The organism is Fundicoccus sp. Sow4_F4 (assembly GCF_052116145.1).
In the GTDB taxonomy this organism is placed as follows: Bacteria; Bacillota; Bacilli; order Lactobacillales; family Aerococcaceae; genus Fundicoccus.
This window is the reverse complement of record NZ_JBQKLQ010000006.1, coordinates 115343-173013: the sequence shown is the minus strand read 5'-3', so window position 1 is coordinate 173013 and position 57671 is coordinate 115343. Positions and strand designations below refer to the sequence as shown.

Below are 57671 nucleotides of genomic sequence, written 5' to 3'. Positions count from 1 at the left end.
TTTCCATAATATGTCACCTTCAATTAAAGTATTTTGCTATGTTTCGCTAAGCTTACCATATAACTGTGTAAAATGAGGCGAGAAAGCTCTTAGAGAAGGTGTAAATAGGAGCAGCGAATCTGTTGTGAAGTATATAAGCTATAAACTTAGCTAATGACAGTCTACATTATATCCTAATATTTCACCTCGATAGGAGTACGAAATCTCTGATAGTATGAGAAAGCCTTGACCGACTGCTTTTAAAAGTAAGCAAAGAAAAACGCCTCAGCAGGTTATGCTGAAGCGTTTGTTATGTTTAAGTTAAAATTAAGCTTTGTTAACGTTAACTGCTTGAGGTCCACGGTTACCTTGTTCTACGTCGAAAGTAACTGCTTGGCCTTCTTCTAAAGTTTTGAAACCATCTGTTTGGATAGCTGAGAAGTGAACAAATACGTCATCTGCGCCATCACGTTCGATGAAGCCAAAACCTTTGTCTGCGTTAAACCATTTTACTGTACCGTTATTCATAATGAAATTCCTCCATGTGCTTTTGCACGTAATATTTGTAATACATCGTTCCAAAACTTTAAGAGAGAATTTATCATACTTATGAATAAAAGACTTTCTAATTTTGTTAACCAATTTACTACAATATCTAATATACCTCTAAATCCTTAAGATGTAAAGTTATTTCGTAAACTTAATGTTTTCTTACGAATTTATTGCGTTATTCACTCTAGCCTATCATCAATTGTGACGATATCTTGCCCATTATTGAAATAATCATTCAAACTATCTAAAACATAAGTTTCAAGTGTCGTATAACTATTCTTTTTAGGAAAGGCTGCAACGACGTCCCAGTGAATCGTATGTTCAATCGGTCGCTCGACAATAATATCACCGCGGATGAAATCCATCACAGGACGCGGAAGAATCGTCACGAGATTATTCGTTTTAATAGCCTCTATAAAGAAATCCCACGAACTCGAATAAATCGCATGGCGTGGATGACTATTATAGGTATTAAATTTAGTGTTTAATAAATGGTGAATCATAAAAGAGTCATCAAACATGATCACTTTTGCCTGACGAAAATCTTTCCATGTTAATCGCTCTTGTTCTGCAAGTGGATGATTTGTATGCATATAAGCCATTAACTGATCGTGATGTAAGTGAATCTCATTAAAAATACTATTATTCAGCGAGTTAGGCTTTAACAGAATCGCAATATCCACTTGTCCCAACATCAACTGCTTCTCTAATTCGAAAGCTCCTTTTTCGATCATCACAAATTTAACGTTAGGATTCTTCGTCATCAACTGTAGCATCACGTCTGAGAATAATAAACTTAAAATCAAAGGAGGGACGCCTATCCGGATTGTACCGCCATAGAAAGAAGACAGTTCGCGAATGTTTCTCATCATGCCTTCGTGTTCCTCTACTAACTCAAGGCCCTTAGCATAAAGCAATTCACCTACGGGAGTTAAACTTTTTAAACGACCATTTAAGCGATTAAATAAATCAATACCTTCCGTATGTTCAAAATTTAGTACGAAACGACTGAGCGCGGGTTGAGAAATATGCAACTTTTGAGCTGTCGTTGATAAATTAAAGTCATTATCAACGATCGCAACGAAATATCTTAACTGAGAAATGTCCACAACAAGACTCCTTCCAATTTTTGTGCACGTACGCGCATAGCTTAATTAATCCTATCATAACATTCAGTAATAATTTTGTATAACCTTTTTGCCAGTCATGAATCTACTGGACAACATAGGATGTAGCAGGTCTAGTGAAATTTTTATGTTCAGATGAAGCGTCATCGATTACAGCATCTCAGTTCAATATTGATGGTGGTTGGGTAGCAGGTTAAAATATCGAACGAGTCGAGCAGGGAGTCGTTTGATTGGGGAATAAGCGACTTCTTTTAACTGCTCTATCAAAAAGGAGAAAATTATGATCAGCTTATTAGGGATTTTTTTTGGCTTAGGATTGTTGATGTTTCTAGCGTTTAGAGGTTATTCGATTGTTTGGATTGCTCCTTTATGTGCGGGTATTGTAGGAGCTATGGGTGGTTTAGACATTATAGAAACTTACATGGGACCGTATATGGAAGGTTTAGTAGGGTTTGTTAAATCATGGTTCCCAGCTTTTATGCTAAGTGCCATTTTTGGTAATTTGATGGATGTAACGGGATCAGCAAAATCAATCGCGACCTGGTTAACGAACTTGCTCGGTGCTAAAGCAGCTATTGCAGCTGTAACATTAGGATGTGCTTTGTTAACTTATGGTGGTGTGTCACTATTCGTAAATGTGTTCGCTATTTACCCACTAGCTTTGGCGGTATTTGAAGAAGCGAACATCACAAGAAAACTGATTCCAGGGGCAATTGCATTAGGCGCCTTTACCTTTACCATGACTGCAGTTCCTGGAACGCCACAAATTCAAAACTTGATTCCAATGCAATATTTCGAAACAGATGCAATGGCAGCACCTATTATGGGGATTGCCGCAACATTAGTATTATTCTTTGGTGGTTTATTCTATTTAGAATGGCGTAAACGCAGTTATGAAAAGAAAGGTGAGTTTTTCACTCAACCTGAAGCAGCTCATGGAGCAACAGCCATTGATGCTGCAGAACTACCGAACCCATATATATCATTTATTCCTTTAATCGTAGTAGTAGTAGTTTTAAACTTTGTACCTGTATTAATAGGACTAGATTCAGCAAGTCCATTAAACATTATTTATGCACTGTTATCAGGCAATATCTTAGTAATGCTTCTGAATTTAAGTGAAAAAGAATCCTTTATTCCGGCTATCAACAAAGGGGCGCAAGGTTCTATTGGAGCGATTATGAACACTGCAGCTGCTGTCGGACTTGGATCAGTTGCTCGTGCAGTTCCAGGCTTCCAAGTGCTAACGGACGCTATTATGAATATTCCGGGTAGTCCATTAATTTCACTATCGATAGCAGTTAACGTTTTAGCAGGAGCAACAGGATCTGCTTCTGGTGGTATGGGTATTGCTTTAGAAGCCCTTGGTGCGAAGTATATGGAACTAGCTCAACAAACAGGTATTGCACCTGCTGCCTTCCACCGTGTTGCATCATTGTCCTCTGGAGGACTAGATACTTTGCCGCATAACGGTGCTGTACTAACATTGTTGAATAATACAGGTATGTCACATAAAGATTCATATGTGGACATTATGGTTACATCACTTATTATGACAGTGGTAGCCACGATTGTAGCTATTACTTTGGCTTCAATGGGAATCTATTAATATTAGTAACTGGGATGACCTTTGAATTGTTCAAATTGAACATTTTATTGGTGTAGGAAGTGAAACCTTGTTCTTGTATCTAAGGACAAGATTTTATTAGTTTGGAGAAAAAGAGCCTGAAATGAAAGATATTACTCAAATTAAACGTATTGGTATTGCTGGAGCTGGAACGATGGGATATTCGATGGCAGAGATCTTTGCTGCTTATGGTTATGAAGTGCTATTATTTGACCTCTCCGACGCACTTTATGACGAATTTAATTAAACCAGATATATAACTAACCGATGTGACAGAAGTAAAATATATTATTTATTCTCGCCGATGTGTGGTATAATTAGCGTGTCGTGTTAGAAATAACTTGACAGTTCACACGGTAATTTTATAATAGAATAAAATAATGAATGGTTGGGCATTATGCTTCAAGGATTAGTTCTTCAAGGGGTGAGGAGAACAGTATTTTTTGTTGCGTAGTGCATGGAGCGCACTTCGTTTACGAAGTGCGCTTTTTTCGTATTCATTTTCGATAAGAGAACTTAAGAGTGGATTCATCATTTACTTTTACATGTTCTTGTGCAACCAATCATTGAGGCTGTTAAATGGAGGGATGTCAACATAACTATATAAGACAGTGCTTCATGGCTATTAAATGCTTAGTATCATTTGATGTACACTATATGAAAAAACATTCAGTTATATTCAATGCAAATTAATTTATTTTTTCAGCATAAGTGAAAACACTATTATATGGCTAATGCACAGACTGTTCATTCAACAGTTAGTACAACATCGTACATAATAATTTTTTCTGATTGATGTACGAAAAAAATGTAGGGAGAGAGGAACAGTATGTCGATAAAAGTTATTGACTATATTAAAGATATTGAAGTTCAAATTGAATATAGTCGTCGTGAATTTGAAGAAACCATTCAGTTCATTGAGAATAATCTTCGCAAAGAAATCGATGAATTACAGAGAGTTTACCAAGCAGATTTGAATGATTATACTGAGATGAAAACTTCGGAACTTGAGGCTCGATTAGCGTTAGAAGAAGAGCAGTTGACGCAAGAGTTCTCGCAAAAGAAAGCGGCTTTAGAAGCACAATTTGACCAACATAAGGATCAAATTGTTGACAGAATATTGAAGGAGGTACTGAATCAATATGGGTATCGCCAGAATGAAGAAACTGACACTCTTAGCTGAGCAAGCGGAAAAAGAGAACGTCTTACTTGCCATGCAAGAAATGCATAATATAGAAGTAATTTCTTTAATGAAAGTACTAGAACAAGAAGAGTCACTGTTGGAAAGTTTGCATTTCGAAGAAAGTAAAGAGACTATCGGTCAATTGACTCAAACTTTGCAAGATATTCGTTACGCGATTTCTTTTCTTGATCAGTACGTACCGAATGCGTCCTTTCTTAAATCACTAAAGGAAAAACGACCTGTTTATTCTTTAGCTGATCTTGAAATTGAAGTAGCACAGAAAGATTATCAAACGCTATTGCAACGCGTGGATTATATGGAACAAACATTACTGCGTTTAGATGAGACTTTGAAGGAACTTAAAAAGGAAGAAGAGTACTTCAGACAGTGGCAAAATTTAGAATTTATGCCTACTGAAACAAAAGCTCTCACTCATTTTAATATTCAAGTAGGTACAGTCGAAAATGAGAGAGCTCAGTTATTTGAAGATCACATGAATGAATTAGAAGCGTCTTATGCAGAAGATATTTATCAATCACGTGACACGTGGGGCTTTTTAGTGGTAACGCGTGCAGATGAGGTGGAAGAAAGCCGTGAGCTACTGCAACAATATGGCTTCCAGCCACTAAATTATCAACGCGCAAAGTTGCCCAAAGATGAATTGAAAGCTAATTTAGCAAAACAAAAACAAATAATCGAACAAATCGCACAAGAAAAGGATAATTTAAAACATTATCGAGACACAAGAGATCATTTACGTTTAGCTGAAGAATATTTCTATAACAAACGTGAACGTGAAAAAGCAAAAGAGTTGATGCTTAACCACGAATTGGTGTTTGTCATCAGTGGTTGGACACAAGCGGATAAAATTGAGAGCCATATCGAACATATTAGTCAAACGTGTGATAATCGCGCAATTTCCTTCTTCCAACACGATGTGGAAGTGGAAGAGATAGAGCATGTCCCGACTGTTTTAGAAAATTCAAAACTAGTCAAGCCCTTTGAGACAATTACGTCCCAATTTGGTTTACCAAAGTATGGTGGCTTTGATCCAACCCCTTGGTACTATCCATTTCATATCGCTTTTTTTGGAATGATGAGTGCCGATTTAGGTTACGGCTTATTGCTATGGCTAGGGACTTGGTATGCTTTGAAGCATTTCGAATTATCTAAAGGGATGAGTTCATCCTTACGTATGTTCAATCAACTATCTTATGGAACAATGGCTTTCGGCTTGATTTTCGGTAGTTTTATGGGCTTGGATTTGCCTTTTAGAGTAATGAATCTGACAGACAATGTGATTACTGTCATGGCAATCTCTGTTGCATTAGGAATTATTCATATGCTACTGGGATATGGCATCAAGATTTATCTCGCACTTAAAGAAAAGGATTATGTCTCAGCTTATTTAGACGGCATGCAATGGGCATTAATTTTACTTGGTGTTTCCATACTTGGTTTGAACATGGCCTTCTTTAATTTGAGTTGGTTAAATACCGCCGGTCTAGTCTTGATTCTAGGCAATATTTTGGGAATGTTTTTAGTGAAAATTCTTTCGAATAAAAATAAACTCGCTGGTTTAGGCCAAGCTGCCTTCGGTATTATGGACATTGCAGGTATCGTCGGAGACTTAGTAAGTTATACTCGTTTAACTGCGTTAGCGGTTGCAGGAGCGAACATCGGAATGGCATTTAACTTGATTTTAAGTTTATTACCCCCATTCGCTCGCTTTACCATTGGTGTTGTTTTGTTCGTTTTATTACATTCTTTAAATGTTTTCATCACTTATTTAGGCGCCTATGTACATACGATGCGTTTAGAATATGTAGAGTTTTTCGGTAAGTTCTTTGATGGTGGCGGTAAAGAATTTAAGCCATTAAAAACTTTAGAGAAATACATTTGGACCAAATAATTTTTTTAACAAAATATGAAAAAATACTTACGCAAAATAATGGAGGAATAAATAATGGAATTTAGTATTCAATATCTTTTTGGACCCGAAAGTGGCATGGTTTTAGGAGCACTTGGAGTAGGAATCGCAATTTTCTTAGCGGGTACAGGATCTGCTATCGCAGTTGGTAACGCCGGGGAAGCTGCAGCGGCTTTAACGCGTGAAAAACCAGAATTATTCGGTCAAGCGCTTATCTTGCAATTACTGCCAGCGACTCAAGGTTTATATGGTTTCGTTATCGGTTTATTAATTTTATTACAATTAGAAACTGGCATGGCCGCTGGTGACGGTTGGTATTTATTGATGGCAAGTTTACCAGTAGCAATCGCAAGCTACACCTCAGCACCCTATCAAGCGAAAGCATCAATTGCGGGTATGCAAATTTTAGCGCAACGTCCTGAAAATGCGACACAAGGGATTGTTTACTCAGCGATGGTTGAGACTTATGCCATCTTAGGTTTCGTCGCATCATTATTAATGATTGTACTATAAGGTTTCTGCCTATTTTATAACTAGTGAAATTGAATAAAGGAGGCATGAAATGGCGAAAATCAATGAATTAGTGGAACAAGTAGTAAAAAAAGAAACGCTTGCCTTTCAAGAAAATGTTGAAACGAAACGAGCTGAAGCTAAACAAGCACTTGCTGATAAGCAACAGGTTTTACAAGCTGATTTAGTAGCTGAAAAAGCCAAAGTGGATGAGCGTCTTAATACGCGTTATCAAATTACAAATCAATCTCAAACAATTGCTCACCGTGACCTATTGTTGCGTGAAAAGCAAACGTTACTAAATAAAGTCTTTAGCTTAGCAGAAGACCAATTAAATAATCTCTCATCTGAAGCGTTTAAAGCATTTGTGACAGATATTCTGTCACAGTTTAAAGGACAAGGCGACTTAACATTAAAACTGGGCGAACATTCACAGGATTTACTTGATCAAGTGTGGCTTGAAACAGTCGACGTTGAAGCGGTAAATATTCAGTTATCTGATGAAACCATTGCTAATAAAGGCGGTTTCATTCTTGAGAAAGCGGGCATTCAATATAATTTCTTGAGTGACACTTTAATCAAAGATGCCAAAACAAGACTGACAGTTGAAATTTCAAAACTGTTTAACCAGTAAGGAGGGGTAAAATGTTTGATAACGAATTTGGTTCAATGAACGTGACGATTCGTGTCTTAGAAAATGACCTTCTGAATCAATCGATGTATGATCGACTATTGGCTGCTGATTCTTTTGAAGAGGCTGTAAGTATTTTAAGAGAAACGACATATCGTGATAATGTTGAGGAAGTATTACGTACTCATAATTATGATGAGATGATTACAGAAGAGTTGGAAGAGACCTATCGTCGATTATTCCAACTATCTCCACATCCAAAAATTGTTGAATTAATGACTTTAAAGTATACGTACCAGAATATCAAGGTTTTAATTAAAGAGTTGATTTCTGACCAAGACTTCTCAGAGCTCTATTTTGATATTGGGCGTTATGAGTTAACGGAATTGCGTCAGTCAGTTTCACTTGGTAAGTCGGATACCTTGCCGCAAACTTACTTAGATACGATTAATTCAGCGAAGTTAGATTACAGTGAATTTAATAATGTGCATCAAGTGGAAGTGTTGATTGATCGGCACTACTTCGAACATTTGAAACAGTTGGCACTTGAAATTGGTGACCCAGAGATTATTAATATTGTCGATATGCAGATTGATTTTAAAAATATTTCGACATTAATTCGAGCCAAATATCAAAATCGCACCACCAACTTCTTACGTTCCATTTTATCCGATGCGGGTTCTTTTGAAATTGAGAAGTTGATAAAATTAGGTGTGAGCGATGCAAGAACATTGATTCAGTCATTGTCAGAAACGCAATACAAGGACGTGTTAAATGAATCCTTGATTACTGCAGGCATTGGTATTTCATCGATTAAATTTGATTATTATACAGATAATGCCATGATGCGTAAGATGCAAGAGGCAAAATTAAAGTCTTTTGGTCCCTTACCAATGCTGTCATTCATCTATGCGAAAGAAACTCAAGCGCGTAATTTGCGTTTAGTATTATCGGCGAAAGAAAATCATATCGATACAGAGGAAATTAAAGGAAGGATGCGACTAAATTATGTCTCATAAAATTGCTGTTGTTGGGGACAAGGATTCAGTTTTAGCCTTCAAAATGATTGGTTTTGACGTGTTTTTTGCAAGTGAAGCAGGAGAAGCCAGACAAATAGTGGATAAATTAGCCAAAGAAGATTATGGCATTATTTTCCTGACCGAACAATTAGGCGTCCAAATTCCAGAGACTCTCGAACGCTATGATGAACTTGTGACACCTGCTGTTATCCTGATTCCTAACCGAATGGGAACGAACAACTTCGGCGAAGAACGCTTCGCTAATAACGTTGAACGAGCAGTGGGCATTAAGATAATGTAGGAGGTAAACGATTGAAAAATGGAACGATTATAAGTGTGGCTGGTCCGCTCGTCATTGCTAATGGCATGGAAGATGCGGCAGTTCGTGATATTTGCCGTGTCGGCGATCTCGGGCTGATTGCCGAAATTATTCAAATACGTGGGGATAAAGCCAGCCTCCAAGTTTATGAAGAAACGTCTATGGTAGGACCTGGGGAACCAGTTGTCATTACCGGTGAGCCTTTATCGGTTGAATTAGGACCGGGGATGGTAGCCAATATGTTTGATGGAATTCAACGGCCACTCGATGGTTTCTTAGAAAAAACAGGTGGAAACTATTTAGAACGTGGTGTGGTTGTTGAACCATTAGATCGCGATAAAGAGTGGGAATTCACAGCCGTAGCGACAATTGGTGAAACAGTTGAAGCAGGCGATGTGATTGGAACAATACAAGAAACTCCAGTAATTGAGCACCGTATTATGGTACCACCTGGTGTAAGTGGTGTAGTTAAGAGTATCGCAAGTGGTACTTACAAAGTAACGGATACAATTTATTCTTTAGATACAGACAAAGGTGAGCGTAGTTTTGATATGATTCAACGCTGGCCAGTTCGTAAAGGTCGTCCGTATAAACGCAAATTAGCGACTGAAGAAGTATTGCTAACTGGACAACGTGTTATTGATACAATGTTCCCAGTGGCGAAAGGTGGTGCAGCTGCTGTTCCGGGACCTTTTGGGGCTGGTAAGACAGTTGTTCAGCATCAGATTGCTAAATGGGCGAACGTTGACTTAGTGGTTTATGTAGGGTGTGGTGAGCGTGGTAACGAGATGACGGAAGTTATCGATGAGTTCCCGAAATTGATCGACCCGAACACAGGTAATTCAATCATGGACCGTACAATTCTGATTGCGAATACATCAAACATGCCTGTTGCGGCGCGTGAGGCGTCAATCTATACAGGAATTGCAATTGCTGAGTATTTCCGTGATATGGGGTATTCTGTCGCAATCATGGCTGACTCAACATCACGTTGGGCAGAGGCTTTACGTGAAATTTCTGGTCGTTTAGAAGAAATGCCAGGGGATGAAGGTTATCCTGCTTATTTAGGAAGTCGTTTGGCTGACTACTATGAGCGTGCAGGTCGTGTCATTACCTTAGGTAATGATGGCGCTGAGCGTGAAGGTTCAGTAACGGCGATCGGAGCTGTTTCACCTCCAGGTGGGGATACTTCTGAACCAGTTACTCAAAACACATTAAGTGTTGTAAAGGTTTACTGGGGACTAGATAGTTCGCTTTCTCAAAGACGTCACTTCCCAGCCATTAACTGGTTAAGTTCATATTCATTAGATTCAGATATATTAAATGATTACGTCGGAAAACAATTAGGTGTTGATTGGGCTTCAATGGTCAATCATACGCGTAATTTATTACAAGAAGAAGCAGAATTACAAGAGATTGTTCGTTTAGTAGGGGTAGAATCATTACCTGAAACTGACCGTTTAACTTTATTAATTAGTAGTATGATCCGTGAAAGTTACTTACAACAAAACGCTTACGATGATGTTGATACGTATACATCATTGAAGAAACAACATGTCATGTTAGACATCATTCATGCCTTTGAGTCGAAATCACTTGAAGCGATGAAACTAGGGGCTTACTTTGATGATATTGTCAAAGGAACAGCAGTTGTGCGTGAACAAATTGGACGTATGAAGTATGTTCCAGAAGATTCACCAGAAACATTTACTGAAATTCGTCAATCAGTAGATAGTACGATTCAACATGTACTCGAGAAGGAGGTCTATAAATAATGCGTAAAGAATATACAACAGTAACCGAAATTGTAGATCCTCTAATGACCGTTACAGGCGTTGAAGGCGTTAAGTTTGATGAATTAGTGGATATTGAGCTGCAAACCGGTGAACATCGTCGTGGACAAGTATTAGAGGTAACAGGTGATACCGCAATTGTTCAATTGTTTGAAGGATCAAGCGGTATTGTGACACGCGATACGAAAGCGCGTTTCGTGGGACATCCTTTAACTTTAGATGTTTCCGAAGATATGATCGGCCGTCGTTTTGATGGAATGGGCCGTGTCAATGATGGTGGTCCAGACTTGATTCCTGAAGCTTCTCTAGATATCAACGGAATGGCAATTAACCCAATTGCGCGTGAGTATCCAGATGAGTTTATCCAAACAGGAATTTCAACAATTGACCATTTAAACACGTTGGTTCGTGGGCAAAAACTACCAGTTTTCTCTGGTTCAGGTTTACCTCACCAACAATTGGCCGCTCAAATTGCTCGTCAAGCAGCTGTTTTAAATTCAGATGATAAATTTGCGGTAGTCTTTGCTGCGATTGGGATTACGTTTGATGATGCCCAATACTTCATCAAAGACTTTACAGAAACCGGTGCGATCGATCGTTCCGTTGTCTTTATCAACTTAGCTAATGATCCTGCGATTGAGCGTATTGCTACACCAAAAATCGCTTTAACGGCAGCTGAATATCTGGCTTTCGAAAAAGGTATGCACGTGTTAGTTATTATGACGGATATGACGAACTATGCGAATGCGTTACGTGAAGTATCTGCTGCTCGTCGTGAGATTCCAGGTCGTCGTGGTTATCCAGGTTACCTATATACGAACCTATCAACTATCTATGAGCGTGCAGGAAGAATGCGTGGCGTAGAAGGTTCGATTACACAAATTCCAATTCTGGCAATGCCAGAGGATGATATCACGCATCCAATCCCTGACTTAACGGGTTATATTACGGAAGGACAAATTCTATTGTCTCGTGAATTACATAACCAAGGGATTCAACCTCCAATTGATGTTTTGCCGTCTCTATCACGTTTGAAAGATAACGGAATTGGCGAAGGGAAAACACGTGAGGATCATGCGGCTACGATGAACCAGATGTTCTATGCTTATGCCCAAGGGAAAGAAGCAAAAGAATTATCTGCCGTTTTAGGGGATGCTGCCCTGACGGATGTCGATAAGTTGTATCTTGAGTTTACAAACCAATTTGAAAAACGTTACGTCAACCAAGGGTTTAGAACCAACCGTACAATTGACGAAACAATCGAATTAGGTTGGGAACTTCTGAAAATCTTACCAAGAACGGAGTTAACACGTATTCGTACGGAAATGCTTGATAAATATTATCCTGAAACAGGTGAACAATAATGGCAGTTCTAAATGTTAAACCAACACGTATGGAATTAGCGCGTCTAAAAGCGCGTCTAAAATTATCAACTCGTGGTCACAAGCTACTGAAAGATAAACAAGATGGTTTAATGAAAGAATTCGTACTAAAAGTGAAACAGACTAATGCTTTGCGTGCAGATGTGATTGGTCAGTTAGGCCATGCGATGCAACAATTTTCAATTGCGAAATCCTTGGTAGACGATAAATTTATAGAAGAGATTATGGCAATTCCAGCTCAAAGTGTGTCGTTGGATATTGACCGTAAAAACATTCTAAGTGTTCGCGTACCAAAGATGCATTTTAATTACAATGAAGCGACTTCTCAAGGAAAAGTGGAACTTGAGTACGGCTATTTAAATTCGAATGCAGAACTAGATATTGCTTTTGAAGAGTTAATCGAGATCATGCCTAAGTTGTTAGAATTCGCAGAACTTGAGAAAACTTGTCAACTTATGGCGGTTGAAATTGAGCGAACACGTCGCCGTGTTAATGCTTTAGAATACCGTACGATTCCTGATTTAGAAGAAACCATTTACTACATTCGTATGAAACTGGAAGAAAGCGCACGTGCGACAACTTCTCGTTTGATGAAGATTAAGGATATGGGTTAAGCCAACAGGCTGGCAGCTATTTACGTTATGTAGATAGCTGTTTTTTGTTTTAGAAAATATTTGAACTGCTAGTTCTAAAGTGCTGTTTGAAGCGATTAATCTATGATAGGCTTTAATGGTAATGAATAACAAAGGAGTTGGGCGAATGACGATTGATTTAACAGCTTTAGGTGACTTCATGGCTTATGAGAAAGTCAAATATATTTCACCAGCCAAAGCTAGTGAAAGAGCTGAGGAGATGGAAGATTTTAAAAAAGCGGGGCAAGTGGCACGTAAGACGTTTCAAGGATTAGTGACGGCTCTACTTGGTCGAACGGAGAATTTTCAAGCAGATAAAGTGAGTGCTTGGATGAATCAAGCACAAGTTGGGCGTCCGCATTTTTGGTGCTATTTCTTTGTAGAGGGTGATACGCGCTTGGATCCGACTTTTGCGATTCGTCTGAAGACAATTGACGGCGTATTAGGAATTTCCTGTGAATTAAGTTTTATTGAAAGAGGCAGTCAGCCTGACACTCTATTGCGTCAAAATCAAGTGTTGAAGGTCGATGTGACTGACGGCTCGCTGTATTATTGGGCGCAAGTCAAGGGTGAGAGTAACTATTTTCCACTGACGCTAGCTTCGCGAGAAGTGCTTGCGAAGGGTTTGGCGTCGGGAGAGGTTCGGAAAGTGTTGGTCAAATATGATATACCAGCGATCGAAAGCTTTGGATCGGCACAAGCTTTAGTAGAGGAGTTATTGGCTGGCTTTGAAAAATTATTGCCTTTTTATGAAGCGACTCGGCAGTTAAAGCAGGACTAATGCCAGCAATTGATAATCTTTAAGCAAATTTATTTCTTGAAGACTCACTGAATACACCACTCTTGGGCGACATTAGGAAGCGCTTGAGAGTGGTGTTTTTGGCTTGTCTAGAGGTGGTGCCTTTTGTCCCCGTTGGTTAATCTTTGTGGCTGTTGAGTTTGGTTCCTAGACAGTCCAGGTAATAATCAAACAAGGATGTGATTAAGTGTGAGTGGTCTTCTTCGAGCTCGTCACTGTCTTCAGGATGTGTTTGACTAGGGAGACTAAGCGGGATAGGTCATGAGATTATAGCGAGCGTTGGTTTGAACGCAGTTTTTCAGTAGCTCTTTTGGTGGTGGCTCTGACTGACTAGCTGGGTTCAATAATAAAGAGGCAATTGCTGCCTGCAGACTTAGGTTAGATGAAAAGTCGTGACTGGTTATCAATCGCCTCATTTATTTGGCTTTTTGCCTGGTTAGTGTGCTGTGTGGGACTCGCTGCTTAATTGAAACTACCGGCACCCCAATCACCGATTATATCGAAACGTTCGCCGTTATAATCTAAGTAATGTTCATAAAGAGGGCTGCTTATGGGGAAAGAGAGTTTGAAAAACATTTGCTGCTTTCCTTGGGCGGCAGCTTGATAATGGGGTTGAGTTAAAGGCATATAAAAGCCGCTGGCAGTTGGTTCTACTAGAGTGATGTCTAACGGAATGTCGTAAGATGACATCCCAGCTAGCTCTTGAATGCCTTTGAATGGCCATAAATCTTCAGCAATATACTGATAGTTAGCTGACTCGTTTGTCGTCGAACTTTCGCCATCATTTTGGTCTTGATTGACGTCCTCCGGCTGGCTTATCCACTCAAAAATCCAGTAGGCCCTAGTTTGAACGGGTTCAGTAATTTCTTCAACGCCATGTTCGATTAACGTCAATTGTTCAGTGATGGCTTGGTCAAGTGTCGCTTTTTCAAGTGGCTGGCTCGCTGTTTCTTCAAACGCAATCAAGTGTTCTTCGAGTACCTTCTGCTTTAAAGCCAGGCTGTCATTTTTTAAGGTTTCGACCAGGCTATCATAGTCTTCAGGCGAAAAATTAGGGTCAGCCATCACTAAGTGAATGATCCGTTCTGCATCAGAAGTCGTCGGCAAACCGACATTAATATCTTCAGCCATTAAAGCATTGACGAGGGCATATTGGCTAAAAGGGTCCACCGTCGGTGTTAACAGGCGAATTTGCCAAACGGCACCGGGAGCCATCATAAGACTCTGGCTATCAACTGCGGGTGCCCATTGGGCATTAGGCATCGTTATTAATTCCGAACGCATTTCAACAAATGAACGGATGCCATCTTCAGTTTCCTGGCGAATGTTCAAATAATTTAAGACAGTCATCGGTTTAAGATAAGACTGGCTAATATTCTCAAGTTCAATTAACCAATAAGCAGCCGGCCCCTTCTCGCTCGGAAGATAGCCGTGCTCAATGACTGTAATACGTTCAGTGTCAAAAGGAGACAAGTATGAGAGGTCGATGGACAGGGCGCTTTGTTGAGGAAAGTTTCCAATTAAAAGTTGAGCAGCCTCAAGGGTCTTTTCGCTTAAGGACTCGCTTGTTTGACTTTCTTTCTCGGTATCTTCTTGTGCGAAGCTCGACTGGACAACTGGCAATAACAAGAGTAGAAAAACAAGCGACAACAACCAGGGGACAAAGCGTAACCGTCTCATCGGTGCACCTCCTAAAGTGTTGACCTTAAATAGTCTTCATAAACGAATCGATATTGACAATGGCACGTTTGTGGGTTGCCTCGCCAATTAATTTATTCGAATCATAAGCTTCGATTTTAAAAGACAAAATTTGCTTGCGACGTTCAACAAGGCTTGCTCGAACTTGAATTTTGCGTCCAATCGCAGACGGCGCCAAATGGCGGACATTAATCTCAATGCCAACAGTCGTATCGCCGCTGTCGCATTCAGGCTCGGAAGCTGTCAAGGCAACATTTTCCATGAAAGCAATCATTGCCGGTGTTCCAAAGACTTTCAAACCACCAGACCCGACTGCCGCTGCACTATGCTCATCTAAAACAACAAATTCTTTTTCAAAATATTTTTCCAAAATAGGACTCCTCACTCTCTGTGTGAAAACAATTGCTTAGTCGAACTCTTCGTATTCGTCAGGATTTTGACCTTCAATTCGTCCTGGCTCACCACGGTCCAATTGATTGATACGATCCATATCCTCTGTGGATAATTCAAAATCTAATACGTCCAAATTAGCTGCTTGATTTTTGGCCGAAGCTGATTTAACGATGGCTTGCACATTGTCTTGTAAATTCCAACGGATGACAATTTGACCAGGATTTTTTTGATACTTTTCAGCTAATTCTAAAATGAGTGGATCCCCCAATACATTTAAGCTATCTCGGCCAAAAGGACTCCAGGCTTGGGTTAAAATCCCATGGCTTTGATTGGCTCGCACGCTGTCCAAGTTATTGAAATAAGGATGACGTTCAATCTGATTTATGGCTGGAACGACACCAGTCTCGTCAATGATTCTTTGTAAGTGTTCGGCTGTAAAGTTTGAGACACCGATAGAACGTACTAGACCGAATTTTTGAGCATCGATTAATGCACGCCAAGCCTCAACATAGAGATTCTGTTTAGGTAATGGCCAGTGGATTAAGTAATTATCAAAATAGTCTAAACCCGTTCGGTAAAGCGACTCTTGTAATAATTTAATGGCAGCATCATATTCATGCGCTGAACCTGGTAATTTTGAGGTCACTTGTATGTGTTGGCGAGGTATGTGTGAACGACGAATCGCTTCGCCGACCATCCCTTCATTATGATAGTTAGTAGAAGTATCAATAAGTCGGTAACCTGCATCAAGGGCTGTTAGAATGCTATTGACACCTGTTGCCCCTTGGATTTTTACCGTTCCCAAACCAATAACTGGGAGTCGGTTCCCATCATTTAATGTAAAATATGTCATTAAATCATCCTTTCTGTTCATGTTTCTTCTATTATAATCGAAAAGCTGACAGAACACATTTGAAAGGGCTTCATCCATCCTACCTGTCACTTGTTTTTGAATGGTGCATACAAAAAAACTGTGACTTTACTCAAGAAGTAATAGTCACAGTTTAATGCTTGATTCTTAATGTAAATCTTTGCCCCAATCCACCTCGAAATAATCATGATCTTCTTGACGGAGCAATGGATAATTTGTCCGATACAAACTCCCATTAGCATCTTGCTCCAAATACATGACAAAATTCTTTGGATAAATTGACAACATTTTCGTAAAGACATGACTTTGATCGATAATGACCGTTTGAATTTCCTGGTCACTTTCAAACCAGTCAGTTTTTAAATGAAAATAAGCTCCCGGCGAAATAACTGTATCATACTGACAAATTGTAAGAATTGATTGTACCATCTTAAATTTCCTTTCGGTTTTTTCTAAAGAAGTTCATGTGATCACTATTAATTTATTGCTGGATCGATTGAGAAAGTAAATGCGGCAGTTTTCTATTTGTTCTTTGGCTCATGTAAGGCAGATAAAAACTGTTGGAAGACTTCTTCGGATTCTATCACGTGAAAATTTGTATCACAACAGCCAACATAAGTTGATGTCGTGAGGTTTTCGTGTGCCAAGGCTTCATCGCTTAATTCGATATCATCTTGTTCCGTCCAGCCAATGGCTGCTTCTCGAGTGGCTTTTTTCATGCTTACATTCACCTCCTTTGCTCAGATTGAAGTAGGTATCTTTACAGTTAGTATACCAGATTAGGGAGCGATTGTGAATGAGATAACAATTTGACTTGTACCTAATTCTCGAGCCTATTCCTGAAGTATGAGAAGGTGGTGTTTTTTCGAGAAAACGAATGGGCTAATCTAGCCTAGAGTGGGCATTGCTCGCTTTGTTTTTGAGAAGTCCTGGTGAAGATAAGCTTGAGGCGGTGTTACAGGATTTTCTCAGAAAAAATAAAAAGATTTCGGATGTAAAGTGTGTTGATTGTTATATTATGTGGTCAATATAGTGTGGGTAATTGTGAATGATTGGATGTTGTTTTATTGAAAGGTTTCTTTTGTCCCATTGGATATTGCTTAGACGCTTAGATGAATAAGTGTATCAACATACTGATAAAACAATTTGTACATTGATTTGCTTAAGATGAAAGAATTGCGAAAGAAGGTGAATTAAAGGGGAGATTGCCAGTGACTAGCTTGAAATATTTTATCTATGCTACTATAAAAATTAATATATATATCTTTTAGCTAGTGGTTTCTTGTTAACATAATATTTACATGGAAAAGACAGTGAGTTTACATTCCAATGTTAGACTAATGGTGTTGGTGAAAATAGTTAAAGTATAGAAGGAGAATCTTAATGTTGAAAAAACCTTTGGTTAAAGCATTCGCTGCTGTAACAAGTGCCATGTTATTGTTCGGTGCAACGGGAAGTTTGACACAAGTCAATGCTCAATCCGATAGAGTGGTAAAATTCGCAATGGTTTCAGAAATTGATAGTTTAGATCCTAAGCAATCTTCAGGAACGGACACAGGCTCAATGTTATCTAATATGCATGATGGTTTAATTGATTTCGATGAAGCAGGGACAATTATTCCTAATTTAGCTGAGAGTTGGGAAGTTTCTGAAGATAACTTAACTTATACGTTTAAGTTAGTGGAAGATGCAACATTCCATAATGGAGACACTGTAACGGCTGATGATGTTATTTGGTCATATGCTTCTTTAGCAGGATTAGATGGAGAGGAAGCAACAAGTTCTAAATGGGAAGTTGTTGAAAGTATCACTGCGGTTGATGAGTTTACAGTTGAAATTATCTTAAGTTCAATTGGCTCAGGTTTCTTAGCAAGAACCTTAATGCCTGTAATGCCGGCAGACTATGAAGATCAAGCGTCAATGCCAATCGGTGCTGGACCCTTTAAGTTTGTTGAGTGGAACCAAGGGGAAAGTTTAGTTATGGAACGTAACGATGACTATTACCTGGGAGACAAAGTGGCTGAAATTGCCGGTGTTGAATGGATTTTAATGCAAGATCCTGCCACCATAACATTAGCACTTCAAACTGGCGAAATCGACATCGCTGGAACAAGTATTGAAGGTAAAGCCCAATTAGGCGACACGATGAATTATGTTGAAGGGCCACAAAATATGGTTGTTATTTTTGGTTTGAACCATACTCACGAACCTTTCCAAGATATTAAAGTTCGACAAGCGATTAATTTTGCGATTAATAAGCAAGAATTAATTGATGTAGTTTTCCAAGGTAATGGGGTTGAGTTAGGTTCTATGTTCTCGCCTGCAATGGAGTATTACTATCAAGAAGGTTTAGAAGATGTGTATGCTTATGATCCTGAAAAAGCGAAAGAATTACTAGCAGAAGCTGGAGAAGAAGATTTAACCTTTACAATCAAGGTTCCGAGTCATGCTCAATTCTATGTGGATACAGCTCAAGTGATGGCGAGCCAATTATCTCAAGTTGGAGTAACAATGGAAATTCAACCGATTGAGTGGAGTACTTGGTTAGAAGAAGTATATACAGACTTTGATCACGAAGCGACACTGATTGGTTTAACAGGAAAAATTGATCCTTACGATGTATTAATTCGTTTTAGAGAAGGCTACAACCGTAACTTTGTAAACTATAACAATGAAGCTTACAATACAGCCATCGACAATGCCATCCAAGAGTTAGATGAAGAAGCCAGAATGACTTACTATAAAGAAGCTCAAACAATTTTAACTGAAGATGCTTCATCAGTCTTCTTATTTGACCCAAATCGTATCACTGCTATGCAAGGCGATTTAGAAGGCTTAGGTTTATTCCCAGCTCAAAAATATAACTTAGAAGATTTAAGAATTGTTGAATAGATTGTTAAAGGTTTAATTATAAACTTAGAAAGGAAAACACCATGCATCGTTTTTTACATAAGTTGGTGACGACATTGTTTACCTTATTGTTGGTGTCATTGATTATCTTTTTAATCTTTAATGTTCTACCAGGTAATCCTGCTACCGCAATTTTAGGACCCGATGCCGATATACAACAAATAAGAGTTCTTGAAGAGCAATTAGGGGTCAATCAACCCTTACACACAAGACACTTTGACTGGATAAGTGGTATTTTCCGAGGAGATTTAGGTACTTCATATCGTTACAGAGAGCCGGTCGCGCAGATTATTGCCGATCGGCTTCCTGTTACATTATCCTTGACGCTGTACTCACTGATTATTACAGTCATCATTGCGATTCCAATTGGGATCTTCATTTCGAGGTATGAGGGAAGAGCTGTCTCGACGATAGCAAATACAATAAGTCAACTTGGTATTTCAATCCCGTCATTTTGGTTAGCGTTTGTTTTAATTTTAGTTTTTGCTGTAAATTTAGGTTGGTTTCCAACCTTTGGTTATAAAGATTTAAGTGAAGGACTGGTAGAACATCTAAAATCGATGTTTTTACCTTCTGTTTCTATTGCTATCTCGAATATTGCTGTGGTAATCCGCTACTTATCTAACTCGGTAGCTGATCAACTGAATAAAGATTATGTGACAACAGCCGTAGTCAAAGGTGCATCGGATAACCGTGTCATGTATGGGCATGTGCTGAAGAATGCCTCTTTACCAGTTATTACAGTCTTTGGTTTAATGGTTGCTGATACCTTGGGTGGCAGTATTATCGTCGAGAATGTTTTCGCCTTACCGGGCATTGGTTCTTTATTAAATTCCTCTGTCCAATCACGAGATTTTCCATTGATTCAATCACTCGTCTTATTTTTATCCATTATCATTGTACTGGCAAATTTTGCGGTGGACATGCTTTATCAAGTTATTGATCCTCGAATTAAGTCAGGAGGGAAATAACATGAAGCGCAAACAACATAACTATAACTTAATAATTGGGGCGACGATTGTCTCGATTTTGATATTAATGATGCTTATCAGTTTCTTCTATACGCCACACAATCCAAATGAGATGATTACAGCCGACCGACTTCACCCCCCGTCTGCTAAATATTTGTTCGGAACAGATAATTTTGGTCGTGATATATTGTCTAGAATGATGCAAGGCACACAAACCGTCTTCCAAGTCGGGATTAGTTCGATTGCGATTGGCTTAATTGGCGGTTTGCTTGTCGGTAGTTTGGCCGGTTATTGTGGTGGTTGGGTCGATGAACTGTTAATGCGTGTAATGGATGCCATGCTAGCGATTCCCGGTATTCTTTTTGCTATCATGCTCGTCTCGATTTTTGACCCTAGCTTAACCAACACCATTCTGGCTTTGGGGATTCCAAGGATTCCAAGTTTTGCTCGGATTGTTAGAAGTGGTTTTCTTCAAGTGAAGGAATTTGATTTTGTTAAATCTAGTAAAATCAACGGTGCGAGCCATTGGCATATTATTAGGCATCATATTTTGCCCAATATTACGACGCAAATTATTGTCATTACATCTTTATCCTTTTCGACAATTGTTTTGTCTGAAGCCGGCTTGAGTTTTCTTGGCCTAGGTGTTCAGCCGCCAGATCCTAGTTGGGGCCGGATGTTAAGTGAAGCCAAGCCTTATTTAATCAATGCACCTTGGTACATTATATCAGTCGGTATTTCGATTACTTTACTTGTGTTTGGTTTTAACTTATTAGGCGATGGTATTCGAAAAATGCAAGATAAGAGGAGGGATTAGATGGATACGGTATTGAAGATAGACGATTTAAATGTCAATTTTCTAATCCACAATCAAGAGTATCCGGCGATTGAAAATCTCTCACTTCATATAGCTTCCAATGAAGTAATTGGGATTGTTGGTGAATCGGGCAGTGGGAAAAGTTTGACTGCTAAAACGATTTTGGGTATCTTACCGAAAAACACCAGAACTTCTTACAAGGAAATAAGCTATAAAGGAAAAGACATCGCCTATGACGAACCGGATGCAATCCGGAAAATTCGTGGCGGAGAGATTTCTATGATTTTTCAAGACCCATTATCTTCACTGAATCCGGTATTGAAAATCGGAAAGCAGGTTGAGGAAGTCCTGATTCTTCACACGCAATTGAAGGCCAAAGAGCGTCTTCAAATAATTGTAGATTTATTTAAGCAAATGGGCTTTGAAAATCCGATGCGTATTTACCACTCTTATCCCTATGAATTATCCGGTGGGATGAGACAAAGAATCGTGATTAGTATGGCGATTATTACCAATCCTGGCTTAATCATCGCAGACGAACCAACGACGGCACTCGATGCGACCATTCAAAAGCAGATATTAGATATATTGAATCGCTTGACCCGCCAAAAAGGGAATGCTTTGATGTTGATTTCGCATGATTGGGGTGTCATTAGTAGCATGACCGACCGAGTTTATGTGATGTATGCTGGACGGATTGTTGAAACGGGTCCTACACATGAAGTGATTGAAAATCCCCAACATAATTATACAAAGGGCTTGCTAAGTGCCATTCCAAGTTTAATGAACAAGGGCAAGAAACTTTATAGCATTCCCTTTAGAGTCCCCGCTATTGAAGAGCGTCAATTGGGGAGATGGCCATACATTCAAACGACGCCAGCTAACCAAGCAGAAGTGGCTGCCATGTTTCCTGAAGTAAGGGAGTTGATTAAATGACTCACATACTAGAAATTAAGCACATGACAAAGACTTTTAATGAATCATCTTTCTTATTAAGGCGGCGTTTTGACAACACACCACCTGCTGTTGATGATTTTTCTTTGAGTATCGCAAGTAGCGAAAGTTTTGGCTTAGTCGGCGAGTCTGGCTCGGGTAAATCAACTGTGGCCAATTCAATCATGGGCCTAGTCAAGCCAGAGGCAGGCGAAATTTTGTTTGAAGGCCATGATTTACTAACAATGTCCCAACAGGAGCGACGCGCTCTTTATCAGGAAATGCAGATGGTTTTTCAGGATCCTTATAGTACGCTTGACCCTAAAAAAACGGTTGGTTGGAGTATTATGGAGCCTTTAAATATTCATAAAATTGGCAGTAAAGCGGAACGCAAGCAAATGGTGCTAGAGGCTTTGACTGATGTGGAATTAGATGAAGCCTATTTTAATAGTTATCCACATCAATTAAGTGGTGGGCAACACCAAAGAATTGCGATTGCCTCAGCAATTGTCTTAAGGCCTAAATTGTTAGTGATTGACGAGGGAGTTTCTTCGTTAGACGTATCCATTCAGGCAGCGATTTTGAATTTGCTTAATGACTTGAAGAAAAAATATCAGTTAACTTACCTGTTTATTTCACATGATTTGAATGTTATCGAATATTTCTGTGATCGAATTGCGGTCATGTATCACGGAAAGTTGGTTGAAATTTTTGATTCAGCGAATACAGATGTTTCCAAACGGGCAGACTACACTAAGAAATTAGTCGAGGCCATTCCACAAATCTATTTGACATAATTTCAGGCTTAAAGGAGGACGATTATGAGAATTGGCGTTATATCAGACTTACATTATGATTTAAACGAAAATTATGGCGAAACAGATTTTTATTACACCCTACATGAGATAGTAACTGAACAACAAATCGATTTATTGGTGATTGGCGGAGACATTTCCAATAGTTACGAGACAAGCACACGCTTTGTTGAAAGATTGCAAACAGTCATCGATCGGCCAGTCAAGTTTATTCCAGGCAATCATGATTATTGGGAAAGGGATTCAGACGTTAAAGACAGCGCCGCTGTTTATCGTCGTTATACAAATCACCCGCAATGTCTCATGGAGAGACCGCTTATTCTAAACGATCACTATGCCTTAGTTGGGCATTCTGCTTGGTATAATCATTCTGTTCATGACCCGCGTTTTAGCGAGTAAGAATTGGAATTAGGGGTTTATGGTGAACGAACTTGGCAAGATAAGTTAAATACGAATTGGGGAATGACAGACCGTGAGCTATCTCGAAAATTTGCTGAGATTGTCCGTAAGGATCTGGAAGCTGTCGGGGAGCGTGAGGTGATTCTCGTGACGCATATGGTGACGGTCCCTGAATTTACAGTGAAGATGCCACATCCGCAATTTGATTATTTCAATGCATTTATTGCGACGGATGATTTTGACAGCCTTCATCAAGAGTTTCCGATAAAGCATAGTTGCATGGGGCACGTGCATTATCGACATTCCTTTGAACGTGATGGCATTATCTATAGTTGTAACTGCCTTGGCTATGAGCGGGAATGGCGTAGTGAAGACTTTAAAAAAGAGTTAGAAGCGTCACTTTATACGGTGGATATCTAAGCAAAATTTTGACTACTCGAGGCAGTTGCTTCGAGTTTTTTTTATTACTAGGAAGCATTCTCTTCTTTTAATTGGCTCGAGCAATTTAGCGGCCTATTTTGCCTGTGGGCTTGGTGTTATTTATTAAATAGTTATGAGAAACATTAGAAAAGACACTAGCTTAATTCTGCTGTTTCGGTATAATAAAAGTATTCGAGGGACTAGGAGAGACGTTATGGAACGAGAGTTTATCAAGGATTATCAGCGGATTGTTATAAAAATTGGAACAAATTCTATTATGCAATCTCAGAAAAAAGTGAATTATCAAAAAATTGATCGCTTGGCCTATGTATGTGCTAGCTTGCAGCAGGCGGGTAAAGAAGTGATTATTGTGACGTCTGGGGCGATTGGTGTTGGCGCGAGTACGTTGGCTTATGATGAGTATCCCAATACAATCGCGGAGCAACAGGCTTTGGCTGCCTTTGGGCAGAGTATTCTGATGGGGCATTATAATCGTTTTTTTCAGTATTATAATCAACATGTGGGCCAGATTTTGCTGACGCGGGATGTGATTGATTTTCCGGAGTCTTTGCTTAATGTGCGGACGGCTTTGGAGACTTTGCTTGCGAAGAATATTATTCCAATTATTAATGAAAATGATGCAGTGGCGGTCGATGAGCTGGATCATCAAACCAAATTTGGTGATAACGATACCTTATCGGCAATTGTTGCCAAAGTGGTGGATGCGCAACTGTTAATCATATTGAGCGATGTGGACGGATTATATACAGATAATCCGATGCGTAACCCAGAAGCGGCGATGCTTGATCGGGTGACGGAAATTACGGATGAGATTATTTATATGGCGAGTGGCAAGGGTTCTGAATTTTCTAAAGGTGGTATGTTGACGAAAATCAAAGCTGCCGAGAAAATGCTGGCTGCCAAGAAGGCAATGATTGTCACGAGTAGCGAGGATCCGACGAGCTTGTTTAAAATTTTAGAAGGTGACGCTATTGGGACGCTGTTCAAAAGTGAGGATTAAAGCGTTTGGCGATTGCAGGCAATTGAGACAATTCGATAGATGGATTTTGAAAGGACAGGATGGACATGACTTACTTAGAAACCTTAGGCCAACAGGCTAAGCAAGCGGCTCGCGTGGTGCGTTTGTTATCGGCCAAAGATAAAAATGATGCCTTAGCAGCGATTGCGCAAGCTTTATTGGAACAACAGGATGAGATTTTAGCGGCAAATGCGCTCGATTTAGAAAATGGGCGTCAGAACGGTCTGACAACTGCCTTACTTGAGCGTTTAACCTTGACTCAAGCGCGTATTCAAGGGATGGTTGATGGTTTAAAACAAATTGCAAGTCTAGAAGACCCGATTTTAAAGACAGATTCACAATGGGTGAACCGCGATGGCTTGCGGATTAGTCGTCGCCGTGTGCCTTTAGGGGTGATTGGAATTATTTATGAGTCGCGTCCAAATGTGACGGTTGATGCGTCGGCTTTGTGTTTGAAGGCAGGCAATGCGGTGATTTTGCGTGGCGGTAAGGAAGCGCTCGAAAGTAATCAAGCGATTGTTAAGGCCATTCAAGCGGGTTTGGCGAAAAGCAAAGTGCCAAACACAACCATTCAACTAATTACTGATCCTTCGCGTGAGTTGGCGGCTGAATTTATGACGATGAATCAATATGTAGATTGTTTGGTACCGCGTGGTGGTTCTGGTTTGATTCAAGCAGTTCTACGTCAAGCAACGATTCCTGTTATCGAAACCGGTGTCGGCAATTGTCACTTGTATGTAAATGAGGCGGCTGATTTAGAACAAGCCTACACTATTTTATTGAATGGTAAATTGCAACGTCCTTCAGTGTGTAACGCTTTAGAGACGCTGGTGGTTGATGTGGCTGTGGCGGAGAAGTTCCTGCCGGAAGCAACAGCAGCACTTTTAGATGCAGGCGTGGAAATTTTAGGAGATGACACCACAGTCAAAATAGTACCACAAGCCACCCTGGCGAATGACACTGATTATGCGACGGAGTTTTTAGACTATCGTATAGCGATTAAAGTAGTTGAAGATTATGATGCGGCCGTTGCCCATATTGAGCGTTTTTCTACTGGCCATTCAGATGCAATTATCACAAAAGATTACCAAACAGCACAAAATTTCTTGAATGACATTGATTCAGCTTGTGTCTATGTCAATGCGTCGACACGCTTTTCTGATGGAGAAGTCTTCGGTTTTGGTGGCGAGTTAGGCATCAGTACTCAAAAACTTCATGCACGAGGTCCAATGGGGCTAGAGGCCTTAACTAGCTACAAGTATGTTATCGAAGGACAAGGTCAGGTTAGAGAATAGCCGGATGGTCTAGCTTAGCTCTCATGAATTTGATTATTTTTGAGGCGCGATGAAAGTCTAATTAAATATAAATAAATACTCTACTGAGTTCGCACAACCACTTTAGATTGTGTGAGCTTTAGTAGAGTTTTTTGTTGGGGATTTCGCTGTGAGGTGTAATTAACAAGGTGTGGTGTTTCTAAGTCGTATGTAGACTGATGGGAGATTGAGAGAAACAAAGTAATGTGTTGTAGGCTTGCGTGATGAATGCGGTGTGTGAGGTGTAGCGTGAACTAGTTTGGAAAGGCCGGTGGATTTAGTTGGGCTTGTTTTCGCCAAGATCGTTCTTGCGACAAGACGATGGGTTTCGCTTGCTTTGCTCGCGATGATTTAATGAAGTTCAAGTTGGCTGTTTAATCGTGCTGGCGATAGGCAGCACACCTTTTTGGTTTTGGTGGGAGTGGTGGGTTGCTTGAAAGCAAGGACATGTGGTGTTTTAGAAAATATTTATTTTCGCCAAGATCGTTCTTGCGACAAGACCAGCGGTGTTGCTTGCTTTGCTCGCGACGATTTAATGAAGTTCAAGTGGCTGTTTAATCGTGCTAGCGACAGGCAGCACACCTTCTTGGTTTTACCTTATCTCACATCGTGGCGACACGAGCGACGGGTCGGGGAAGGTGTCTCACATCGTCGTGGCAAACGCCACGATGTGTAAACGTGAAAAAGTCCCAAAACCCGGTCAAATACGCATGTTTTTAGCACATTTTCGAGCAGAAACACCCCAAATGGCTCATTTCACATCGTGGCGATTCGAGCGACGGGCCCTGGAAGGTATTTCACATCGTCGCGGCAAACGCCACGATGTGGCGACAGAAGAATCCCCATTTCAAGACAGAAACGAAAAATTAGCCGGTCATAAATGTATATGGAAACCTTCTAATGAAGCCTTTAATGCAGACTAAATTACAGCCTGAAAAAAAAAGAACAATTTATTTTCGAATTAAAAGCATAAAACGCAAAAAAATGTGTATTTATATAAGAGGAAGTAAAACTAAATCACACTCAGGAAAGGAAAATTTTATGCAAGCAGAACAATCAGCGCTTCAACAACTAAGTTTTCAGAAGGACATTGCAAAGCCATTTGAACTTTTACAACTTGAAGTGCTAGAAAAACGGACGAATCTTTCAACGGATGATAAGAAGCTACTTTGGGTTCAAAGAATGGGCTATCAAGGTGAACGGATTTTCTTTGAGTTTATTACAAGATATGCTAAACAGCATTGGAAGGTGCTGTATCGTACATGGTTAAGTGTTAATGGTAGACTCGAATGTGACTTTATTATTATTACAAGAGTTGGCGTATATTTTTTTGAAATTAAACATTATAATGGCTCCTTTGTTTATGAAAATCATCATTAAATATTAAACAGCTAATTGAGTGTCTTATTTTCTTCAAATAAAAAAATAGCTCCTATTTCCAAAGAAACAGAAGCTAGTCTAAACTCATCGAATTAATCGCGGTAAACAGTTTGGGTCTGATTCATATAAGCATAACACAGACCAATCAAAATCCCGCCGCCGACATAATTGCCAACAAAAGCTGCTGACCATTGTCGAAGGATATTTAAAACGTCAAAGCCGCTAATTAAAGTTGCTTGATTGTACATCACTAAAGAAAATGAGCCGAAATTAGCAATGACATGGTCGTAGCCTAAATAAACAAACATAAAGACCGCTACCAAAATAACAGATACCCGGGCTGAGCTGTTTTTAATTAACAGAAAACCTAAGATAGCAATATTCACAAATACATTTGCCAGAATTCCTTCGACAAAAATTTGCCCAGTTGGTTTTGCCAACTTTCCAGCAACCGTCGTGACTAGATAACTTGACTCACTCAGGCTCATGAAAGGGGCGCTGAAACTTGCTAGCCAGCCAATCAATAAAGCTCCCACCAAGTTGAAGAGGGTACAGTATAATAAAATTTTCACAGCCTTTGAGATGTTGATTGATTTATAATACACTCCGGCTGTTAAAAACATCATGTTGGATGTCGCCAATTCCGTGTTGAGGAATAAGACAAATACTAAGCCCCAAGCGAACAAAAAAGCAAAAACAAACTTACCTAGAGCTGGATGAATTAACATACTATTATCAGCTGCAATCCCACCGACAGCCGTTGTTAAGGTCAAGAATGCCCCCGCTAAAGTCGCCCTTAAAGCGTAGCGCCACTTGCTTTCATTAAATAATGCTTCTTTTTTATGACAGGCCTTAGCGATTGTCGTCGAAAAATTTGTTACTCCCAATTCCATATTAATCCCTCCCGATGATTATGTCATTGTTTATTATATCACAAACTCCAGGCGGTTCAATAGGTCTATATATGAAAATACATCGTCGGCGCCGCCCACCTGAGGTCTAGTTACTCTGATATCAAAGGAGTCATTTACTCAAATGTACAGACGAAAAAACCTCACAGGCGTGAGGTTCTAGCGTTTATTCGTTGAAATATTTTTCGTACAAGCTTGCTAGAGCTTGCTTCTGGTCCTTAATCGCAATCGCAAAAATCATACTGATTTCGGACGCCCCTTGGTTAATCATGCGAATGTTAATGTTTTTCTCAGCCAAAGCACTCGTGGCTTTATTGGCTAAACCAGTCACATCACGCATGCCTTCGCCCACAATAACCATCATGGCTAAATCTTCTTCGATTTGCACCCATTCTGGGTTCAATTTATCTTGGATTTCTTGCACAATTTGGTTTAACTCATTATCTTTTAGACGGTGAGAGCGAATAATGATCGAGATGTTATCAATTCCTGAAGGAATATGCTCAATCGAAATATTATGGTCTTCAAAAATTTGTAGCAAACGACGCGTGTAACCCACTTCGCGGTTTAATAAATACTGGCGCATCGTAATGGCCGTAAACCCTTCATCACTACTAATCCCGATGACAGGATATTCGTTGACATCACGACGCTCCGCCACAATCCGTGTACCTTTAATTTCCGGCTGATTGGTGTTACGGATTTGAACGGGGATTTTCACTTGATACAAAGGCTCCAGCGCCTCATCATGAAAAATGCTGAAACCTGAGTAAGATAGTTCTCGCATTTCTCGGTAAGTAATGGCATTAATCGCGTGAGGATTGCGAACATGACCCGGGTGAGCAGAGAAGATGTAACTTTGGTCAGTAAAGTTCTCGTAGACATCGGCTTCTAAACCGCGAGCCACAATAGCCCCAGTGATATCAGAACCGCCACGTGGGAAAGTAACGATGTCGCCTTTCTTCGAATAACCAAAGAAACCTGGAATCACGATCAAAGACTCGTTTCCAATCAATTGCTTCAAATTATCATAGGATTCGGGTAATAGTTGGGCGTTTGAAGGCTCATCTGTTACAAAAATACCTGCATCTTTGGGAGATAAGTAGGCCGATTGGATGCCTAGGCTAGTTAAATAATCACTGACAACTTGTGCATTAAAATCTTCACCGGCTGACTTTAAGGCATCTAATAATCGTGCCTCATCTTTGATCATCGCCAAATAGCCACGCAAAGTTCGGTCGAAACGCTCGATTAGAGCGGTTGATAAACCTAATTCCTCAACAATCAACAGATACCGTTTGAGTATACTCTCAAGGGCAGGTTGAACATCAAGCCCTGCTAAATGGTTTGTAAATAAAGCAATTAATAAATCAGTCACTTTCGTATCCGATTCTTCACGCTTACCTGGCGCGCTAACAACAACTGCTCGAATATCTGGGTCATTTTTAATAATATTGGCAACCTTTTTAATCTGGCTCGCAGAACTTAAAGAACTACCTCCGAATTTCGCTACTTTCATATACATACGTCCTTTTTATTCATTTCATCTCTTACAATAATACAATAACGGCTAGCAAAAACATAGCATTTACGGTAAAATAATTATAATTAGATGAGAAAACAATGAAGAAGGTAGAGGAAGATAAGAATATGAAGATCGCAATTCTAGGTTTAGGTACGGTAGGTTCTGGAGTCGTTGAACTCTTACAAATTAATCACGAGAAAATCAGTCAGTCGATTGGCGAAACGCTAACCGTTACTCATGCTTTTGTCAATGATGTGACGAAGCAACGTGACGTTGATTTGACAGGGATAACCATCACCGATGATATCAATACAATCTATGAAAGCGATGTGGATTTGGTGGTCGAAGTCATGGGCGGCATTGAAAAAACGCGTGCCATTATTCAGCGCTTCCTAGCCAATGGCGTGCATGTTGTCACAGCAAACAAAGATTTACTGGCCTTACATATCGATGAATTAAGTCAACTGGCGAATCAGCACAAAGTGGTGCTAGCCTATGAAGCTAGCGTTGCCGGTGGCATTCCGGTTATCCGTGGGATTCAAACGGGACTTAACAGTAACCAAATCAGCCAAGTGTTGGGTATTCTCAACGGTACTAGCAACTATATTCTGACACGCATGACCCAAGATGGTTGGGATTACCAGGTTGCTCTAAATAAAGCCCAAGCACTCGGTTATGCGGAAGCCGATCCAACCAATGACGTCGAGGGCTTCGATGCCGGTCGCAAAATAGCGCTCTTATCGCGTTTGGCTTACAACAGGTCCATTCAATTAGATCATGTCAAACACCGTGGCATTTCAAACGTAGAAGTGGTTGACCTAGACTATGCAAATCAAGCAGGTCTAGTCATGAAACTGTTAGGAAAAAGCCGCCACGATGCTGACAAAGATATGGTTTCTGTCAATGTGGAACCAGTCTTACTACCAATGACGCATCAATTGGCCCATGTCAATGATGCGATGAACAGTGTGTTTGTCAAAGGTAATGGCGTAGGTGAAGTCATGTTTTACGGTCCAGGAGCAGGTGGCCTTGAAACGGCCTCGGCAATTGTTTCGGATGTCATGAACATTACCAGTGCTACGCAGCATGCCAATAAGATACCAAATCAAAGCGCCACGATTGTGGCAGACCAAACGGCCAGATCATATTATGTCCGCCTGGCTGAAAAACCTCATGACAGTGAGAGCTTGGCAGAAATCGTCGCAAACGACCAGGACTTTGTCGCGATTACGACAGTCCTTACCCCGACAGAAATGGAACAACTGGAGAAGACAGCGGAGGTCTTAGCCGCTTATCCGATTGAAGGAAAAGAATGGAGTTAGAAAGTCATGACAAGTGATAAGGACATATTTTACTGTAAAGTTCCCGCCACTAGTGCTAATTTAGGGGTCGGTTTTGATTCAATTGGTTTAGCGGTTGATAAATTTTTAACGATTAAAGCTTGGGAAAGTGATTTATGGCAAGTTGATTTTGAACAAGCCTTTCTAAACGTTTTACCACGTGATGAAGCAAATTTGGTGGTTCAAACGGCAAAAGCAATTGCCAAACAATATGGTAAAGAGCTACCAACTTTGCATCTGCATATGGCGAGTGAGATTCCTTTAACACATGGACTCGGCAGTTCGTCGAGCGCGATTGTTGCCGGGATTGAATTGGCCAATCACTTTGCCGATTTAAACTTAACATCACATGAGCGAATTTTATTGGGGAGCCAAATTGAAGGACATCCGGATAATATTGGGCCTTGTGTGACAGGTGGCTTATTCGTGGGGTATTATGCCAATCAAGAAGTATTTTACCAGACGGCAGATTTTGCTGGTGTCAGTTTAATTTTAAGTGTGCCAGCTTACGAATTAAGTACCCAAGAAGCGCGCCGAATTTTACCTCAAAACTATAAACACTCAGAAGCTGCCGAACAAAATGCGATAGGTAATGTGATGTTGATGGCGATGTTAAATGGGGATTATGATACCATGGGGCAGATGATGATGCGTGATATGTTGCATGAACCTTACCGTCAACAATTAATCGAACAGTTTCAACCGGTCAAAGAGCTTGCATTGGCACAAGGGGCCTACGCAACGGTGATTAGTGGAGCAGGGCCGACGATTCTAACGTTATCTGCTCAAGACAAGGTTGACCAAATCTTAGCGGTCTTAAAAGCGGAAGTCCCTTCGTGTGACCATGAAGCTGTAGCTATTTACCGTCATTAAATGATTTGCCAAGTGACCCAATCGCTTAAGAGTCAAGCTAATCATCAACCGTAGGATTCCGTTTGTGAATCCTACGGTTTTTCATTTATATGACATATTAATCGGGCTGTAAAAGTATTTGTATTATAGTAAAATTATCAAAAGTTGTGAAAACTAAAGCCCTATTGTGTGATGAGTTATTGTCGTTTGTTGGGTTTTGATTGGTCAAACGGGTATTTATGGAAAATTATTTAGCCAGATGAGCGAGTGTGGCGGCTTGGTTAGGATTTGTGCCCATGAGTTTCTTATCGGTGGATGATTCGATGAGTCACTAGGTTCAAGCGGTGTCGACGATTAATTTCGATCAAGGGTCGATGAGTGATGAGGAGTATATTCGAAGTGTTCTGACGCAGTTTAATGAGTTGGACGGTTATCGTTCAAAGATGAGCGATGAGATGACGGCGGATCGACGGTGATGATTTACGACAAAGCGACTGAGGCGACGAAAGTGACGACGGTCATTGTGGCGAGTGACTATAGATGAGTTAATGACTTTGCTTAATTATGTTTATAATGATGGCTTGATGATTTCGGAAGAGGTATTTTACTTAGAGTCTTCTACCTCTTTTATGAGTGCTTTAAATCCTGATTTTGAAGCGCAAGTTGAAAAAGTGCGCTCGCTAGTCGGGGAAGACTTTAGTACTGACGCCACCGGCTGAAGGACTTGAGGTGGACGCTTCAGATAATATGTTCTTGGCAGAAGCTATCGAGTTTACAGAGATTACTAAGGAAGGTGACGTAGTGACGGTGACGATTGATGCTGAAAGCTATATGACTGAAAATCCTGAGATGTCGTCTTTATATCCTGAAGGGACGCAGTTTTCAATGGCTTACACGTTTGATCCAGCGACGACTAGTGTGACATCAACGTTGACGATCGATGTGGAGGAGTAAGCTTTGGCTGCAGAAAGTACAGAGGATGAGTAGGAATCAGCGTGGCATCAATGTTATCGGATACGAATGTCAATGTTGTGATGACTCCATCGGACGAGAAAGTGCCCAGTATGGATGAATTGACGACCATTACGGCTGAGGAATTCCGACAAATTTTAGCGGATATTGGGTTGTAGTATTACTAAGCTTTAGCTGCGTGAAGCCAAGCGAGCGTTAGAGCTACTTAGGCGCTTTTGGCGTTTTTTTTTTACGTGTTAGCTTGTATGAAGTATGGTAAACTACACAGTATATATAATGGAGGCGATTGTTTGAAGGGGAAAACATTAGATAATTGGGTGCGCTTCGGGATTATTGGCGTACTGGTTGTGAATTTGCTTGGCGTTATGACAGGTGTCATTGATAACGAAACCTTTAGTTTGATTGTACAATTGCTAGCAGGGCTTAGTTTATTGTGGACGGCGTGGCGAGAGTATCGAAAAGCAAACAGTTTTGAAGGTATGGTGATTTTATTCGCTGCCATCGGTATGATTTTGCTGGGGCAATTTGTGTTTGGTTTATTTTAAGAGGAAGCCATATGCCGACCATTTGATTATGGCGGTTTTTTAATGAATTTAAACTGTGAGGAGGTTGCTTGTGGCTAGTAGATGAACATATTCTAAGGGCGGAATGTGTGCTAAACTATACAAGAAGGATTGGCATTATGGACGGGCTGAAGGCAAAGGCTTTGTCTAATTATCCAAGTCAGCGCTTGGCGCTTCTTTGCGGTGAATAGCTAAGAGTGCTGTTAAGCATATTCTCTTAGTGTGATAGACTGATTTTATTGAAAGGGTGGTGTGCCGTGAAAAAATTAATGATGATATTAATACTGTGGAATGTCTGGACGATTAAGACTGCCCAAGCAGCTAGTGTAGTGGATTTAAGTACAGTTGAAAACGAGGCGACTTTCAAAGCGGTGCTTGCTGCATTTGCGGCGTTAGAAACGGTCGAGTCACAGGTAACCATCGAGAATGCAACTCAAGAATCGCTCGTGACGATGGTTTACGATCAAGCAGTTGCAGGCATGAAACATACGACTCAAATTCCTGAAGCTGAGCTAACGTCTGGCATGACGTTGGTGGTTTACTTATATGATAATGGAGTCGAGGTCTCTGATATGGTAAAGCTGTTAGAAAGCACAGTGGCTTGGACGTCGAAATACGACCCGAACTACGAAGCACGTGTTCAAGAAATTGCAGCGGCAGTGGATGGTCGTTTAGTGAAAGCTGAAGCAGATAATGAGGCGTTTACCGGCTTCCATTTACAAGGCTATCAGTTTTTCCTGAATCCTGATTGGCAGTTTTCTGACTTCACGGTTGAAGGCGACTTAGTTAAAGCAACGGTCGATTTGAGTGACTACTTGACGGCTAACGAGGAGCGATTAGTTACTTATTATCCACAAGGAACGCACTATTCTTTAGTGTTGGAAGTTAATCAAGCGGCCCAGACCTTAACCAGCAAGATGACGCTTGATATTGATGAAGACTTGCAACGGGAAGTGTATGGCAATCAAGTCTACGCGAGCTTGCAAAGCGCCATGACCGATACGCTTATCAGCGCGACCCATCAAGCAACGAGCGAACGAGTGCCTGCTTTAGAGGATTTAGAAACTATTTCCTTTGAAGACTATGAAGAAATCACAGCTGTTTTGCAGCAATAGTGTCAGTTTGGAGGAATAAGTGTGAAATTTAAAGGTGCAGATTACTACTACTTAAAAATGGACACGCATCACGTGAACGTGCCCTATTATCAACAGAAGCGTCGGGTGCGCGTCTTGTTGCCGAAAGATTATGACAAGGAAACGAGCGCCAACTATCCGGTGGTCTATTTACATGATGGTCAGAATGTCTTCTATAGTAAGGAATCCTTTTCGGGATATTCCTGGAAAGTCATTCCAACGATTAAAAACCACCCAGAATTACAGAAAGTCATCGTGGTAGGGATTGATAATGCCGGCGAGCGCCGTTTGGATGAATATGGTCCTTGGCCAGTTGATAACAGCCAAACGCCTGAATTTATGGAAGCGGGTGGAGACGGCATGGCTTACGGCCAATGGGTCGTTGAGTCGCTCAAGCCTTTCATTGATAGCCATTACCGCACGCGTCCTGAAGCTCAGTCGACTTTATTGGCCGGCAGCTCAATGGGTGGTATTATCACGGCTTACATAGGCGCAGCCTATCCCGAGATTTTTGGCCATTTGGGCGTTTTTTCTTTGGCGTCTTGGTTTAGTGAACGTGAGTTTTTAGACTTTATTAACGCCAACCCCTTGAAAGCTGACACGCGTGTCTTTATCCAAGTGGGAACCAACGAGGGCAATGCCGGTGACGAGACCTTTATGAAAAACAACCGCATCAACCAAGCTTACATCAACTCGACAGTCTGGTATTACCAAAGCCTCTTGCGTAGCGGTTTGCCGGTTGATCAAATCGACTTGCACATTGTTGCCCAAGCGACCCACCATGAGAAACATTGGGCCGACCATTTCCTAGACTTTTTGAAGTTTTCTAATTTATAATCTTCGGTCAAAATATGACGTTAAAGAAAGCGGGCTAACCATGACAGAAGAAGATTTTATTATGCGTCAAATCAAAACCGTCGGAAAATCCCTCGCAAGTCTCGTCGGCAAGAATGAAGCTAGCATCGATATTATTATCCAGGAAGAAAATAGCGATCCAACTAGAAACGACGATGCCTTCCCAATCGATTACGAATCCTTTGAAGAAATTAAAAAGAAGCCATCAGAATGAGCCTCATCTAACCAATCACTAAATAAAGCCCACCGAATTCGGTGGGCTTTTTATCATGCTCCCCAAAACTGAAGACCACAAGGAGTCCGCCACGAAATGACGGACGAATTTACAAAAGCTGCCTAATAATTTAAAAGGGGTGAGCGTCGATGCTTGAATTGTGAGATTAATGAACGAATTGAGTTTTCATTTTCATAAAACATAGTAAAAACTTAACCAATTAAAAAGCATATTTTGTCTGTAAATACGTACTTATATAAAAGGACTTTCAGGAGGAGCGAAATGAAGTTACGAAAACATCAGGACTTATTGTGGTTAGAAGAGATGGAAAAGCGCGGAGGTTTAACGTTAGAAGGGCAACGAGAATTGAAGCATAAGCAAGCTGGTTTGCTTGGGGAGCATGAATTTGGAGCGATTATGCGACAATATTTGCCGAAAAATTGGCAGTTACTCCAGGATATTCGATTAAAAACCCCAAGTGGTGAAATACAGATTGACGCGATTCTAGTGAACAATTTGGGGTTGACCGTTTTTGAGGTGAAAAATTATACCGCTGATTATCATTACAAAGAGGGGCGTTGGCAAGTGAATGGACGGTTGAAGTATCATGATGATTTTCTACAATTGGAACGGACAGTGGGCTTGTTAAGTCAGCTGTTAAAACAGAATGGTTTCAAACTACCGATTCAAAATTATGTCGTCTATATTAATGAAGAAGATACGGTTGAAATTGATGATGAGACGCTACCATATTTGAAACGTGCCAAGCTACGTCGCTTTATTAAGGAAGCGATAGAAAATTGTCAAATAGCGCCCCACCAAAGTTATGAACGCCTTAGTAATTGGTTGGTGAGTCAGCATCAAGCGGATGATCGTCGTCTGACATTGAAAGTAGAAGAATTCGCCAAAATAAAAAAAGGTATTTATTGTGTGAATTGTGCGTCATTTGATATTGAGTTTCAGCGCTACCATGCTAAGTGTTGCAGTTGTCACTATACAGAAAGTAGAGAAAAAGCAATTGTCCGAACAATTTGTGATTATGGGATTTTATTTCCTTATGAGGACTTAACGGCGATTGAGGTGGGAAGGCTCATAGGTCCGATTATTTGTTACTCTGCAATCTATCAGACGCTCGCCAAGTATTTCAAAAGATTGCCTCATTCTAGAAAGTATTCTAATGGACAGCTGCCTTTAAATGAATTATTTTCTGAAATTAGCTTTAGATACAATGATAAGCACTCACCCAATCAAGTACCAAGAAAATCAGAACACTCTGAAGATTAATCTGTAGATAGAATTTGAGGGTGCTTGAAGGACAATAGGTGACGACAGAAGAAAACTTCGTTCGTGGCGGTGACGAGAGAAGCAAACTTCTCTCGTTGCGGTGACGACAGAAGCAAACTTCGCTCGTTGCTGCGACGACAGAAGCAAACTTCTCTCGTGGCTGCGACGACAGAAGCAAACTCCGCTCGTGGCTGCGACGACCGAAGCAAACTTCGCTCGTAGCTGCGACGACAGAAGCAAACTTCGTTCGTGGCTGCGACGACCGAAGCAAACTTCTCTCGTGGCTTCGACGACAGAAGCAAACTTCTCTCGTGGCTTCGACGACCGAAGCAAACTTCTCTCGTGGCTTCGACGACAGAAGCAAACTTCTCTCGTGGCTTCGACGACAGAAGAAAACTTCGCTCGTAGCTGCGACGACAGAAGCAAACTTCGCTCGTTGCGGTGACGACAGAAGCAAACTTCGCTCGTGGCTGTGACGACAGAAGCAAACTTCGCTCGTGGCTGCGACGACAGAAGCAAACTTCGTTCGTGGCTGTGACGACAGAAGCAAACTCCGCTCGTGGCTGCGACGACGGAAGAAAACTTCGCTCGTGGCTACGACGACAGAAGCAAACTTCGCTCGTTGCTGCGACGACTGAAGAAAACTTCGCTCGTAGCTGTGACGACAGAAGCAAACTTCGCTCGTAGCTGTGACGACAGAAGCAAACTTCGCTCGTGGCTGCGACGACAGAAGCAAACTTCGCTCGTTGCGGTGACGACAGAAGCAAACTTCGTTCGTGGCAGTGACGACAGAAGAAAACTTCTCTCGTTGCGGTGACGACAGAAGCAAACTTCGCTCGTAGCTTCGACGACAGAAGCAAACTTCTCTCGTGGCTGCGACGACAGAAGCAAACTTCTCTCGTGGCTGCGACGACATAAGAAAACTTACTTCAGTCAGTACACTAACTGAAAAACTTTCATCCACCAAGACCAATAGGAGTCCGTCACTGCGTTCCGCACGATTTTATCAAACTAGCCGCTAACTTTAATCGTCGTGAGCTTCGAGCGAACGACACTGCTGGCTTTTCTGGTTTTGAAGGAAGAGTGGCTGGTTCATCAAAGCATGTCCCGCCAAAGACATCCTAATAATATTAGCTCCTTTCTGAAAATTACGGTAAAATAGAAAGAACAACACACAGAAGGGGCGGGAGTCACATGCATGAAGTAAGTCATCAGGTCCGATTGATGGGCACCATTATCAGCTTAACTATTTACCATCCAGACGCACAAGCACTAGTAGCACAAGCGGAGGTTCGCTTACGAGATTACGAGAAGCGATTTAGTGCGCATAATCCTGAGTCAGATTTGATGAAGGTCAATCAACAGGCAGGAATTCAGCCAGTTAAAGTGGCGCCGGATATGTTTGATTTAATTCAAGTCGGCAAGGAAATGAGCTTGAAGTCTGATTGGGCGATGAACATTGCGATTGGCCCCTTGATGAAATTATGGCATATCGGTTTTAAAGACGCACAAGTTCCGAGCCAAGCAGAAATTGAGGCAACACTTAAATTAATTAATCCTGAACGGATTCAACTTGATCCAGCAACGCAATCTGTCTTTTTAGAAGAGCTGGGAATGGAATTGGATTTGGGAGCCGTTGCGAAGGGCTATTTTGCAGATCGATTGAAAGAATTCTTTGTAGAACATGGAGTCGAAGCGGGGATTATTAACCTAGGAGGAAACGTCTTGACCATCGGACGTTCACCTAAAAACCTTCACGGCATTTGGAATATTGGGGTGCAAAATCCCCATGCAATAAGGGGCGACTTACTGGGACTAGTTCAGGTGACGGACCAGTCGGTCGTGACTTCAGGGATTTATGAGCGCAAGTTGCTTGTCGATGGTAAAGAATATCATCATATCTTTGACTCGAAGACCGGCTTTCCAATCGACAATGAGATTGCCAGCGTAACGATTGTCTCGGATAAGTCGATTGATGGCGAGTTATGGACGACGGTGTTATTTTCCCACACACCGCATAAAGCCGTTGAACTAGTGGAAAACCTGCCGGGCATTGAAGCGCTGATTTTCACCCGCGATCTCAACCATTATTCCACTAGTGGGATTACGCCGATTTTCCATTATTTATAAGTTGCAATTTGTACAATCGCCAGCTAATGAAAACTAGTTGGTGATTATTATTATAAGTAAAAAAATAGGGCGCGATGTCTTTTATTTTGTAATGATTTCTTAGAGTGCTATAATTAAATTAACATTAAGCGATTTCAATTTAAGAAAAAGGAGCGAAACATTATGAATTACTGTCCCCACTGTGGAGCCAAAGTAGAGCATGATGGTAAGTACTGTCAAGCTTGTGGCAAACCCTTAGCCGTTGAAGCAGAAGCAAAGCCTGCATTTATGCAATCATTTTCACAATTAAAACAATTAGTCCCTAATCGTGTGAACTTGAATCGAGTCATAAGATTCATGCATGCGAACTTTTTTCTCATTCACGCAGTCTACTTAGTCATCTTTATTATCACACTGATTTCATCTTGGTCAGGCCTTTGGGCACTGCTAATAGCTGCAATCGGAATTTATCTATATGGTGCATTACATGCTACTGATGAACTTGAAGGGAATAAACAGATTAAAGAAATGATTAGGGCTGTAGGTGAAAACCGTCCGATAGATACAAAAAAAGGCACGATGAACCCAGTCCAACCAACAGTTAATGAGGAAGTGGTTCCGGAAGCAGAAGTTTATACAGAAGCACCAACCACTGAACCAGATACCTTTGATCAACTAGACGTTGCAGCAAATGCTGTTGTCGATCCTGAAAATGCTCCAACGAGTGAACCTTTTGAGGAAGACTTCGGGACAGATGATGTTACAAGGACCGCCCCAAATGAACCTGAGAGATTAGATACTCTAGAAAGTGACGTTGAAGCGGATATAGAAGAGGCACTTGAAGAAGAACTTGATGAACTCACAGCGTTAAACGAACTGGAGCAAGTGGAAGAACAAGCGACTTTAGATGAGTTAGAACAAATGGAAGACGGTGACGTGATTGTTGCGCCAGAAGACGAAGCAGAAATCCTACTCGACAATCCAGAAGAAAAGAAACGATAATTAAAAAATTAGACACAATAAAACAACCTCCTATTCGCTATCACACACAGCGGGATGGGAGGATGTTTTTATATCAGTAGAAGCAACTAGCTAAAGGGTTGACTGTTTCTTTAAGCAACTTCAAACTGACTATTATATAACTTGGCATAGAACTCACCATGGGTCATTAAGTAGTCATGATTGCCACTTTCGATGATATCGCCGTCTTTCATGACAAGAATCAAATCGGCATTCTTAATAGTGGATAGACGGTGAGCAATAATAAAGGATGTGCGACCGGTCATTAATTGGTCCATCGCTTGTTGAATGTGTAGCTCAGTCCTCGTATCAACAGAACTAGTAGCCTCATCCAAAATCAGCATTGGCTTATCAGCAATCATTGCACGTGCAATCGTAATCTGTTGTTTTTGTCCCTCTGATAAACTGACTTGATCATTCAAGACCGTATCATAGCCATGGGTCAAAGTAGAGATATAGTGGTCTAAACCAACCGCTTTACTTGCTTCAATCACTTTTTCATCACTAACGTTTTGGATGGAGTAAACAAGGTTTTCTCGAACTGTACCATTGAAAATCCACGTATCTTGCAGAACCATACTGAATTGATCACGGACAGTTTCACGTTTCAAATCTGCGGTCGGGATGTTATCAATTTTAATTGATCCTCCACTCACTTCGTAAAAACGCATAAGTAAGTTGATAATGGTAGTTTTACCAGCACCAGTAGGTCCGACAATCGCAATCTTCTGGCCAGCTTTGGCTTGAGCTGAGAAGTCGTGAATGACTGCTTTGTCTGAATTAGGATAAGAGAAACTAACATTTTCAAAGCTAACATCGCCTTTAATATTGCTAAGCGTTTCAACTTTTTCAGTTTCATCTACCATTTCTTCAGTTTCTAACATTTCAAAGACACGTTCAGCAGCAGCAGCAGTAGATTGTAACGCTTGACTGGCTTGAGCTAATTGACTCAACGGTTGAGTGAAGAAACGAACGTATAAAATGAAAGCTACAATCACACCAAAACTAATGTCGCCTCTGAAAGCTAAAATCGCCCCCACAATACATACAGCAACATAACCTAAGTTACCCACGAAGCCCATAATAGGCATCATTAAACCAGATAAACTTTGAGCTTTAAAGCCGCTATCTTGAAGCGAATGGTTAATCGTATTGAAATGATTAATCGCATCTTCATCTCCATTATAAACTTTTACTGTTTGATGGTTAGAGTAAATTTCTTCAATATGACCATTAATTTCGCCTAAATCCTTTTGTTGACGTTTAAAGAATTTTTGCGAATTCATCATAATCAGCATCATTAAAGCAAAACCGATTAACGTAGAAACAATCGCAGTAATAGTTAAAATGACATTCGTTAAAAACATCATCACTAATGACCCAACTAACATGGTAATCGCAGTGACTAAGGTGGAGATACTTTGGTTCAATGATTGAGAAATTGTATCAATATCATTCGTTACACGAGAAAGAATATCCCCTGTCGTATGTTTATCAAAATAGGCAATCGGTAAGTCATTGATTTTTGTAGATAAATCAGTACGTAAACTTTTAGAAATACGTTGAGTGACAGTCGCCATAATAAAACCTTGGCTTAAGGATAAAACAGCTGACAGCCCATAGAAAAAAACTAAGGTCCAGCCAATCGATTGAATGGCCTTCATATCAATTTCAGACATCATACCTTTAGTGATGATATCAGTTAGTTCAGATAATTTATCTGGACCAATTAAGGTAAGAATCGATCCGATTGAAGAAGCCAATAGGGCAAGAATCATTATCAACCAATACTGATTAAAATAATTTAATAATTTACCCCAAGTTTCTTTAAAGTTACTAGATTTGGCAGTTATTCTGCCACTTGCAGGTCCGTGTTGCATTAGGCTAATTCCTCCTTCGATAGCTGAGAGTAAGCAATTTCTTGATAAACTTCACAGCTTTCCATTAATTCTTCGTGACGACCGTTTCCGACGATACGACCTTCATCTAATACAATGATTCGATCAGCATCTTTAATCGTACCAATTCTTTGGGCTACAATTAATTTCGTTTTATTGGCACGTTCTTCACGTAACGCTTGACGTAATTGACGATCCGTACGGTAATCTAAAGCTGAGAATGAATCATCAAAGATTAAGACATCTGCTTGACGGGCAATCGCACGAGCAATCGAGATACGTTGTTTTTGTCCACCTGAAAGATTAGTTCCTCCAGCAGTCACTTCGGAATCATAACCATCTTCTAAAGATTCAACAAACTCATTAGCTTGAGCTATATCTAAAGCTTCTACAATATCAGAATCTAACGTTTTGGCCTGTTTATTCTGACCATACAACACATTAGATTTAATGGTGCCTTCAAACAGACTCGCTTTTTGAGACGCATAACCAATTTGGTCATGTAAGTTTTCTTGGCTATAGTCTTTGACATTTATACCATTTAATAAGACTTCACCTTTAGTGGCATCAAAGAAACGTGGAATCAAGTTAACTAACGTTGTTTTACCAGAACCAGTCGCACCAATGAAAGCAACGGTTTCTCCAGGGTTGGCAACAAAATTGATGTCTTGAAGCACATAATTTTGTGCATCTGGGTATTTAAAGCTAACATTTTTAAATTCAATCGAGCCAGCAGAATCTAAAACAGATTCAGAGATATTGCCATCTGTAATCGTTGGTTTCGTGTCTAACACTTCTAAAATTCTTTTAGCTGAAACGGATGCACGAGGGACGATTAAGAAAATCATCACTAACATCATAAAGGCCATCACAATTTGCATGGCATAAGAAGAAAAGACAATCATATCTGAGAACAGGGGTAAACGATCGAATAAACCCGCTTCATTAATGACAATGGCACCCACCCAATAGATGGCAAGAGAAAGACCACTCATCACTAATTGGATAAAGGGCATCATAAAGGCCATGGTACGTGTGGTGAATAACTGGGTATTTGTTAAGTCAGTGTTGACCACTTCGAAACGATCTTCTTGGTAATCCTCCGCATTGTAAGCTCTCACGACTCTTAAACCTGTTAAGTTTTCACGGGTCACGTGAGTTAGACGGTCAGTTAATTTTTGAAGTAACTTGAATTTAGGCATAGCTAAAGCAAGAATACCTAACACGACCACTAATAGAACAACTACGGCAATTGCAGTCACAAGAGACCATTGCCAGCTTTTACCGGTAATCTTAGAAATAGCCATAAAAGCTAAGATAGGTGCTTTTACAATCGCTTGTAAGCCCATGATAATTAACATTTGAATTTGTGTAATATCATTCGTTGAGCGAGTAATTAAACTAGAGGTAGAAAACAAACTAATTTCTTCCAATGAGAAATCTAAAACTTTAGTAAATAAATTGCGTCTTAAATTGGCACCGAAATTAGTTGAAATTCTTGCAGCGGTAATCGCAACAAGGACCGCTGTAATTAAACTCCCAAAGGCACACAGTAACATCATGCCTCCTGCGCGGTAAATGTCGGATAAGTTACTCCCTTGAGTTTGCACCAAAAGGGTAATTTCGCTCATATAGTCTGGCAATTTTAAATCTAGCCATACTTGAACGACAATCAGTAAAACACTCATTAAAGTGAGAAAAGATTCTTTTTTTGTGAAATTTTTAAATATTTTAATCATTATATGCTCCTTTCTTTCTGTACAGGAAATCATACCTCTTAAAGATTAACTGAAGCTAAACTTTCAGAAAAATTTATAACTTATTAGTTAATCTTAGAATTATAGTGGGGTTGACTTTCGGCATGTTGCGGTAGATTCACTGAAAAACGAGTCCATTGCGGACGACTGTCAACAATAATCTGGCCATTATGTAAATCAACCACGCTTTTGGCGATTGATAAACCTATACCAGAACCAGAACCAGAATGAGATGAATCGGCTTGCCAATACTTGTTAAATAACTTACGTAAGTTTTCTTCCTCAATCACTGGGCCTGTATTGTAAATATTAACGTGATAAAACTCATCAATAGCTTCTAGGGTGATGCGGATGGATTTATTTTCTGGAGAGAATTTAATCGCATTGTCTAATAAATTAATCCAAACTTGCTTCAATAACTCTTCATTGGCATCAATTGTATACTCATCGAATTCTGGAAGAATCCTTAGCTGTTTTTGCGCCCATTTTTGTTCGAGTAATAGAATCGAATTGCGCAATTGTTCTGATAAATTGAAAGACGTCACCTCTGTCAGAATAATCTGATTCTCAATTTTGGTTAAATTAAGGGCATTGGTCGATAAATCAGCTAGTCGTGTCATTTCATCGATAATAATGGCTAAATATTCAGCCCGTTTTTCTTCAGGCAAATGATTTTTTTGCAGTAACTTCGCAAAACCGCGAATGGACATAATCGGCGTCTTGAATTCATGAGAAAAATTGTTGATGAAGTCTGAACGCAACATTTCTGTCTGACCTAGTTCTTCGGCCATTTGGTTAAAACTATTTTCTAAACGCTGTGCCAGTTGATTATTCCCCAAAGTGATTCGTGCATCAAAGTTGCCATGAGCAAGTTGATCCATCCCTTCAATTAGAATATGAACGGGTTTCAAAGGGATTGAACTAAAGAGGGTAGTAACCAAAGTGCCAATCACAATACTGACAATCGCAAAAATTATAATCGGCATATAATGAAAATTAGCCAAAGATGTTTCAGCTAAAATTTGCGTTTGAACCAGCAGCAGCATAATTAAACCCACTAAGAACATTGTAATCACTAGAATGATAAAGACAATAAAAGTAAATAAGATCGTTAAAATGGTGCGAGGCAGCAATATATGTTTGAAAAAGATATGACGCTTTTCTTTGATTTGATGAGGGTGTTGGTGCCTCGTCATAGTAACTTCACCGCCCGGTAGCCCAAACCTCGCACTGCTTCCAATTTGAATTCAGGCCAGTCCGAGAAACGTTTTCTTAGTTTTGCAATATGTACCGTTACTGTTTCCCAACCAGTATCACTATCGACGCCCCAGATTTCATCCATTAGCTGAATACGGGTAAAAATTGTCCCCGGATAGGAGAGCAGTTTATATAACAATTGAAATTCTTTTTGGGGTAAGGTTTGACTTTCTTCATTTGAACGACTGACAGTATAACTATCAAAGTCCAAGGTCACCTCACCAATAATGATGCGCCGTTCAGAGGTAATTTTGGCCCGTCTTAATAAAGCCGTGATACGTAATAAAAGTTCCTCTTCATCGAAAGGTTTCGTCATAAAATCATCGATACCAGCAATAAAGCCAAGTTTTCGGTCTTGAGGCAATTGCTTGGCAGATACCATTAGGATAGGCAGATCATTGTCCATTGTTCGCAAAGCTTTTGTGAATTCATAGCCATCCATGTGGGGCATCATAACATCTAGAACGACTAAATCGATATGTTCATTTTCCATTAAAGCTAAAGCTAATTCGCCATTCTCAGCTGTAAATACAGAGTAATGTTCCGCTTCTAAGATAGCTTTGATTAGTTCACGTGTATTTTTATCATCTTCTACAACTAATAATCTAAACATTCGTCTCACCTCACTCACTAGTATAATAGATTTAGATTAACTTAAGGTAAACAAAATAGGCCGATTAAGCGTATGGTTGAATTAAATTTTCTAGTGGGATCGTTTCGTGGCCAAAACCGCCACGACCTTTAGGGTAATTTAATCGTATCCTACCAATAAAAAAGTAAACACACATCAATCATTGATCGACTCCCTTTTCAAGTAGACAGTGAAAAAAACAGTTAGAAAGCTTTAAATCAAACAGATTAAGTACTATATATGGCGTCAATTTTTTTATGATATTATTTGTTAGCGGTAACAGAATGGCTCAGAAGTCCCCCTTTCGTGAAAGGGTTTGCTATAATTATTTTCAAAGATAACGTTTTCATATTTTGGGAGGGGTTTGTGATTATTAATGAAAAGCAAGGACTTCGAGCTGAGCAACCAGTCGATAAACAGGTAAGGTATGGCATTAGAAAAATGAAAGTAGGGGTCGTGTCTGTTGCAGTAGCGACCGGTTTGATTTTTTCAAGTAACTTTTTGTTGACCCAAGTGCATGCAGAAACTTTGTCTGATGCCACGCTTTCGACTCCAGTCGAACCAATAAGTGAAGCACAATCAGAGCAGAATGAAGAAGCGACCGATACTATTGATTCGATCACCATGCCAGAAGTTGAATTTGAAACAGCTCAATCAAACTTAGCCTTTGAAACCGTTCAGTCTGAAGAGGAAAGGGAAGTATTAACTGAACTTGCACCAACGCCGTCAGACTCAGTTGAGTCCCTAATGACAGTGGCTACTGACGATTCGACCGAACTGATTGAAACGCAAGTCGAAACAGATATTATTGCAGAAGCAACTACTGAAGCAACAGAAGCAACTGCAGAACCAACAGAAGTAACTACTGAACCAACAGAAGCAACTGCAGAAACTGCAGAAACAACTTCAGAAACAACAGAGGTCCCAGAGGCAACTGAACCAACAGAAACGCCAACAATGTTCACAATGGCTAGAAATCGTGTCTTTGCTGCTACAGAAACCGACGAAGTGAAACCGCCAGAAACCGATGCCGCTGCTGAAACTGAAACTTCAGAAACAACAGAAGTTTCAACTACAGCAGCTACTGATACTGAAGCTGTCGCACCGATCGAAGAGGGCTATTTTCGCTTGAATTTCGAAGGTCTAACAACAGAACAATTAGACACTTACGGCTTATGGTATTGGGGTGACGTGTCGACACCTTCTGACACAGTAGGTGGTTGGCCTGATGGGGCGACGTCATTTAATGAAGCAACCGCGACCGCTTATGGTCACTATTTAGACATTGAATTAAAAGATAATGCGCAAATAATCCAGTTCTTGATTAATTCACGAACAGGTGCTAATATATCACCTGACTTATCGATTGATTTACTATCACCAACGATGAATCAAGCGTATATTAATACGGCAGACGAAGAATTTAGCATTAGTTTATATGAAGCATTAGAAGACGAGGGACTACTTAGAATCAATTATTACCGCGAAGATGGCAATTATGACGGATGGGGCTTGTGGGCTTGGGGCGATGTAGCCGAACCAACAACCGAATGGCCGACCGGTGCTCATGAGTTTATCAACGAAGGTGCTTTTGGCCGTTACGTTGATGTATCACTCACTGAAGCTGCTAGCAACATCAATTTCTTAATCGTCAACCGCGACACAGGAGAGCAATCAAACGACATGACATTTAACGACCGCGAGACACACAGCCAAGTGTTTATTAAAGACTTAGACCAAACTGTCTATACGAATCCATATTACGCCCGAGTGGACCGCTTAGAAACAGCGGAAATCATCTCGGATTCACAAATCGAACTGAATTATAGTTCGGTTGAGTCTCTGAGCGAAACAGCGATTTTAGAAGAAGTGACAATCGTCGATGCTGCCGGCAAGCAAGTTGAAGTAACGGGGGTAGTGATTGATGCTGAAACAGGTAAAATCCAATTAACCGGAGCTTTCGATTACCTAGAAGCTCCTTATACTGTCCAACACGGCGACCAAAGCTTAGCTTTACAACTCGGTTGGCGTATCAAGGACGAATTGTACGCTTATGACGGCGAACTCGGCATGGCCTTAAACGAAGATGGAACAGCCGAAATGGCCTTCTGGTCACCAAGTGCAGACCAAGTCAATATCGTCCTATACGACAAAACTGATCAAAATAGAACGGTCAACAGCCTGGCGATGACGAAAGAAGATCGTGGCGTTTGGCGTCTTGAGTTAAATGAAGAAACAACAGATTTAACTGATCTAACTGGTTACTACTACCATTTAGAAATCGTGCGTGGCGACGAAACAGTCTTAGCGCTAGATCCTTACGCCAAATCCTTAGCCGCTTGGGACAATCTAACAGCAGAACATAATATTGCTAAAGCAGCCATTATCAACCCATCAACCATTGGTCCCGAGTTAGACTATGCAGATATTCCGGGTTATGAAAAACGTGAAGATGCGATTATTTATGAGGTCCACGTGCGAGACTTTACGTCAGATCCTTCGATTGAAGGTGAATTAACTGCTCAATTTGGAACGTTCGCAGCTTTTATTGATAAACTCGACTATATTGAATCATTAGGCGTGACTCATATTCAGCTACTACCTGTAATGAGTTATTATTTTGCCAATGATTTTGCTAACGGTGAGCGTAGTTTAGATTATGCCTCAACGGATCAAAACTATAACTGGGGTTATGACCCGCAAAGTTACTTCTCGTTAACCGGGATGTATTCAGAAAATCCTGAAGACCCAGCCAAACGAATTGAAGAATTTAAATCATTAATTAACGAAATTCATAAACGCGATATGGGTGTGATTCTTGACGTTGTCTACAATCATACGGCACAAACACACTTATTCGAAGATTTAGAGCCTAACTATTACCACTTTATGGATGCAGATGGTACACCGCGCGAAAGTTTTGGTGGAGGACGTTTAGGTACGACTCACCATATGGCACGCCGTGTTATGGTCGATTCAATTAAATATTGGGTGGACGAATTTAAAGTCGATGGTTTCCGTTTCGATATGATGGGTGACCATGATGCGGAAGCAATCCAAGAAGCTTTTGATTCAGCCGCAGCTTTGAATCCAAACATGTTGATGATCGGTGAAGGTTGGATTACCTTTGAAGGGGACGAAACCGATCAAGACGTTCAAGCTGCTGACCAACTATGGATGATCGATACAGACTCAGTTGGCGTCTTCTCTGATGAAGTCCGTAATGAACTGAAATCAGGTTTCGGTAGCGAAGGAGAGCCGCGCTTTTTAACAGGTGGCGCAAGGAATATTCAATTAATATTCCAGAATATAATGGGGAATCCATCGAACTTTACGGCTGATGCCCCGGGGGATGTGGTTCAGTATATTGCTGCACATGACAACTTAACCTTACATGACGTCATTGCTCAGTCAATCAAGAAAGATCCTAAAGACCACAGCGGTGAAATTCACCAAAGAATCCGAATCGGAAACTTGATGGTTTTAACGTCACAAGGCACGCCGTTCATTCACTCAGGTCAAGAATACGGTCGCACCAAGCAATACAGACACGAGGACTATATCACGACTGTTGCGGATGGCTCAGAACCATATAAATCGACCTACATGACCGATGCGGATGGCAAGCCCTTTGAGTATCCATATTTCGTTCATGATTCATACGACTCGTCGGATGCAGTCAATATGTTTAACTGGGAACAAGCAACGAACTCAGAACTGTACCCAATTCAAGGGATTACGCAAAGCTACACGACTGGCTTAATCCAATTGCGTCGCTACACCGATGCTTTCCGCCAAGGAACTGCTGAAGATGTGGCAGCAAATGTTAGCTTGATTACGTCACCAGAAATTGGTGAAGAGGACTTAGTGATTGGTTACCAAGCGATTGATTCAAACGGCGATATTTACGTAGTCTTTATCAACGCGGATGAAAATCTACGCAGCCTGACGCTGACTGATGAATTTGCCTATATTGCCAATGGAGAAATTATTGTCGATGGCCTAGTGGCCGGCACTGACGCGATTGCTAATCCAACCGGCGTCACTCTAGCCGATGGCTCCTTGATACTTGACCCGCTGACGGCTACGATAATTCGACTAAAGGCAAGCGATACCGTCACCGTCATTGAAGACATTGACTTCGAGACCATCGAAAGAGACGCGAGTAATATTGCCCTGGGCGAACGCCAAGTGGTTCAAGAAGGTGTCAAAGGTGAAAGAAGCATCACTTACTTGGTCCGCTATGAGAATGGCCAAGAAGTCAGCCGTGAAATCATCTCAACAGAGGTGACTCGCGAGGCGATCGCTCAGATCGTAGAAGTTGGTCTGGCAGTGGCCGAAGAGACACCAGCGCCACAAGACCCACTGGCTGAAGATGCAACCGTATTGAAAGCCCAAATCTTGCCAAACACAGGTGAAGACTCTAACTTGCCCCTTATCGGAGCAGCAGCCCTCGTCGCAATCAGCGGAGGTGCCCTGATCGGTATGGGCCGCAAACGCGAAACGGACAAAGACTAAATCTACCGGACAATTGTCCTCTACACAAACAGCCATCCTTGGGATATCTCCCAAAGATGGCTGTTTTTTGATAGGTGGGTGAGTGAAGGCTTGAATAATAGCTTCGATAATGACTGTTAAGAAAATACTGTGTCAGCTAATTAAGGGTTTTAACTAAAGACATTAAGCTTGCCACTGGGCTATCTTCATATCGACGTGGGTATCGTTTTTGAATGGGACACCTTCTTCAAGGAGTAAGGCTTTCTGGTTGAGAAAAGCAGGCGCTAGTCGACCAGCGTGGTTGACAACTCGGTGACAGGGAAAGTCGCCGAATTGTTCAGCATGACTCAGCACTTTGCCTACTAGGCGAGCATTTTTATCGCGCCCGATTAGTTTGGCTAATTGTCCATAGGAGCACACTTTTCCTCTCGGTATTTCTTCAACGACTGCGAGTATCTCGTAAATTAAGTTTTCGGTTAATTTTTCTGCCATCTCATCACTCTTTTCTTAAAAACTATAAGCCTAATATAACATAACCCAAGCTCGTATAGCGTGACTTAAGTAGAGATTGGCTGATACTATTCGAGCAGTATGCTATATCTCTTGAGGAAGAAACCTTATCTCGTGCGTTTTGTAAGTGATTGAAAGCGAGACTATTCAAATGTTTTGACATTTTTTTGAAAAGACTTGCATTTCAAAAAAGGGTAAGTTACAATGGCTCTAGATTAAATAATGATTAAAATAATGAGATTTAAAATTAAATAGACTGATATACATAGAAAATGGAAAGTAATCTTTATTGATTTTTTTAGAGAGAGTATCGACTAGCTGAAAGATACTTATAGGAGATAAGGATGAAAATGGCCATTTTAGTACAACACCGAAACAAAGTAGGCTGTTGCGGAACATTACCGTTAAAAAATGAATAGCATGATAGTGCTATATAAGGTGGGCATTTTAATGCCAAATTGAGTGGTAACGCGGATAAACTTCGTCTCTGTAATTAATAATATAGAGCCGGAGTTTTTTTGTCGTCAAAAAATGGGATGTTGGAGTCAGAAAGGATGAAAAGATGGATTTAAAATTTATACAAGAGTTTGCCCTCCTGTATGTGGAGGCAGGATTATTAACTTTTCGTATTGCGCTCGTTGGTATTCTAGGTGCGATGATTGTGGGTTTAATCAGTAGTTTGATACGCTACTTTCACGTGCCAGTCTTGAGTCAAATCGCAGGTGTCTATATTGAACTGTCAAGAAATACGCCACTGCTGATTCAATTGTTTTTCTTATATTTTGGTTTGCCCAAAATAGGCATCTTACTTAGCTCCCAAATGTGCGGTGTCATTGGGCTCATATTTTTGGGTGGCAGTTATATGTCTGAAGCGTTCAGAAGCGGACTTGAGGCAATTGAAACCACTCAAAATGAATCAGGCTTGAGTGTTGGTCTGACGAAATTTCAAGTCTTTAGGTATGTCTTGCTGCCCCAAGCAATCACGATATCTCTACCAGCTTTTCTAGCGAATATCATCTTTCTGATTAAGGAAACGTCTGTTTTTAGTGTGATCGCCTTGGCTGACTTGGCTTATGTGGCAAAAGAATTAATTGGTTTATATTACAACACAGATGAAGCCTTGTTAATGCTTGTTATAGCCTATGCTATTATTTTATTACCTATATCGTTAGTGTTTCATTTTGTAGAAAGGAAGTTGAGGTATGCAGGATTTGGGAATTATTATTTTATTTCAAGGGCGCAATTTCGTCCGGCTACTCGAAGGGCTTTGGGTGACAATTAGTATCTCCATAGTCTCAGTGGTCATCTCGATCATTCTGGGTGTTATTCTTGGAATGATTATGACTTCCAAAAACCCCCTATTGGTGATTGTGACCAGAGTCTATCTAGAATTTATTCGTGTCATGCCGCAACTCGTCCTTTTGTTTTTAGTCTACTTTGGTCTCACGAGAGCCTTTAGTATTAATTTATCGGGTGAACTATCAGCCGTGATTGTCTTTTCCATGTGGGGGACGGCTGAGATGGGGGATCTTGTGAGAGGCGCCTTGGCTTCAATCCCCAAGCAACAGTATGACAGTGGGAAGTCAATTGGCTTAACCAATCTGCAAATTTACCGATACATTATCATTCCCCAGGCGCTCAGACGCTTATTACCTTTGACGATTAATCTAGTGACGCGGATGATTAAGACGACGTCCTTGATTATATTGATTGGTGTGGTAGAAGTCGTCAAAGTTGGCCAGCAGATTATAGAAGCTTCACGACTGACGGCGCCCACTGCCTCGCTTTGGATTTACGGAACGATTTTTTTCTTATACTTTCTAATTTGTTATCCACTGTCTTTCTTGTCCACTCGATTGGAAAAAAAGTGGAGTGACTAGTCTGATAACGTGATGAAAGACTCGAAATGTGACGGGAAGGCTCAGTAGGCAAAAGGAAAAGGAGAGGTGGAAAATTTGAGCACTCATAAAACCTTGCTTGAAATAAAGCAAGTTAGGAAAAGTTATGATGAGGAGCATCTTGTCTTGAAAGATTTATCACTGGATGTTCAAGAAGGCGAAGTGCTAGTTATCATTGGTCCGTCAGGGTGTGGGAAAAGTACCTTACTGCGATGTATCAATGGTTTAGAAGCTATTCAGGCTGGCGAAATTTTACTTGATGGCGAATTGATTAGTCAAGAGAGCCAAAAAATGCATTTGGTTCGCCAGAAAATAGGCATGGTCTTTCAAAGTTACGATTTATTCCCGCATATGACAATTCTAGATAATGTCATACTTGGACCAATTAAAGCTCAAAAACGAGAGAAAGCAGAGGTGATAAAAGAAGCAGAAGCGGCCTTAAAGCGAGTCGGCTTACTAGATAAGAAAGATGCCTATCCGCGACAACTGTCGGGGGGGCAAAAACAGAGAGTAGCGATTGTTCGTTCTTTATGTATGCGTCCGCAATTAATGTTGTTTGATGAAGTGACGGCAGCCCTTGATCCAGAAATGGTCAGGGAAGTCCTAGATGTGATGTTGGAGCTGGCCCAAAGTGGTAGTACGATGGTGATTGTCACTCATGAGATGCAGTTTGCTCGTGCGGTGGCTGACCGGATAATCTTTATGGATAAGGGAGAGATTGTGGAGGAGAACCAGCCGGCTGAATTTTTCACACAACCCACCACTGAACGGGCCAAGCAATTTTTAAATATGTTTGAGTTTGACGTGAAGCAAGCTGAAGAGAAACTAACTGTCTAAACAAAAAGGAGAAAATGATAATGAAAAAACTACTAAAATTACTTGTTGCTTTTATTCTATTCTTAACGGTAATCGGTGTATCACCAGTCAATGCTAATGGGACTGCCAGAACGTTGGCTGAGATTCAAGAAAGTGGCAAGATTGTCATCGGAGTATTCAGTGATAAGAAACCTTTTGGTTATGTGGATGAGAATGGTGACTATCAAGGGTATGATATTTATTTCGGTAATCGAATTGCAGAGGATTTAGGGGTGGAAGTGGAGTATGTACCGGTTGATCCAGCGAGTCGGGTTGAATTTTTGGAAACGGCTAAAGTTGATATTATTCTAGCTAATTTCACGGTTACTGAAGAACGTACTGAAAAAGTAGATTTTGCATTACCTTACATGAAAGTATCCTTAGGGGTGGTTTCACCAGATGGCGCTGTGATTACGGATGTTGAGGAATTGAACGGTAAAACATTGATCATTGCGAAAGGGACAACAGCTGATATTTACTTTACAGAAAATCATCCAGAGATTGAATTGGTCAAATTTGACCAATACAGTGACGCCTATGGAGCTTTATTAGATGGGCGTGGAGATGCTTTTTCAACGGATAATACTGAAGTCCTTGCTTGGGCAATTGAGAATCCTGGTTTTACAGTAGGTATCGATGAATTAGGTGACTTAGATACGATTGCACCAGCGGTTCAAAAGGGTAATACAGAATTATTAGAGTGGTTAAACGAGAAAATTGTTGAATTAGGTGAGGAAGAATTCTTCCATAAAAACTTCGAAGAGACTTTAGCGCCAGTTTATGGAGAAGCAGCTGATGCAGATAGTATCGTTGTTGAAGGTGGAGTGGTGGAAGAGTAAGTCTTTCAATCGGTTGAATAGTCTTTATAGAAAGTTATATTATCCTGCGAGGCTTCTGAAGGAGTATTGTTAGAAGTCTCGACTGATAATGAGGCGATTATCGGTGGGTTTAACCGATAAAGTTTGAGTCCTATTTTGTAGGGATGAGTGAAGGGGTGGTTTGAGTGGCAAAAATTCATGCGGATCATGTGGGGAGTTTCTTGAGACCTCAGGCATTGAAAGAGGCGCGGGCTAAATTTGCGGCTAAAGAGCTTTCGGCGGAGGAACTTAGAGCGGTTGAAAATGTTGAAATCGATAAGATTATCGCTAAGCAGGCTGATTTAGGTTATCAGGTTGTGACGGATGGCGAATTCCGGCGTGCCTGGTATTATTTGGATTTCTTTACGGCTTGCCAGGGGATTGAAAAGGTTGAGAGTGAGCCGTTGGTATTTAATAACGAGACGGCGACTGAGGCAGTTAACTTTGCGATTACTGGAAAAATCAGTTTAGGGACGCATCCTTTTGTCGAGGAGTTTCGTGCAACCAATGAGATCGCTCAAAAATATGGTGTTGAGGTGAAGTTGACGATTCCAAGTCCCAACTTAATCACTTACCGTGATGTGACCGATGCTGAGCGGGAAGTATATGCAGATGAAACAGCTGTTTTTGCTGATGTGATTAAGTTATATCAGGAATTGTTGCCACAGTTGTATGCAGCGGGTTGTCGTCATTTGCAGTTTGATGATACGGCATGGAATTCATTCTTTACAGATTTTGGTTTGTTGGAAGTGAAGGGGATTGATCGTGAGCTAGCCTTAGCTTTATTTACGCAGGCGACGAACGATGTCTTGTCGGTGGCTCCAGCGGATTTGACGACTTATGTACATATTTGTCGTGGTAATTATAAGTCGGAGCATTTGACAGCGGGGAGTTATGGGCCGATTGCGGATGTGTTGTTCGGCCAGTTAGCTTACGATTATTTATTGGTCGAGTACGATGACGAACGCAGTGGTGATTTTGAGCCGTTGAAACTCGCGACTAGGGATGAGCAAGTGGTTACTTTAGGTTTGGTGACATCGAAAACGAGTGAATTGGAAGCTAAAGAGGAGATTATTGCACGCATCCATGAAGCAGCTAATTATATTCCTTTGGAGCGCTTGGCCTTGAGTCCGCAATGTGGTTTTGCTAGTACGGAAGAAGGCAATGCGTTGACTGAGCAGGAGCAGTGGGATAAGTTAGCCTTAGTGACAGAGATTGCAAAAGAGGTTTGGGGATAATTAATGAATGTTGAGTCTGGTCTAGGCGCTAGAGCTTGTGGGCGACTTGGGCAGGCAGGGACTAGTTATCCTCTTAAAAAGCCGCTGAATGAAAAGCCAGCAGATCGTTGAAGAAAGACGATCTACTGGCTTTTTAGTGTGGGTTGGTTAATGTGAGCCGCTACAAAAGCTAGTCTGATCGGGCTTTAGTGTCATTGATTGAGAACAAGGTGGAGTGAGTTCTTAATCTAGCTGGAGGCAAGCAATCTTTCCGCGACGAAGCTTTACTCAAGCAGACTCATAGCCTATATCATCCAAAAAAACGGCTACCAAGCTTGACATAAGAACGAGAAAAGCAGTTTCTCATTTGCTGAGAAACTGCTTTTTAAACGGCTGATTTAATTTTTACGGCGTCATTCTCAGTCGTTATTTTCTTTCGATTCCAACAATCCCAAAGGCTCCAGGACCACCGTGGCTTGAAATAACTGTTCCAGTATTAAACCAGTCACTCGGTTTAACGCCATATTCTGCGACATAATCATAAGCTAGTTGCTTATGTTCTGCTAGTACACCCGGCGATCCACCAATTGTTACTGTGGCTGGATCAATCGCATAGCGTTTAAAAAAGTCTTCAATGGTTCGTTTCAAGCAACGCTCGAACGAGCCACGGAATTTTTTATCAGGTTTTAAATAGCCTTCTTCAACTTTAATTGTTGGTTGCAACTTCAATAAGTTGGCGCCATGGAAAGCTAAGTTCGACACCCGGCCGCCAGCATGCAAGTAAACAAGTGTTTTGGGTAAGAAGATAAAACGCACGCGCTCGCGAAGGTCTTCAACAAATGCGACTATTTCTTCAGGGCTAGTCGCGGGATTAGCTTCAATGAATTTAGCCGTCTCTTCGACAATGGCAGCTAAGCCAAAGGATACGTTTTGACTGTCGACTAAATGAACACTGCCTGGTTTAAATTCTTCTGCTGCAATGCGAGCAGCATTGAAAGAAACCGTTGTGACGGCTGAATAGCCAATATGAATAATTTTAGCATCAGGATGCTCTTCAAAGATTCTCTGAAAAACTTCTGAATTATCTTGAGGAGTTGAACCAGATGTTTTTGGTAAAGTTCCTGTTTCATCATAGAAATCAAAAGCGTTAGTGACGGGGAAACTGCCGTCGATATAAGATTTATCTCCCATTGTGACATGCATTGGGATGATACGAACATCGTAGCGATCGATAACTCTTTGTGTTAAGTCAGAACCACTTTCAGTCGTAATGATGTAATGTGTCATTTTTGACCTCCATCTATTAATTGTGAATTGATGTTAATAATAGCATAAAAGCAATACATCTACTATAAGAATCGACGATTGTTAAATGCAATTATATAATACTGACATTTACTACGCGACAGACTCAAAAAGTCTAAGTCAGAAAACGGTTATACCAGAGTGAAGCTACTGATATATGACAAGTCCTTCTTAGAAAGAGACTAAATAGCTTTAATGTTTATTGTAGATACTCAAGATTTGCCTTAATCGTTGCGGCAGAAAGCGGGATTAGAACTTTCAAAATAAACCAATGGCCTTCTGATTTTATTGACATTGATCCATCATATTTGTTGGTAATATATTTAATACTCTTCAACCCATAGCCGTGTGTTTCTTTATCTTGTTTGGATGTACTAGGAATGCCGTTTCTAAAATCAATTTCATCAATAAGGAAATTTTCAAGTCTCAATACAATCATTTGCCCAACGTTTGTTACTCGTAAATTCACAACTCTTTTTTCAAGATCAGGTATTTTTTCAACGTATTCAATAGCGTTATCAATAGCGTTTCCAAATAAACTGCAGATGTCCATAATATTCATACCGGTTAAAATTTTCCCGTCAACGATACAAGAAAATTGAATATCATTTTGTTTACAATATAAATTTTTTCTAGTCAAAATAGTATCCAAGACGCCATTGCCAGTTTCGATTTTAGAACCAAAATCGTCAATGAGCGCTATCATATCTTCCAGATAAGCGTCTTGCTTACGCTTATCCTGCTCACTACGAATAATATCAATTTGATG

General features: G+C 40.6%; 58 protein-coding genes and 2 other annotated features (2 of these 60 running past the window's edge). Of the genes, 41 read left to right on the top strand and 17 right to left on the bottom strand.

All coding sequences use genetic code 11. From position 1 onward, the window contains the following. The 3 genes from ACTQ5J_RS10085 to ACTQ5J_RS10075 form a co-directional block, all read right to left on the bottom strand. Nucleotides 1–7, bottom strand: partial view of a hypothetical protein gene (locus ACTQ5J_RS10085; protein ID WP_441752647.1) — the beginning only. It extends 302 nt beyond the left edge of the window; 7 of the gene's 309 nt are visible here — the first part of the coding sequence; it begins with the start codon at nt 5–7; its stop codon lies beyond the left edge, outside the window. Between the two features lie 299 nt (nt 8–306). Continuing rightward, the gene (locus ACTQ5J_RS10080; protein WP_441752646.1) at nt 307–507 is read right to left on the bottom strand and encodes a cold-shock protein; all 201 of its coding nucleotides are present in this window, start codon (nt 505–507) and stop codon (nt 307–309) included. 203 nt (nt 508–710) lie between these two features. After that, nucleotides 711–1640 carry a LysR family transcriptional regulator gene (locus ACTQ5J_RS10075; protein WP_441752645.1) on the bottom strand — a complete coding sequence of 310 codons (930 nt, stop codon included), beginning with the start codon at nt 1638–1640 and terminating at the stop codon, nt 711–713. Between the two features lie 298 nt (nt 1641–1938). Here ACTQ5J_RS10075 and ACTQ5J_RS10070 point away from each other — a divergent pair, with 298 nt between their 5' ends. From ACTQ5J_RS10070 to ACTQ5J_RS10015, 12 genes are all read left to right on the top strand, one after another. Continuing rightward, nucleotides 1939–3267 (top strand): GntP family permease, encoded by a 1329-nt coding sequence (locus tag ACTQ5J_RS10070; RefSeq protein ID WP_441752644.1) that lies wholly within the window; start codon nt 1939–1941, stop codon nt 3265–3267. A gap of 121 nt (nt 3268–3388) precedes the next feature. After that, a complete protein-coding gene (locus ACTQ5J_RS10065) occupies nt 3389–3532 on the top strand; it encodes a 3-hydroxyacyl-CoA dehydrogenase NAD-binding domain-containing protein (protein ID WP_441752643.1) in 144 nt (47 codons plus the stop codon). A gap of 139 nt (nt 3533–3671) precedes the next feature. Next, nucleotides 3672–3719, top strand: a sequence feature (sodium ion sensor (DUF1646 type); this cis-regulatory element may regulate processes involved in with the transportation of sodium ions). A gap of 395 nt (nt 3720–4114) precedes the next feature. After that, nucleotides 4115–4468, top strand: coding sequence for a hypothetical protein (locus ACTQ5J_RS10060; RefSeq protein WP_441752642.1), 354 nt, complete (start codon nt 4115–4117; stop codon nt 4466–4468). Then, entirely contained in the window at nt 4443–6380 is a 1938-nt protein-coding gene (locus tag ACTQ5J_RS10055) for a V-type ATP synthase subunit I (protein ID WP_441752641.1), read from the top strand. Before ACTQ5J_RS10060 ends, ACTQ5J_RS10055 begins: the two co-directional genes overlap by 26 nt. A gap of 54 nt (nt 6381–6434) precedes the next feature. Then, nucleotides 6435–6911: a V-type ATP synthase subunit K gene (locus tag ACTQ5J_RS10050; protein ID WP_441752640.1), complete on the top strand. Its 477-nt coding sequence runs from the start codon at nt 6435–6437 to the stop codon at nt 6909–6911. Between the two features lie 49 nt (nt 6912–6960). After that, nucleotides 6961–7542, top strand: coding sequence for a V-type ATP synthase subunit E (locus tag ACTQ5J_RS10045; protein ID WP_441752639.1), 582 nt, complete (start codon nt 6961–6963; stop codon nt 7540–7542). Between the two features lie 11 nt (nt 7543–7553). Next, nucleotides 7554–8558: a V-type ATPase subunit gene (locus ACTQ5J_RS10040; protein WP_441752638.1), complete on the top strand. Its 1005-nt coding sequence runs from the start codon at nt 7554–7556 to the stop codon at nt 8556–8558. Continuing rightward, entirely contained in the window at nt 8548–8859 is a 312-nt protein-coding gene (locus ACTQ5J_RS10035; RefSeq protein ID WP_441752637.1) for a V-type ATP synthase subunit F, read from the top strand. Before ACTQ5J_RS10040 ends, ACTQ5J_RS10035 begins: the two co-directional genes overlap by 11 nt. 11 nt (nt 8860–8870) lie before the next feature. Further along, nucleotides 8871–10652, top strand: coding sequence for a V-type ATP synthase subunit A (locus tag ACTQ5J_RS10030; RefSeq protein ID WP_441752636.1), 1782 nt, complete (start codon nt 8871–8873; stop codon nt 10650–10652). Continuing rightward, nucleotides 10652–12034, top strand: coding sequence for a V-type ATP synthase subunit B (locus ACTQ5J_RS10025; protein WP_441752635.1), 1383 nt, complete (start codon nt 10652–10654; stop codon nt 12032–12034). The genes ACTQ5J_RS10030 and ACTQ5J_RS10025 overlap by 1 nt, the downstream gene beginning before the upstream one ends. Beyond that, nucleotides 12034–12666 carry a V-type ATP synthase subunit D gene (locus ACTQ5J_RS10020; protein WP_441752634.1) on the top strand — a complete coding sequence of 211 codons (633 nt, stop codon included), beginning with the start codon at nt 12034–12036 and terminating at the stop codon, nt 12664–12666. Before ACTQ5J_RS10025 ends, ACTQ5J_RS10020 begins: the two co-directional genes overlap by 1 nt. A gap of 145 nt (nt 12667–12811) precedes the next feature. Then, nucleotides 12812–13465 carry an HI_0552 family protein gene (locus ACTQ5J_RS10015; RefSeq protein WP_441752633.1) on the top strand — a complete coding sequence of 218 codons (654 nt, stop codon included), beginning with the start codon at nt 12812–12814 and terminating at the stop codon, nt 13463–13465. A 480-nt stretch (nt 13466–13945) separates the two neighbouring features. On the opposite strand, the gene ACTQ5J_RS10010 is transcribed toward ACTQ5J_RS10015, so the two are convergent. The 5 genes from ACTQ5J_RS10010 to ACTQ5J_RS09990 all read right to left on the bottom strand — a co-directional run bounded on the left by ACTQ5J_RS10010 (nt 13946) and on the right by ACTQ5J_RS09990 (nt 17164). Further along, nucleotides 13946–15163, bottom strand: coding sequence for a hypothetical protein (locus ACTQ5J_RS10010; RefSeq protein WP_441752632.1), 1218 nt, complete (start codon nt 15161–15163; stop codon nt 13946–13948). A gap of 25 nt (nt 15164–15188) precedes the next feature. After that, a complete protein-coding gene (locus tag ACTQ5J_RS10005) occupies nt 15189–15551 on the bottom strand; it encodes a thioesterase family protein (protein ID WP_441752631.1) in 363 nt (120 codons plus the stop codon). Between the two features lie 36 nt (nt 15552–15587). Continuing rightward, nucleotides 15588–16427 (bottom strand): aldo/keto reductase, encoded by an 840-nt coding sequence (locus ACTQ5J_RS10000; RefSeq protein ID WP_441752630.1) that lies wholly within the window; start codon nt 16425–16427, stop codon nt 15588–15590. A gap of 165 nt (nt 16428–16592) precedes the next feature. Beyond that, nucleotides 16593–16874, bottom strand: a complete 282-nt coding sequence (locus ACTQ5J_RS09995; protein ID WP_441752629.1) for a hypothetical protein — start codon at nt 16872–16874, stop codon at nt 16593–16595. Nucleotides 16875–16966: 92 nt separating this feature from the next. Beyond that, entirely contained in the window at nt 16967–17164 is a 198-nt protein-coding gene (locus ACTQ5J_RS09990) for a hypothetical protein (RefSeq protein WP_441752628.1), read from the bottom strand. A 664-nt stretch (nt 17165–17828) separates the two neighbouring features. On the opposite strand from ACTQ5J_RS09990, the gene ACTQ5J_RS09985 reads away from it, so the two are divergent. The 10 genes from ACTQ5J_RS09985 to ACTQ5J_RS09940 all read left to right on the top strand — a co-directional run bounded on the left by ACTQ5J_RS09985 (nt 17829) and on the right by ACTQ5J_RS09940 (nt 27442). Next, on the top strand, nt 17829–19337 hold the full coding sequence (locus ACTQ5J_RS09985) for an ABC transporter substrate-binding protein (protein WP_441752627.1): 1509 nt from the start codon (nt 17829–17831) through the stop codon (nt 19335–19337). A 41-nt stretch (nt 19338–19378) separates the two neighbouring features. Then, the gene (locus ACTQ5J_RS09980; RefSeq protein ID WP_441752626.1) at nt 19379–20326 is read left to right on the top strand and encodes an ABC transporter permease; all 948 of its coding nucleotides are present in this window, start codon (nt 19379–19381) and stop codon (nt 20324–20326) included. A gap of 1 nt (nt 20327) precedes the next feature. After that, nucleotides 20328–21143, top strand: coding sequence for an ABC transporter permease (locus ACTQ5J_RS09975; protein ID WP_441752625.1), 816 nt, complete (start codon nt 20328–20330; stop codon nt 21141–21143). Then, a complete protein-coding gene (locus ACTQ5J_RS09970; RefSeq protein WP_441752624.1) occupies nt 21144–22079 on the top strand; it encodes an ABC transporter ATP-binding protein in 936 nt (311 codons plus the stop codon). Beyond that, nucleotides 22076–22873, top strand: coding sequence for an ABC transporter ATP-binding protein (locus tag ACTQ5J_RS09965; RefSeq protein WP_441752623.1), 798 nt, complete (start codon nt 22076–22078; stop codon nt 22871–22873). The genes ACTQ5J_RS09970 and ACTQ5J_RS09965 overlap by 4 nt, the downstream gene beginning before the upstream one ends. 24 nt (nt 22874–22897) lie before the next feature. Then, nucleotides 22898–23290 carry a metallophosphoesterase gene (locus ACTQ5J_RS09960; protein WP_441752622.1) on the top strand — a complete coding sequence of 131 codons (393 nt, stop codon included), beginning with the start codon at nt 22898–22900 and terminating at the stop codon, nt 23288–23290. A gap of 3 nt (nt 23291–23293) precedes the next feature. Beyond that, nucleotides 23294–23710: a hypothetical protein gene (locus ACTQ5J_RS09955; protein WP_441752621.1), complete on the top strand. Its 417-nt coding sequence runs from the start codon at nt 23294–23296 to the stop codon at nt 23708–23710. A gap of 214 nt (nt 23711–23924) precedes the next feature. Continuing rightward, nucleotides 23925–24731 carry a glutamate 5-kinase gene (gene proB / locus ACTQ5J_RS09950; protein WP_441752620.1) on the top strand — a complete coding sequence of 269 codons (807 nt, stop codon included), beginning with the start codon at nt 23925–23927 and terminating at the stop codon, nt 24729–24731. Nucleotides 24732–24796: 65 nt separating this feature from the next. Continuing rightward, the gene (locus tag ACTQ5J_RS09945; RefSeq protein ID WP_441752619.1) at nt 24797–26044 is read left to right on the top strand and encodes a glutamate-5-semialdehyde dehydrogenase; all 1248 of its coding nucleotides are present in this window, start codon (nt 24797–24799) and stop codon (nt 26042–26044) included. A 930-nt stretch (nt 26045–26974) separates the two neighbouring features. Further along, nucleotides 26975–27442: a nuclease-related domain-containing protein gene (locus ACTQ5J_RS09940; protein ID WP_441752618.1), complete on the top strand. Its 468-nt coding sequence runs from the start codon at nt 26975–26977 to the stop codon at nt 27440–27442. A gap of 92 nt (nt 27443–27534) precedes the next feature. Here the strand turns inward: ACTQ5J_RS09940 and ACTQ5J_RS09935 are convergent, their stop codons facing one another. Next, nucleotides 27535–28335, bottom strand: coding sequence for a formate/nitrite transporter family protein (locus tag ACTQ5J_RS09935; protein WP_441752617.1), 801 nt, complete (start codon nt 28333–28335; stop codon nt 27535–27537). Nucleotides 28336–28519: 184 nt separating this feature from the next. Then, nucleotides 28520–29872 carry an aspartate kinase gene (locus ACTQ5J_RS09930; protein WP_441752616.1) on the bottom strand — a complete coding sequence of 451 codons (1353 nt, stop codon included), beginning with the start codon at nt 29870–29872 and terminating at the stop codon, nt 28520–28522. Nucleotides 29873–29976: 104 nt separating this feature from the next. On the opposite strand from ACTQ5J_RS09930, the gene ACTQ5J_RS09925 reads away from it, so the two are divergent. The 13 genes from ACTQ5J_RS09925 (at nt 29977) to ACTQ5J_RS09865 (ending at nt 40202) form a co-directional block, all read left to right on the top strand. Beyond that, nucleotides 29977–31200: a homoserine dehydrogenase gene (locus ACTQ5J_RS09925; protein WP_441752615.1), complete on the top strand. Its 1224-nt coding sequence runs from the start codon at nt 29977–29979 to the stop codon at nt 31198–31200. A gap of 6 nt (nt 31201–31206) precedes the next feature. Continuing rightward, entirely contained in the window at nt 31207–32091 is an 885-nt protein-coding gene (gene thrB / locus ACTQ5J_RS09920; RefSeq protein WP_441752614.1) for a homoserine kinase, read from the top strand. Between the two features lie 323 nt (nt 32092–32414). Continuing rightward, nucleotides 32415–32546: a hypothetical protein gene (locus ACTQ5J_RS09915; protein WP_441752613.1), complete on the top strand. Its 132-nt coding sequence runs from the start codon at nt 32415–32417 to the stop codon at nt 32544–32546. 78 nt (nt 32547–32624) lie between these two features. Beyond that, nucleotides 32625–32789: a hypothetical protein gene (locus tag ACTQ5J_RS09910; protein ID WP_441752612.1), complete on the top strand. Its 165-nt coding sequence runs from the start codon at nt 32625–32627 to the stop codon at nt 32787–32789. 10 nt (nt 32790–32799) lie between these two features. Then, nucleotides 32800–33024, top strand: a complete 225-nt coding sequence (locus ACTQ5J_RS09905) for a hypothetical protein (RefSeq protein ID WP_441752611.1) — start codon at nt 32800–32802, stop codon at nt 33022–33024. A 41-nt stretch (nt 33025–33065) separates the two neighbouring features. Next, complete coding sequence (locus ACTQ5J_RS09900; protein ID WP_441752610.1) at nt 33066–33200, top strand: hypothetical protein; 135 nt, start codon at nt 33066–33068, stop codon at nt 33198–33200. Between the two features lie 132 nt (nt 33201–33332). Continuing rightward, entirely contained in the window at nt 33333–33587 is a 255-nt protein-coding gene (locus ACTQ5J_RS09895) for a hypothetical protein (RefSeq protein ID WP_441752609.1), read from the top strand. 275 nt (nt 33588–33862) lie between these two features. Further along, nucleotides 33863–34720 (top strand): hypothetical protein, encoded by an 858-nt coding sequence (locus ACTQ5J_RS09890; protein WP_441752608.1) that lies wholly within the window; start codon nt 33863–33865, stop codon nt 34718–34720. 57 nt (nt 34721–34777) lie between these two features. Further along, the gene (locus tag ACTQ5J_RS09885; RefSeq protein ID WP_441752692.1) at nt 34778–35575 is read left to right on the top strand and encodes an alpha/beta hydrolase; all 798 of its coding nucleotides are present in this window, start codon (nt 34778–34780) and stop codon (nt 35573–35575) included. Between the two features lie 40 nt (nt 35576–35615). Further along, complete coding sequence (locus ACTQ5J_RS09880; protein ID WP_441752607.1) at nt 35616–35807, top strand: hypothetical protein; 192 nt, start codon at nt 35616–35618, stop codon at nt 35805–35807. Between the two features lie 282 nt (nt 35808–36089). After that, nucleotides 36090–37091: a nuclease-related domain-containing protein gene (locus ACTQ5J_RS09875; protein WP_441752606.1), complete on the top strand. Its 1002-nt coding sequence runs from the start codon at nt 36090–36092 to the stop codon at nt 37089–37091. A gap of 1194 nt (nt 37092–38285) precedes the next feature. Next, nucleotides 38286–39221, top strand: coding sequence for an FAD:protein FMN transferase (locus ACTQ5J_RS09870; protein ID WP_441752605.1), 936 nt, complete (start codon nt 38286–38288; stop codon nt 39219–39221). Nucleotides 39222–39383: 162 nt separating this feature from the next. Continuing rightward, complete coding sequence (locus ACTQ5J_RS09865) at nt 39384–40202, top strand: hypothetical protein (protein WP_441752604.1); 819 nt, start codon at nt 39384–39386, stop codon at nt 40200–40202. 110 nt (nt 40203–40312) lie between these two features. Here the strand turns inward: ACTQ5J_RS09865 and ACTQ5J_RS09860 are convergent, their stop codons facing one another. The 4 genes from ACTQ5J_RS09860 to ACTQ5J_RS09845 all read right to left on the bottom strand — a co-directional run bounded on the left by ACTQ5J_RS09860 (nt 40313) and on the right by ACTQ5J_RS09845 (nt 45745). Then, nucleotides 40313–42100, bottom strand: a complete 1788-nt coding sequence (locus ACTQ5J_RS09860) for an ABC transporter ATP-binding protein (RefSeq protein ID WP_441752603.1) — start codon at nt 42098–42100, stop codon at nt 40313–40315. Continuing rightward, nucleotides 42100–43857 carry an ABC transporter ATP-binding protein gene (locus ACTQ5J_RS09855; protein ID WP_441752602.1) on the bottom strand — a complete coding sequence of 586 codons (1758 nt, stop codon included), beginning with the start codon at nt 43855–43857 and terminating at the stop codon, nt 42100–42102. Before ACTQ5J_RS09855 ends, ACTQ5J_RS09860 begins: the two co-directional genes overlap by 1 nt. Nucleotides 43858–43940: 83 nt before the next feature. After that, complete coding sequence (locus tag ACTQ5J_RS09850) at nt 43941–45071, bottom strand: ATP-binding protein (protein WP_441752601.1); 1131 nt, start codon at nt 45069–45071, stop codon at nt 43941–43943. Then, nucleotides 45068–45745 (bottom strand): response regulator transcription factor, encoded by a 678-nt coding sequence (locus tag ACTQ5J_RS09845; RefSeq protein WP_441752600.1) that lies wholly within the window; start codon nt 45743–45745, stop codon nt 45068–45070. Before ACTQ5J_RS09845 ends, ACTQ5J_RS09850 begins: the two co-directional genes overlap by 4 nt. A 384-nt stretch (nt 45746–46129) precedes the next feature. On the opposite strand from ACTQ5J_RS09845, the gene ACTQ5J_RS09840 reads away from it, so the two are divergent. Then, nucleotides 46130–50281, top strand: a complete 4152-nt coding sequence (locus ACTQ5J_RS09840) for a pullulanase (RefSeq protein ID WP_441752599.1) — start codon at nt 46130–46132, stop codon at nt 50279–50281. Nucleotides 50282–50443: 162 nt separating this feature from the next. Here ACTQ5J_RS09840 and ACTQ5J_RS09835 read toward each other — a convergent pair whose 3' ends face one another. Further along, complete coding sequence (locus ACTQ5J_RS09835; RefSeq protein ID WP_441752598.1) at nt 50444–50752, bottom strand: MGMT family protein; 309 nt, start codon at nt 50750–50752, stop codon at nt 50444–50446. Nucleotides 50753–51027: 275 nt separating this feature from the next. Continuing rightward, nucleotides 51028–51262: a binding site (T-box leader), on the top strand. Nucleotides 51263–51332: 70 nt separating this feature from the next. Here ACTQ5J_RS09835 and ACTQ5J_RS09830 point away from each other — a divergent pair. The 5 genes from ACTQ5J_RS09830 (at nt 51333) to ACTQ5J_RS09810 (ending at nt 55618) form a co-directional block, all read left to right on the top strand. After that, nucleotides 51333–52052 carry an amino acid ABC transporter permease gene (locus ACTQ5J_RS09830; protein WP_441752597.1) on the top strand — a complete coding sequence of 240 codons (720 nt, stop codon included), beginning with the start codon at nt 51333–51335 and terminating at the stop codon, nt 52050–52052. Beyond that, nucleotides 51973–52650, top strand: a complete 678-nt coding sequence (locus ACTQ5J_RS09825; protein ID WP_441752596.1) for an amino acid ABC transporter permease — start codon at nt 51973–51975, stop codon at nt 52648–52650. Before ACTQ5J_RS09830 ends, ACTQ5J_RS09825 begins: the two co-directional genes overlap by 80 nt. A 75-nt stretch (nt 52651–52725) precedes the next feature. Next, nucleotides 52726–53505 carry an amino acid ABC transporter ATP-binding protein gene (locus ACTQ5J_RS09820; protein ID WP_441752691.1) on the top strand — a complete coding sequence of 260 codons (780 nt, stop codon included), beginning with the start codon at nt 52726–52728 and terminating at the stop codon, nt 53503–53505. A 20-nt stretch (nt 53506–53525) separates the two neighbouring features. After that, nucleotides 53526–54362 carry a cysteine ABC transporter substrate-binding protein gene (locus tag ACTQ5J_RS09815; protein WP_441752595.1) on the top strand — a complete coding sequence of 279 codons (837 nt, stop codon included), beginning with the start codon at nt 53526–53528 and terminating at the stop codon, nt 54360–54362. 164 nt (nt 54363–54526) lie between these two features. Then, complete coding sequence (locus tag ACTQ5J_RS09810; protein ID WP_441752594.1) at nt 54527–55618, top strand: 5-methyltetrahydropteroyltriglutamate--homocysteine S-methyltransferase; 1092 nt, start codon at nt 54527–54529, stop codon at nt 55616–55618. Between the two features lie 405 nt (nt 55619–56023). Here ACTQ5J_RS09810 and ACTQ5J_RS09805 read toward each other — a convergent pair whose 3' ends face one another. After that, nucleotides 56024–56884: a DegV family protein gene (locus ACTQ5J_RS09805; protein WP_441752593.1), complete on the bottom strand. Its 861-nt coding sequence runs from the start codon at nt 56882–56884 to the stop codon at nt 56024–56026. 217 nt (nt 56885–57101) lie between these two features. After that, on the bottom strand, nt 57102–57671 hold the end of the coding sequence (locus ACTQ5J_RS09800) for a GHKL domain-containing protein (RefSeq protein ID WP_441752592.1). The gene runs 774 nt beyond the window's last position; 570 of the gene's 1344 nt are visible here — the last part of the coding sequence; its start codon lies beyond the right edge, outside the window — the gene reads right to left on this strand; it ends in the stop codon at nt 57102–57104.

What these genes read in the sequence shown, in the direction of transcription:
- ACTQ5J_RS09995 (WP_441752629.1), bottom strand. Translation starts at nt 16,874, where the DNA reads ATGGTACAATCAATTCTTACAATTTGTCAGTATGATACAGTTATTTCG.
- ACTQ5J_RS09825 (WP_441752596.1), top strand. Translation starts at nt 51,973, where the DNA reads ATGCAGGATTTGGGAATTATTATTTTATTTCAAGGGCGCAATTTCGTC.
- ACTQ5J_RS09870 (WP_441752605.1), top strand. Translation starts at nt 38,286, where the DNA reads ATGCATGAAGTAAGTCATCAGGTCCGATTGATGGGCACCATTATCAGC.
- ACTQ5J_RS10035 (WP_441752637.1), top strand. Translation starts at nt 8,548, where the DNA reads ATGTCTCATAAAATTGCTGTTGTTGGGGACAAGGATTCAGTTTTAGCC.
- thrB (WP_441752614.1), top strand. Translation starts at nt 31,207, where the DNA reads ATGACAAGTGATAAGGACATATTTTACTGTAAAGTTCCCGCCACTAGT.
- ACTQ5J_RS10000 (WP_441752630.1), bottom strand. Translation starts at nt 16,427, where the DNA reads ATGACATATTTTACATTAAATGATGGGAACCGACTCCCAGTTATTGGT.
- ACTQ5J_RS09885 (WP_441752692.1), top strand. Translation starts at nt 34,778, where the DNA reads ATGGACACGCATCACGTGAACGTGCCCTATTATCAACAGAAGCGTCGG.
- ACTQ5J_RS09850 (WP_441752601.1), bottom strand. Translation starts at nt 45,071, where the DNA reads ATGACGAGGCACCAACACCCTCATCAAATCAAAGAAAAGCGTCATATC.
- ACTQ5J_RS09805 (WP_441752593.1), bottom strand. Translation starts at nt 56,884, where the DNA reads ATGACACATTACATCATTACGACTGAAAGTGGTTCTGACTTAACACAA.
- ACTQ5J_RS10015 (WP_441752633.1), top strand. Translation starts at nt 12,812, where the DNA reads ATGACGATTGATTTAACAGCTTTAGGTGACTTCATGGCTTATGAGAAA.
- ACTQ5J_RS10045 (WP_441752639.1), top strand. Translation starts at nt 6,961, where the DNA reads ATGGCGAAAATCAATGAATTAGTGGAACAAGTAGTAAAAAAAGAAACG.
- ACTQ5J_RS09815 (WP_441752595.1), top strand. Translation starts at nt 53,526, where the DNA reads ATGAAAAAACTACTAAAATTACTTGTTGCTTTTATTCTATTCTTAACG.
- ACTQ5J_RS09865 (WP_441752604.1), top strand. Translation starts at nt 39,384, where the DNA reads ATGAATTACTGTCCCCACTGTGGAGCCAAAGTAGAGCATGATGGTAAG.
- ACTQ5J_RS09835 (WP_441752598.1), bottom strand. Translation starts at nt 50,752, where the DNA reads ATGGCAGAAAAATTAACCGAAAACTTAATTTACGAGATACTCGCAGTC.
- ACTQ5J_RS09985 (WP_441752627.1), top strand. Translation starts at nt 17,829, where the DNA reads ATGTTGAAAAAACCTTTGGTTAAAGCATTCGCTGCTGTAACAAGTGCC.
- ACTQ5J_RS10080 (WP_441752646.1), bottom strand. Translation starts at nt 507, where the DNA reads ATGAATAACGGTACAGTAAAATGGTTTAACGCAGACAAAGGTTTTGGC.
- ACTQ5J_RS09940 (WP_441752618.1), top strand. Translation starts at nt 26,975, where the DNA reads ATGCAGACTAAATTACAGCCTGAAAAAAAAAGAACAATTTATTTTCGA.
- ACTQ5J_RS09945 (WP_441752619.1), top strand. Translation starts at nt 24,797, where the DNA reads ATGACTTACTTAGAAACCTTAGGCCAACAGGCTAAGCAAGCGGCTCGC.
- ACTQ5J_RS10040 (WP_441752638.1), top strand. Translation starts at nt 7,554, where the DNA reads ATGTTTGATAACGAATTTGGTTCAATGAACGTGACGATTCGTGTCTTA.
- ACTQ5J_RS09925 (WP_441752615.1), top strand. Translation starts at nt 29,977, where the DNA reads ATGAAGAAGGTAGAGGAAGATAAGAATATGAAGATCGCAATTCTAGGT.
- ACTQ5J_RS10050 (WP_441752640.1), top strand. Translation starts at nt 6,435, where the DNA reads ATGGAATTTAGTATTCAATATCTTTTTGGACCCGAAAGTGGCATGGTT.
- ACTQ5J_RS10025 (WP_441752635.1), top strand. Translation starts at nt 10,652, where the DNA reads ATGCGTAAAGAATATACAACAGTAACCGAAATTGTAGATCCTCTAATG.
- ACTQ5J_RS09875 (WP_441752606.1), top strand. Translation starts at nt 36,090, where the DNA reads ATGAAGTTACGAAAACATCAGGACTTATTGTGGTTAGAAGAGATGGAA.
- ACTQ5J_RS10070 (WP_441752644.1), top strand. Translation starts at nt 1,939, where the DNA reads ATGATCAGCTTATTAGGGATTTTTTTTGGCTTAGGATTGTTGATGTTT.
- ACTQ5J_RS10055 (WP_441752641.1), top strand. Translation starts at nt 4,443, where the DNA reads ATGAAGAAACTGACACTCTTAGCTGAGCAAGCGGAAAAAGAGAACGTC.
- ACTQ5J_RS09990 (WP_441752628.1), bottom strand. Translation starts at nt 17,164, where the DNA reads ATGAAAAAAGCCACTCGAGAAGCAGCCATTGGCTGGACGGAACAAGAT.
- ACTQ5J_RS09830 (WP_441752597.1), top strand. Translation starts at nt 51,333, where the DNA reads ATGGATTTAAAATTTATACAAGAGTTTGCCCTCCTGTATGTGGAGGCA.
- ACTQ5J_RS09860 (WP_441752603.1), bottom strand. Translation starts at nt 42,100, where the DNA reads ATGCAACACGGACCTGCAAGTGGCAGAATAACTGCCAAATCTAGTAAC.
- ACTQ5J_RS09845 (WP_441752600.1), bottom strand. Translation starts at nt 45,745, where the DNA reads ATGTTTAGATTATTAGTTGTAGAAGATGATAAAAATACACGTGAACTA.
- ACTQ5J_RS09975 (WP_441752625.1), top strand. Translation starts at nt 20,328, where the DNA reads ATGAAGCGCAAACAACATAACTATAACTTAATAATTGGGGCGACGATT.
- ACTQ5J_RS10065 (WP_441752643.1), top strand. Translation starts at nt 3,389, where the DNA reads ATGAAAGATATTACTCAAATTAAACGTATTGGTATTGCTGGAGCTGGA.
- proB (WP_441752620.1), top strand. Translation starts at nt 23,925, where the DNA reads ATGGAACGAGAGTTTATCAAGGATTATCAGCGGATTGTTATAAAAATT.
- ACTQ5J_RS09965 (WP_441752623.1), top strand. Translation starts at nt 22,076, where the DNA reads ATGACTCACATACTAGAAATTAAGCACATGACAAAGACTTTTAATGAA.
- ACTQ5J_RS09970 (WP_441752624.1), top strand. Translation starts at nt 21,144, where the DNA reads ATGGATACGGTATTGAAGATAGACGATTTAAATGTCAATTTTCTAATC.
- ACTQ5J_RS09980 (WP_441752626.1), top strand. Translation starts at nt 19,379, where the DNA reads ATGCATCGTTTTTTACATAAGTTGGTGACGACATTGTTTACCTTATTG.
- ACTQ5J_RS09930 (WP_441752616.1), bottom strand. Translation starts at nt 29,872, where the DNA reads ATGAAAGTAGCGAAATTCGGAGGTAGTTCTTTAAGTTCTGCGAGCCAG.
- ACTQ5J_RS09880 (WP_441752607.1), top strand. Translation starts at nt 35,616, where the DNA reads ATGACAGAAGAAGATTTTATTATGCGTCAAATCAAAACCGTCGGAAAA.
- ACTQ5J_RS10060 (WP_441752642.1), top strand. Translation starts at nt 4,115, where the DNA reads ATGTCGATAAAAGTTATTGACTATATTAAAGATATTGAAGTTCAAATT.
- ACTQ5J_RS10010 (WP_441752632.1), bottom strand. Translation starts at nt 15,163, where the DNA reads ATGAGACGGTTACGCTTTGTCCCCTGGTTGTTGTCGCTTGTTTTTCTA.
- ACTQ5J_RS09935 (WP_441752617.1), bottom strand. Translation starts at nt 28,335, where the DNA reads ATGGAATTGGGAGTAACAAATTTTTCGACGACAATCGCTAAGGCCTGT.
- ACTQ5J_RS09855 (WP_441752602.1), bottom strand. Translation starts at nt 43,857, where the DNA reads ATGATTAAAATATTTAAAAATTTCACAAAAAAAGAATCTTTTCTCACT.
- ACTQ5J_RS09960 (WP_441752622.1), top strand. Translation starts at nt 22,898, where the DNA reads ATGAGAATTGGCGTTATATCAGACTTACATTATGATTTAAACGAAAAT.
- ACTQ5J_RS10020 (WP_441752634.1), top strand. Translation starts at nt 12,034, where the DNA reads ATGGCAGTTCTAAATGTTAAACCAACACGTATGGAATTAGCGCGTCTA.